Raw genomic sequence first — 45,358 nt, 5'->3', positions numbered from 1 at the left:
CAATGACCAGAGTGGAGAGGTGAGTGACAGCATGGGCTCCCACACGTGCTTTAAGCACTTCGGGCATTCAGCTTGTCACTCACCGCTCTCACCTTCAGTTTAAGTCTGGTTCAAGACACAAGCGGGCCCGCTCCCCCATTTTTCGGTCGGGTTACAACCCGATCGCTAGCGCGGGACGAGGTCCAGGCACACCGAGTTGATGCAATAACGCAGGCCGGTCGGCGGCGGGCCGTCCGGGAACACGTGGCCCAGGTGCGCATCGCACTTGGCGCAGGTGACTTCGGTGCGGATCATGCCGTGGCTGACGTCGCGGATCTCGACCATCGCGCTGTCGGCGATCGGCGCGTAGAAGCTTGGCCAGCCGCAGCCGGAATCAAACTTGGTGGTCGAATCGAACAGCGGCGCGTTGCAGCAGATGCAGTGATACACGCCGTCGGTCTTGGTTGCGTTGTACTTGCCGCTGAAAGGCCGCTCGGTGCCCTTGAGACGGCACACGTTGTACTGCTCTGGGTCGAGCATTGCCTTCCATTCATCAACGGTTTTCTGCAGCTTTTCCATCGGTACACCTCGGCAATTGAAAAACCCTGATCTGTATCTTTTCCATAGATCAGGCGGCACGTATGATTGCGCCTCTTCAAAACGCCAGTCTGGCACCCGCGCTACCGGCATTCAAACGTATTTATGGGTGCGGCCTGCGCAGGATTCAACGTACGGTAGTGCCCACACCGTCTGGATCGTTCATTTTCAGGATCACATCGCCATGCAGGTCAGCAAATCGAACAAGCTCGCCAACGTCTGCTACGACATTCGCGGCCCAGTGCTCAAGCACGCCAAGCGCCTGGAAGAGGAAGGCCATCGCATCCTCAAGCTGAACATCGGCAACCCGGCGCCCTTTGGTTTCGAAGCGCCGGACGAAATCCTCCAGGACGTGATCCGCAACCTGCCCACCGCCCAGGGCTACAGTGACTCCAAGGGCCTGTTCAGCGCGCGCAAGGCGGTGATGCAGTACTACCAGCAGAAGCAGGTCGAAGGTGTCGGTATCGAAGACATCTACCTGGGCAATGGTGTGTCCGAGCTGATCGTGATGTCCATGCAGGCACTGCTCAACAATGGCGACGAAGTCCTGGTACCCGCGCCGGACTACCCGCTGTGGACCGCCGCCGTGACCCTGGCCGGTGGCCACCCGGTGCACTACCTGTGTGACGAAGGCGCCGACTGGTTCCCGGACCTGGCCGACATCAAGGCCAAGATCACCCCGAATACCAAAGCCCTGGTGATCATCAACCCGAACAACCCCACAGGCGCGGTGTACTCCAAGGAAGTGTTGCTGGGCATGCTCGAGCTGGCACGCCAGCACAACCTGGTGGTGTTCTCCGACGAGATCTACGACAAGATCCTCTACGACGATGCGGTGCATATCTGCACCGGTTCCCTGGCGCCGGACCTGCTGTGCCTGACCTTCAACGGCCTGTCGAAGTCCTACCGCGTGGCGGGCTTTCGCTCCGGCTGGATCGCCATTTCCGGGCCCAAGCACAACGCCCAGAGCTACATCGAAGGCATCGACATGCTGGCCAACATGCGCCTGTGCGCCAACGTGCCGAGCCAACATGCGATCCAGACCGCCCTCGGCGGCTACCAGAGCATCAATGACCTGATCCTGCCCCAGGGCCGCCTGCTGGAACAGCGCAACCGTACGTGGGAGCTGCTCAATGCGATCCCGGGCGTGAGCTGCGTGAAGCCCATGGGGGCGCTGTATGCCTTCCCGCGGATCGACCCGAAGGTCTGCCCGATCCTCAACGACGAGAAGTTCGTGCTCGACCTGCTGCTGTCGGAAAAACTGCTGGTGGTGCAAGGCACCGCGTTCAACTGGCCGTGGCCGGACCACTTCCGCGTGGTGACCTTGCCGCGTGTGGATGACCTGGACATGGCCATTGGTCGCATCGGCAACTTCCTCAAGTCCTATCGCCAGTAATGGAAACGGCGCTGTGCGACCGACAGTCGGTCGTACAGCGAGTATCTGGCAACACTTCTCTGCCCTTTCCTCGCTCCAACACTTCGCGGGACTCGCAAAAGCCACCCGCCCCCTATAATTACAGGGCTGCAAGGCACCGACGAACCGATCAAGGGGCCTTTTCCCTCTCGGAAAATCCCTTCAAGGCTCTACGTTCTGACTGTAGGACACAGTTTGAAATAGTCGCTCGGTTGAATCACCCCATGCCGCACCTTATATACCCCGCAGTACGCGACATATTAAGCCTGAGGAGAACTCTACAACCATGATGCGCATCCTGCTGTTCTTGGCCACTAACCTTGCGGTCGTGCTGATTGCCAGCATCACCTTGAGCCTTTTCGGCTTCAACGGGTTCATGGCGGCCAACGGGGTTGACCTGAACCTCAATCAGCTGCTGGTTTTCTGTGCGGTCTTTGGTTTCGCCGGCTCGTTGTTCTCGCTGTTCATCTCCAAGTGGATGGCGAAGATGAGCACCAGCACCCAGGTCATCACCCAGCCACGTACCCGGCACGAACAATGGTTGCTGCAAACCGTCGAGCAGTTGTCCCGCGAGGCGGGGATCAAGATGCCCGAGGTCGGGATTTTCCCGGCTTATGAAGCCAACGCCTTTGCCACCGGCTGGAACAAGAACGACGCACTTGTTGCGGTCAGCCAGGGCATGCTGGAACGCTTCTCGTACGATGAAGTGAAAGCCGTGCTGGCCCACGAAATCGGCCACGTCGCCAACGGTGACATGGTCACCTTGGCACTGGTCCAGGGCGTGGTGAACACCTTCGTGATGTTTTTCGCGCGGATCATCGGCAACTTCGTCGACAAGGTGATCTTCAAGAACGAAGGCGGCCGGGGCATTGCCTACTTCGTGGCGACCATCTTCGCCGAAGTGGTGCTGGGCTTCCTGGCCAGCGCGATCACCATGTGGTTCTCGCGCAAACGGGAATTCCGCGCAGACGAAGCCGGGGCCCGCCTGGCGGGTACCGGGGCGATGATCGCAGCACTGCAACACCTGCGCTCCGAACAGGGCCTGCCGGTGCATATGCCGGACAGCCTGACCGCCTTCGGCATCAACGGCGGCATCAAACAGGGCATGGCTCGCCTGTTCATGAGCCACCCACCGTTGGAAGAGCGTATCGACGCACTGCGCCGTCGGGGCTGATGGCAAGGTGACACAAGAAGGGGCGATCAGATCGCCCCTTTTTTGTGGGCGCTTCTATCGTCATCGCGGGCAAGCCCGGCTCCCACAGGCGTAAGCGGGCAAATGTGGAAATCGGGCTTACCCGCAATGGCCATAGGTATCCACACAATTTTGCAGCAACCAACACTCTAACCACGATGCGAAGCGAGCCGCTCTTGATCTTGATCTCGCTTTTGATCTCAGGCGCCCCGTCAAACACGCTGGCCGGAATTCGACAGGGATTTGGGGGGTAAACCGGCAGGGATGCCGGTTTAGCCGCCCCGCGCCATGGATGGCGCGTGGCGGCGGCCCCCCAAATACCTGTCGGATTACGGGCACACCGAGCGTGAGCGAGGTGCCGAGTGTTGGGGCGAAGCGTTTTTGGTTACTTTTGGCGCTCTTCCAAAAGTGACCCGCTGTAAGAGCGGAACCATAAGCCGCCGTTACCTAAATAACGGATATGTACCCTGTCTGATCCAACATCCAGGTCAGCTGTCAGGCCGCCACGGGAGCAAGCTCCCTCGCCACAGGTCCAGCGCCATACCCAGAATTGTGTAGATGCCCAAGCCCCGATGGCGCTGAATCAGTCACCTGATTAATCGACTGACACGCTGCTATCGGGGGCAAGCCCCCTCCCACATTTGGATCGCGGCCTAACCGTTAGATGGTGGTCGGCTGTCAGGCAGCCGGCGGGAGCAAGCTCCCTCGCCACAGGTTCAGCGCCATACCCAGAGTGCTGTAGATACCGAGGCCCCAATGGCGCTGAATCAGTCACCTGATGAATCGACTGACACACCGCTATCGGGGGCAAGCCCCCTCCCACATTTGGATCGCGGTCTAACCGTTAGATGGTGGTCGGCTGTCAGGCAGCCGGCGGGAGCAAGCTCCCTCGCCACAGGTCCAGCGCCATACCCAGGGTGGTGTAGATACCAAGGCCCCGATGGCGCTGAATCAGTCACCTGATGAATCGACTGACACACCGCTATCGGGGGCAAGCCCCCTCCCACATTTGGATCGCGGCCTAACCGTTAGATGGTGGTCGGCTGTCAGCGGGAGCAAGCTCCCTCGCCACAGGTCCAGCACCATACCCAGGGTGGTGTAGATACCGATGCCTCGATGGCGCTGAATCAGTCACCTGATGAATCGACTGACACACCGCTATCGGGGGCAAGCCCCCTTCCACATTTGGATCGCAGTCTAACCGTTAGATGGCGCTCGGCTGTCAGGCCGCCGGCGGGAGCAAGCTCCCTCGCCACAGGTCCAGCGCCGCGCACGAACTGCCCCGGTCAACGCATAACCAGCCGATAGACACGCTCATCAAGCCGCGTAACGCCATCCTGCACAAACTTCCAACTCTCGCCCAGGATGTCTCGCGCCTCCAACACCTCCAAGGTCCATTTCAAACCAAACAGCACCGCTACTTCGTCATCCGTCACCGCAAACGGCGGCCCGGCCTTTTGGGTCTGGTCATAATCAAGGGTGACCAACAGCCCCTGACACCCTGGGCGCAGCAAAGTGTTCAGATGTTCGGCGTATTGCGCACGCATCAGCGGCGGCAAGGCGATCAATGCAGCGCGATCATATAGCGCGGTGCAGTCGGCCAGATCCTCGGCGCCCAGGGCGAAGAAATCGCCGCACCACACCTCAAGCAAATCCGCCTGGTAGACCGTGAAGGCACCGCGCCGGGTGATGTGTGGCGTCAGGCTCTGCTCGCTGAAAAACGTTTCGACGGCCTGCTCCGACAGTTCCACGCCCATGACGCGCAACCCATGACTGGCCAGCCACATCAGGTCCAGGCTTTTGCCACACAGCGGCACAAGCACTTTGGCGTCATCGGCCAGGGACAGATGCGACCAATGCCGCAGCAGGTACGGATTGACCTCGGGCAAGTGAAAGCCGATCTGATTGCGCGCCCAGCGCTCTTGCCAAAATTTAGGCTCCATGGATCCCCCCGGAAATTCGATCAAAAGGCACTAAAACTTATATTAGATTTAGATCAATGATCTGATTGAAGATGGGCCCATGTTAACGCTCAGGACCCCACTTATGCTCCCCAGCCTGTTTATCTCGCACGGTTCGCCCATGCTTGCCCTGCAACCCGGCGCCAGCGGCCCGGCATTGCAGCGTCTGGCTGCCGAGCTGCCACGGCCCAAGGCGATCGTGGTGGTGTCGGCACACTGGGAGAGCCATGAACTGCTGGTCAGCGGCAGCCCCGCGCCCGAAACCTGGCATGACTTCGGCGGCTTCCCTCGCGAACTGTTTGCGGTGCAGTACCCGGCGCCGGGCGATCCGCAACTGGCCAGCGAGATTGTCCAACTGCTGCACACCGATGGCCTGAATGCACGCATAGACGAGCGCCGCCCGTTTGACCACGGCACCTGGGTGCCACTGTCGCTGATGTACCCGGCGGCTGACATTCCGGTGGTGCAGGTGTCCCTGCCCAGCCGTATGGGCCCTGCCCTGCAGACACGCGTCGGGCATGCCTTGAGCAGTCTGCGTGAGCAAGGCGTGTTGTTGATCGGCTCGGGCAGCATCACCCATAACCTGGGCGAACTGGACTGGCACGCGGGGGCCGAAAGCATTGAGCCGTGGGCACGGGACTTCCGTGACTGGGTGGTGGATAAGCTGGCCGCCAATGATGAGGCTGCATTGCATGACTATCGCCGACAGGCGCCCCATGCGGTGCGCAGTCATCCCAGCGATGAGCACCTGCTGCCGCTGTATTTTGCGCGGGGCGCCGGTGGCGATTTCAGCGTGGCGCACCAGGGCTTCACGCTGGGCGCGCTGGGGATGGACATCTACCGTTTCGGCTGATGGAAATCGAACTGTGGGGCTTGCTCCCACCGTTGACCGAGTGCTGATCCAGAAATGCCAGGCAAAAAAAATCCCCGAACCAGTCGGGGATTTTTTATGTTCGATCAATCAGCCCAAGGGCGGATCAATCTTCGCGGTAGCGACGCAGCTTCAGCTGCTTACCGGCAACGCGGGTGTCTTTCAGCTTGGTCAGCAGTTTTTCCAGACCGTCTTCCGGCAGCTCCACCAGGGAGAAGCTGTCACGCACCTGGATGCGACCGATGGCTTCACGTGCCAGGCCACCCTCGTTGAGGATAGCGCCCAGCAGGTTCTTGGCAGCGATGCCATCACGCGCGCCCAGCGCGGTACGGCAGCGAGCACGGCCTTCAGCCAGTGGCACCGGAGCGCGACGCTCACGGTCACCACGGTCCGGACGGTCGCCGGTACGCTCTGGACGATCACCGCGTGGCGCGTTGTTCGGAACCAGTGGACGTTCTTTCTCGATGGCTGCCAGGGTCAGGGCCTGACCGTTGGTGGCTTTGCGCAGCAGAGCTGCAGCCAGGGCACGCGGGGTGCAACCGATATCGGCGGTCAGGCGGTCCAGCAGGTCGCCGTGGGTCGATTCAGCGTCAGCCACCAGTGGCGCCAGGCTGTTGGTCAGTTTCTTGATGCGAGCATCCAGGACTGCCTGGGCATCCGGCAGGCGGACTTCGGCAACTTTCTGGCCGGTTACACGCTCGATCACTTGCAGCATGCGGCGCTCACGTGGAGTCACCAGCAGCAGTGCACGGCCTTCGCGACCGGCACGGCCGGTACGGCCGATACGGTGAACGTAGGACTCTGGGTCGTACGGCATGTCAACGTTGAACACGTGGGTGATACGTGGAACGTCGAGACCACGGGCGGCAACGTCGGTCGCCACAACGATGTCCAGACGGCCATCCTTGAGGGAGTCGATCACGCGCTCACGTTGGTTCTGGGCGATGTCACCGTTCAGCGCAGCGGCTTTATAGCCTTTCGCTTCCAGGGCACTGGCCAGGTCCAGGGTCGCTTGCTTGGTACGCACGAACATGATCAGGGCGTCGAAGTCTTCGACTTCCAGCAGGCTCAATACAGCCGAGGTCTTCTGGTCAGCGTGAACCAACAGGTGAGCCTGTTCGATCGCGGTAACGGTCTGAGTCTTGGTCTGGATCTTCACGTGTTGCGGATCGCGCAGGTGGCGTTCGGCAATGGCACGGATCGACTGTGGCAGGGTGGCCGAGAACAGTACGGTCTGACGGGTCGGTGGCAGTGCCTTGAAGATGACTTCCAGGTCATCCATGAAGCCCAGCTTCAACATTTCGTCAGCTTCGTCGAGAACCAGGTGGTTCACGGTCGACAAGACTTTCTCGTCACGACGCAGGTGGTCGCACAGACGGCCCGGGGTGGCGACAACGATCTGTGCGCCGTTACGGATAGCTTTGAGTTGTGGGCCCATAGGCGCGCCGCCGTAAACGGCCACAACGGTTACGCCTGGCATTTGCTTGGCGTAGGTTTCAAAAGCGGTTGCTACTTGCAGCGCCAACTCACGGGTTGGCGCCAGGATCAGGGCTTGCGGTTCGCGCTTGGCAGGATCGATGCAATGCAGGATAGGCAGGGCGAACGCGGCGGTTTTACCGGTACCGGTTTGCGCCTGGCCAATCATGTCCTGGCCGGCCATGATGATCGGGATCGATTGCTGCTGAATCGCCGAAGGTTCTTCGTAGCCGGTCGCGATGACGGCAGCGAGAATGTTCGGGTTAAGATTAAAAGCGGCGAAGCCGCCGGTTTCCTGGGTCATGGGTCTGCCTCTAAGTGCATCCGCAAAGACCCATGCTCCAAAGCTGCGCATGCCGTGTTGAGACTCAAGAGTCGCCCTGGCTGCTTTGTCGGCGGGGATTTGCGAAAACGAATGAATGAAAAAGATTCGTCAAGGGAGAGTCCGCTGTGCGGACGTGCAGCCGAAGCTGACTTCGGGGAATTGCGCTACCTAAACGCGGCCCGGTTAAAGGCCGGCGCGCACTATACCGGAAATAGCTGAAAAAGGGAGCTTTTTTTATCGCAAAGCATTGATAAACCGAGCTGCGTCACAGCCTTTGCAGAGAACACCGGCAGGGTCTATTTTTCAAAGGCCCGGCCCTGCTGGTCATAACGCTTAAACGGTTCACCCGACCTTTCAGGCCCTTTGGTCTGAAACCCTTCCCCGCGCCCGAGGGCACCCCCGATGAATCCAGCCAGCAGCAGCCGCGTCAGCCGAGAACTCCAGGGCCATGTCCTGTTGCTGGGCCTGGACCGGGTGGCCAAACGCAACGCTTTCGACTTGGACCTGCTCAATGAGCTGAGCCTGGCGTATGGCGAATTTGATCGAAATGACGACGCGCGGGTGGCGGTGGTGTTTGCCCACGGCGATCACTTCACGGCCGGACTGGACCTGGCCAATGTCAGCGGCGTGATGGCCGGTGGCTGGCAACCGCCGCTGGGTGGGTGTGATCCCTGGGGCGTGTTTGCCGGGCCGCGCGTGAGCAAACCGGTAATCGTCGCGGCCCAAGGCTACTGCCTGACGATCGGTATCGAGTTGATGCTGGCGGCGGATATCAATCTTTGCGCGAGCAACACGCGCTTTGCGCAGATGGAAGTTCAGCGTGGCATCTTTCCGTTCGGCGGCGCGACGTTGCGCTTTCATCAGGTCGCCGGCTGGGGCAACGCGATGCGCTGGCTGCTCACCGGCGATGAGTTCGACGCCCATGACGCGCTGCGCCTGGGTTTGGTGCAGGAAGTGATGGCCAGCGAAGACCTGCTGCCGCGCGCCGTCGAATTGGCCCACCGCATCGCCCGTCAGGCGCCACTGGGTGTGCAGGCCACGTTGATGTCGGCCCGGTTGGCGCGCATGGAAGGTGAAACCGTGGCGGCAGCCGCGTTGCCGCCGATGGTGGATAAACTGCTCAACAGCGAGGATGCCAAGGAAGGCGTGCGGGCGATGGTCGAGAAGCGGCCGGGGGTGTTCAAGGGCATTTGAGTTCAGGCAGTGATGGCCTCATCGGGGGCAAGCCCCCTCCCACAGTTTGGAATGCGGTCGAATGTGGGAGGGGGCTTGCCCCCGATGGCGTCGGTGCAGACAACTAAGTTGCCGGCCGAATCGCCTTGATCAACGGCTGCAACGAGTACCCCAACCGCGGCGCCAACGCTTCGGCACGGTCCGAGAGCGCCCCCCTGTCCAGTTCTTGGTCCAGCTCGGACGGCACCAACAGAATCACATTGCCCTCCTTCACCGGCAGTTCCCAATAATGGCGGTGGTACAAGCCACGCAACAACGCTGCGCCCAGCGGCTTGCCATCGTCGGTCGCCCACTGGTTGATCACCAGCCAGCCGCCGGGGTTGAGTTTCTTCTGGCAGTTCTCCAGGAACGTCCACGCCAGGTGCCCGACGCCGGGGCCGACATCGGTATAAAGGTCGACGAAAATCAGGTCGGCCGATTCGGCGCTGTCGAGTAACTCCAGCGCGTCGCCGACGCGGATGTACAAACGCGGGTCATCATCCAGCCCCAGATACTCGATGGCCAGGCGCGGCACATCGGGGCGCAGTTCGATGGCTTCCACATCGTCCAGCGGCAGGAACTTCAGGCACGCCTGGGTCAGCGTGCCGGCGCCCAGGCCAAGGAACAGCGCGCTTTCCGGCTGCTCATGGCACAGCGCACCAATCAGCATCGCGCGGGTGTAGTCGTACTCCAGCCAGCTTGGGTCGGCAGTGAACACGCAGCTTTGCTCGATGGCGTCGCCAAACTCGAGAAAACGGTAATCGGCCACTTCGAGCACACGGATCATGCCGAAATCATCATGGACTTCAGCCAGCAGGCGCTCGACACGCTCCTCGGTCATCACTACTCCTAACGGGTTTGCTACACGGCAAAGGCGCGATTGTCGGCGAACCGGCGGCAACAGGTCACGCACTAATTGCTGATAACATTGGCACCCGACCGTCAACCACCCAATCGAGTTCATGATGAGCCAACCCTGGAGCCCCGACAGCTGGCGCGCCCTGCCAATCCAGCAACAACCCCAGTACCCGGACGCTGCGCACTTGCTGCACGTGGAGCAAAGCCTGGCCAGCTACCCGCCGCTGGTGTTCGCCGGGGAAGCCCGCGAGTTGCGCCGCCAGTTTGCCGAGGTCACCCAGGGTCGCGCGTTCCTGTTGCAAGGGGGTGACTGCGCCGAGAGTTTTGCCGAGTTCTCCGCCGCAAAAATCCGCGACACCTTCAAGGTGCTGCTGCAGATGGCCATTGTGATGACCTTCGCGGCCGGTTGCCCGGTGGTCAAAGTGGGACGCATGGCCGGCCAGTTCGCCAAGCCGCGTTCGGCCAACGATGAAACCATCGACGGCATCACCCTGCCCGCCTACCGTGGCGACATCGTCAACGGTATCGGCTTCGACGAAAAAAGCCGTGTGCCGGACCCGGACCGCCTATTGCAGTCCTACCACCAGTCCACCGCCACCCTGAACCTGCTGCGCGCCTTTGCCCAGGGCGGCTTCGCCGACCTGCACCAGGTGCACAAGTGGAACCTGGACTTCATCGCCAACTCCGCGCTGGCCGAAAAGTACAGCCAACTGGCCGACCGCATCGACGAAACCCTGGCGTTCATGCGCGCCTGCGGCATGGACAGTTCGCCGCAACTGCGCGAAACCAGCTTTTTCACCGCCCACGAAGCGCTGCTGCTCAACTACGAGCAAGCCTTCGTGCGCCGTGACAGCCTGACCAACGACTACTACGACTGCTCGGCCCACATGCTGTGGATCGGCGACCGCACACGCCAACTGGACGGTGCCCACGTCGAGTTCCTGCGTGGGGTGAACAACCCGATCGGGGTCAAGGTCGGCCCGAGCATGAACCCGGATGACCTGATCCGGCTGATCGACATCCTCAACCCGGACAACGACCCCGGCCGCCTGAACCTGATCGCGCGAATGGGCGCAGGCAAGGTCGGCGACCACCTGCCCAACCTGATTCGCGCGGTGCAGCGCGAAGGTAAGCAAGTGCTGTGGAGCTCGGACCCGATGCACGGCAACACCATCAAGGCCAGCAGCGGCTACAAGACCCGCGACTTTGCGCAGATCCTGGGCGAGGTGAAGGAGTTCTTCCAGGTGCACCAGGCCGAAGGCAGCTATGCCGGCGGGATTCACATCGAGATGACCGGGCAGAACGTCACCGAATGCATCGGCGGCGCGCGGCCGATCACCGAGGACGGTTTGTCGGACCGCTATCACACCCACTGCGACCCACGGATGAATGCCGATCAGTCGCTGGAATTGGCGTTTTTGATTGCCGAGACGTTGAAACAGGTGAAGCGCTGAGATTTTTAGTTGCCTTCAGGGCCTCATCGGGGGCAAGTCGAATCGTCGCACCGCCCCTCCCACATTGATATGTGAATACATTCAAGTGTAGGAGGGGCAGTGCGACGATTCGGCTTACTCCCGATGAGGCGCTAAAGCACACCACCCATGCTGATCATCGCTACCCGCAACCGGTCGGCACTCGGCCTTTGGCAATTGAGCTGCACCTGTTCCAGCCCCAGCCAGTCGGCCATTTGCCGAAGGTTCTGCGCCAGCGCCAACATGCCCTCCTCATCCAACCCCGGCTCTTCCTCATGCACCGCATGCACGGCCAGGCGCCCACTGGCGCGTTCGGCGCGTAAATCAATGCGTGCGGCGATGCGTTCATTGTGCAGAAACGGCAGCACGTAGTAGCCGTACACCCGCTTGTCTTGCGGGGTGTAGATCTCCAGGCGGTAACGGAAATCGAACAAACGCTCGGTACGCGCACGCTCCCACACCAGCGAATCGAACGGCGACAGCAAGGCGCTGGCCGACACCTTGCGCGGCACTTTGGGCTCGGGCAGGCAGTAAGCCGGTTGTTTCCAGCCTTGTACCTGGCACACCTGCAGCTGGCCATCCTCGACCAATTCGGCCAGGCGATTGCGGCTGTCGGCGGGGTCGAGACGGAAGTAATCGCGCAGGTCCTTCTCGGTCCCCACGCCCAGCGCAGTAGCACTGTGCAACAGCAAGCCGCGCAGGGCCTCAGCTTCAGTGACCGTGGTTTGCAGGATATCGCCGGGAATGACCCGCTCCGGCAAATCATAGAGCCGCTCAAACCCACGGCGACCGGCCACCGTGACCAAGCCTGCGGCAAACAGCCATTCCAGCGCATGTTTCTCGTCGCTCCAGTCCCACCACGGGCCGGCGCGTTCCTCTCGGGTCGACAAGCTGCCGGCCCCCAATGCGCCCTGCTCCTCGACGGTCTGCAACACACGCTGAATCGTGGCCTGCTGCTCACGCCCGAAGCGCGCCATTTGCGAATAAATGCCCTGGCCCTGCTTGGCCCGCTCCATGCGCCAGCGCATCAGCGGGTACAGCGCCATCGGCAACAGCGACGCCTCATGCCCCCAGTATTCGAACAGCGAGCGCCGCCGCCCCTGGCTCCAAGCGGCTTGTTCAAGTATCAGCGGGGAGTAGTTGCCCAGACGGGAAAACAGCGGCAAGTAATGGGAGCGCACCACGGCATTGACCGAATCAATCTGCAAGACGCCCAGGCGCTCGATCATGCGGTTGAGGTGCGCAGCCTTGATCAGTGCAGGCGCCTGGCGCCCGGAAAAACCCTGGGCCGCCAGCGCCATGCGTCGAGCTTGCTTGAGTGAAAACGACAGGTCGGCGGGCATGGGGTTCTCCGTGTGGGCGCGCCGACCACCCTACTGCATCCGCGATCATTTGCGCAGCGGGTCTTGCCAGAAATGCAGGTGGCGGTCCTGCTCGACGTCGCCGCGATTGAGGCCGATGTCCTTGAGTGCATCATCGCTCAAGTTCGCCAGCACCTGGCGCTCCTCATGCAGCGCCTGCCAACGGGCCACCTTCTGAAAAAGCCCGGAAAACGGACGCTTCGCCATCAATACAAACCCTCGTTGACCTTTCATCTTCTCGCCCTCCAGTGGGGATGGCGCGAGTGTGTGCCTGGGTTTAAGATCAATCCAACGAATGTTTCTTATGTAATACATCTCGGAGATTGATCAATTGTCCGGCTACCCGAGCATCGACACTGAAGTGCTGCGCACCTTCGTCGCCATCGCCGACCAGGGCGGTTTCACCCGCGCCGGCGAACTGGTCAACCGTACGCAGTCGGCGGTGAGTATGCAGATGAAGCGCCTGGAAGAAGACGTGTTGCAGCGCAAGCTGTTCGAGCGGGACGGTCGCCAGGTGCGGCTGACGCCCGAAGGCCAGGTATTGCTGGGGTACGCGCGGCGCATCCTGAAACTGCACAGCGAAGTGTTCAACACCCTGCGCGAACCGCACATGGTGGGACTGGTGCGTATCGGTACGCCGGATGACTACGTGATGCGTTTCCTGCCGGGGATTCTCAAACGGTTTTCCAAGGCGTATCCACTCATCCAGATCGAGATGCACTGCGAGGCGTCGACGGTGCTGATGCAACGTCGCGACCTGGCCCTGACGGTCATCAGCCGCGAGCCCGGCAATGAAGTCGGCGAGCTGTTGCGTACCGAACGCATGGTGTGGGTGGCCGCCCCGTGCTTCTGCGTGGACGAGCACGACGCGCTGCCACTGGCGATTTCCGGGGTCGACAGTTTCTGCACCCAATGGACCCGGGCAGCGCTGGACGCCGCCGGGCGCGATTACCGGCTGGCCTACCACAGCTCTAACGTGGCGGCGATTCAGGCCGTGGTGAGCGCCGGACTGGCCGTGATGGTCAGCATGGAAAGCCTGGTGACGGAAGACCTGCGCGTACTCGGCAGCGAAGAAGGTTTTCCGCCGCTGCCGTCGATGAATCTGCGCTTGCTACGCAACCCGGCAATGACCTCCCCCATCACCGAATGCTTGGCGGAGTACATCCTCGAAGGCTTCAGACTTTAAAGGTCAGCATCACTGCGCACACCACCAGGAAGCCGCAGAACAGACCGCGCAATATGCGCTCCGGCAGTGCATGGGCGACCTTCACGCCCCAACTGATACTGAGCAACCCGCCGACGGCCAACGGTACGCCGATCATCCAGTCCACTTCCTGGTGCCAGGCGTAAGTCACCAGTGTCACGCCGGTGCTGGGCAATGCCAACGCCAGGGACAAGCCTTGGGCAACCACCTGGGTGGTGCCGAACAGACTGGTCAGCACTGGCGTGGCGACCACCGCACCACCCACACCGAACAAACCGCCCATGGAGCCGGAGGCGGCACCCAGCACCCCAAGCCATGGCCAGGAGTAACGCATCTGCGCGGTCGGCGGCGCGTTGCGGGTGAACATGCGCAGCAGGTTGTAGGCTGAAAGCGTCAGCAGGAAAGCGATAAAGCCAATGCGCATGGCCCCCGCGTCCAGGCCCACCGCCCAGATCGAACCCAGCCAGGCAAAGGTGAATCCCATGACGCCCAACGGCAGCGCATGGCGCAGCTCAATGCGGTTGCGTTGGTGATAGCGCCACAGCGCCAGCATCACGTTGGGCACCACCATCACCAGCGCTGTGCCTTGGGCCAACTGCTGATCCAGGCCGAACAGCACGCCCAGCACCGGGATTGCTATCAGCCCGCCGCCAATCCCAAATAGACCGCCCACCGTGCCCAGGGCCGCGCCCAAGACCAGGTACATCACTAAATCCACCACCGTTTGTTACTCCGCAATCCCAGGCCTTGCATGCTACGCAGTCGGCTCTAGCGTGGAAACGCACAGCAACGCACAATGGCTGTGCCAATCTCGCATAAGCGGCTTTTCGATGAACCCCAATACCCTCACCGATCAACTGGGCCTGTTCCTTGATGTATTGGAGACCGGCAGTTTTTCCGCCGCCGCGCGCCGCCATCCGCTGACACCCTCGGCCGTGGCGCGGCGTATCGACAGCCTGGAAAGCTCGGTGGGCAGCCGCCTGTTCCAGCGCAGCACCCACGCGGTGGTGCCGACCCCGGCAGGCTTGGCGTTTGCCGAACGGGCGCGCCGGATTGTCAGCGAGTTGCAGCTGGCGCGGGCTGAGGCGGTGTCCCTGAGCCATGCGCCGGAGGGCCTGATTCGGGTGGACGCGCCCGCAGCGTTTGGGCGGCGGCACCTGGCGCCGGTGATTGCGGACTTCCTCAACGTGTACCCAGGCCTGGATGTGCACTTGCATTTGATCGACAGCTTTGTGGACATGCAGGGCGCGCACCTGGGCAAGGTGGACCTGGTGTTGCGCGCCGGGCATATCGTCGACACCCGGTTGATCGCCACGCCCTTGGCCAGCATCGTGCGCATCGCCTGTGCCAGCCCGGCGTATCTGAAAAACCGTGGCACGCCACTTCATCCTCGGGAGCTGGGCGAGCACGACGGGCTCGACTGGGACGGCCTGGCGCCGATGTTCGCTTGGCGCTTCGAACTGGACGGACGCCGCGCAACTTATCGCCCGCAACGCATCCGCATGAGCGCCAATAACGCCGAAGCCTTGCTGTCCGGCGCTCTGGCCGGGCTGGGTATCGCCCACCTGCCGACGTGGCTGGCCAGTGAGTACCTGGTGCGTGGCGAACTGCTACCGCTGTTTTGCGAAAACGGCCTGCCCAGTCCGGAGACCACCGGGATCTATGCGCTGCGCCTGGAACAACAACCCAATGCGCGCAGCCGGCTGTTGCTGGAATACCTGAAAACCCGTTTCAGCCCGGTGCCGCCCTGGGACCTGGCACTGCAAAGTGGCTTGGTCTGAGCGCTCGAACAGAATTATCTGGCGCATTAAAGATTTGCCCGCTAGATTCCAGCGTAGACACGCTTTTCGAGGTACCACCATGAGCAAAAACCCTGATCCCTGCGAATCACTGATGCTGGACAACCAGCTGTGTTTTGCCCTGCACTCCACTTCGCTGCTGATGACCAAGGTCTACAAGCCACTGCTGCAAGCCCTTGGCCTCACCTACCCGCAATACCTGGCCATGATGGTGCTGTGGGAAGAGGATGGGCTGACCGTCGGCGAAATCAGCAGCCGCCTGCTGACCGATCCGGGCTCGCTCACCCCCCTGCTCAAGCGCCTGGAAGCTGAAGGCCTGCTCAGCCGTACCCGCAGTCGCGAAGATGAACGGGTGGTCGTCGTAGAGTTGACCGACGCCGGCCGGGCCCTGCAGGACAAGGCCATGGGCATTCCGCAGTGCATACTTGGCGCCAGCGGCCTGGCGCTGGAGCAACTGCGCAAGCTGCAAGCTGATTTGATTGCACTGCGCAGCAATCTGCAGAACGCAATTTAGAACAGCAAAACCATGCAATGTGGGAGGGGGCTTGCCCCCGATAGCGGAATGTCTGTCGACAGCGATGTTGACTGAGCGACCGTCATCGGGGGCAAGCCCCCTCCCACATTAGTTTCTGATGCACGAAAATATTTTATAAATTTATCTTGCGCACTAAACATTAGCGCTATACATTCACCTCACCAACTACTTAGCGCGCAAATGTTTTGCGCTACACACAAAGAGGAAAACACTATGCAAACGCTCTATACCGCAGTCGCTACCGCCACCGGCGGCCGTGACGGTCGTGCTGTTTCCAGCGACAACATCCTCGATGTCAAACTCTCCACCCCCAAAGAACTGGGTGGTGCCGGTGGCCAGGCCACCAACCCTGAACAACTGTTCGCTGCCGGCTACTCGGCGTGCTTTATCGGCGCCCTGAAATTTGTCGCCAGCCAGACCAAACGCAAAATCCCGGATGACGCCTCGATCACTGCCCACGTCGGCATTGGCCAGATCACCGGTGGTTTCGGTCTGGATATCGACCTGCACATCAGCCTGCCGGGCCTGGCCCAGGACGACGCGCAAAGCCTGGTCGACGCCGCTCACCAAGTCTGCCCGTACTCCAACGCCACCCGTGGCAACGTCGATGTACGCCTGCACGTCACCGTCTAAATGACCTTGGCCGCCCCTGGAGAAGAACATGAACACCATTGGTAAAGCGCTCGCCGGCACCCTGCTCGCCCTGTCCATCACCCACGCCTTTGCTGCGACCGGTGAGGTCGAGCACACCACCCAGGCGTTCCTGGATGTGTTGAACGCAGGCACCGGCAAACCGATCGAACAGCTGACGCCCAAGGACGCTCGTGCCGTACTGACCGGCGCCCAGGCCGGCGTGAAGCTGACCTTGCCCAAGGCGGATGTGAGCCAGAAGACCATCCAGGTCGATGGCAAGCCGCTGGACCTGACCATCGTGCGTCCGGCCGGGGTCAAGGGCACATTGCCTGTGTTCATGTTTTTCCACGGCGGCGGCTGGGTGCTCGGGGACTACCCGACCCATGAACGCCTGGTACGGGATTTGGTGGTGGGTTCGGGGGCGGTGGCGGTGTTCGTCAACTACACGCCTTCGCCGGAAGCGCATTATCCGGTGGCGATCAACCAGGCCTACGGCGCGACAAAATGGGTGGCCGAGCACGGCCAAGAGATCAACGTCGACGGCAAGCGCCTGGCGGTTGCAGGCAACAGTGTCGGCGGCAACATGGCGGCGGTGGTCAGCCTGATGGCCAAGGACAAGGGCACGCCGGCGATCAAGTTCCAACTGCTGCTGTGGCCGGTGACTGACGCCAACTTCGACACCGCGTCCTACAACCAATACGCCGAAGGGCACTTCCTCACCCGTAACATGATGAAGTGGTTCTGGGACAACTACACCACCGACGCCAAGCAACGCGCCGAGCTCTACGCCTCGCCGCTGCGGGCCACCCCTGACCAGCTCAAGGGCTTGCCGCCCGCGCTGATTCAGACGGCGGGAGCCGACGTGCTGCGCGATGAAGGCGAAGCCTATGCACGCAAGCTCGACCAGGCCGGTGTACCGGTGACCGCTGTGCGCTACAACGGCATGATCCACGACTACGGTTTGCTCAACGTCGTCAGCCAGGTGCCGGCCGTACGTTCAGCCCTGCTCCAGGCCTCGGACGAGCTGAAGCAACACTTGAAGTAAAAGGTAACGCCCACAAAAAAGCCCGACTCAAGGTCGGGCTTTTTTTCGTATCGGCAGGGCCAGAATTACTTCTTGGCGCGACCTTTGTACGAGCCACCTTCGCGGGTGTCGATCTCGATCAGGTCGTCGATTTCGATGAAATCGGCGACTTGCAGTTCGGTACCGTTGCTCAGCTTGGCAGGCTTCATCACCTTGCCCGAAGTGTCGCCGCGAGCGGAACCTTCGGTGTAGGCCACTTTACGCACGATGGTGGTCGGCAGCTCTACGGAAACCAGGCGCTCTTCGAAGAAAATAGCTTCGCAGACGTCTTCCATGCCTTCTTCGATGAACGGCAGAACGGCTTCGATATCTTCAGCGTTCAGCTCGTACATGGTGTAGTCGGTGGTGTCCATGAACGTGTAGGTGTCGCCGCTGATGAAGGACAGGGTCGCTTCTTTGCGGTCGAGGATCACGTCGTCCAGTTTGTCATCGGCGCTGTAGACGATCTCGGTCTTGTAACCGGTCAGCAGGTTCTTCAGCTTGGTCTTCATGATTGCGCTGTTACGACCAGACTTGGTGAACTCAGCTTTCTGAACCAGCCAAGGGTCGTTTTCGAGACGGATCACTGTACCGGGTTTCAGTTCTTTACCAGTTTTCATTGCATATATCCGAAATTTGGATGGGATTTACAAAATTCAAGGTGGCGTATCATATCCAACTTTCATAAAACTGCACCAGCGCCGTCGCAAGATCGGCCTGCAAGCCCTGTTCCAGACACCACGTTTCAGCATGCAGGCTCACCTCCGGCCAGTGTTCCAGCAGCCTTTTCCACGCTTGGGCCATATCGGCCTCGGTGTTCCAGGCTTGCCAAAGCCCGATCAGCGCCGCCCTTGCGTCCGGTGATAAGTCGGCGGTGTACAGCTCGAGGAACGCGTCGAGCTTGTCGAGATGGATGTCTTCGTCCTGTCGATAGATGTGCCACAGCAGCGGCCGACCGGCCCATTGGGCACGCACGAACGAGTCTTCGCCGCGCACGGCGTTGAAGTCGCAGCACCACAACAGCCGGTCATATTGCTCTTGGCGGACAAACGCAATCACCTGCACCGTCAGTGCTCCGCGCTGGTGGATATCCCCCGCTGCCAGCCGGTCCAGGCCCAGCCAGCGCTGCACATCGCCGAGAATGCGCCCCTCGGGAACCAACAGATGAGTGGCACGCCCGTCCGTCGATAACACCTCCAGCCAACTGGCCAGCCCAGCATTTTCGTAGGCAAACAGCGAGATCAGCCGCGCTCCGGCTGTAGGAGACACGCCCAAGGCTTGCAGGAAATGTTGCTGCGCGCTGGCATCCTGCTGAAACGCCTGACGCTGCTCCAGCAATCCCGCCTCGCGCAGCAGGCCACCGGTGCCAGGCCTGAACCCAGGGAAGAAGAAAAACTTCTGCACCCCCTTGAATTTCACCGACGGCAGCTTGTGGCAGCCCACCACCCATTCTTCGGCACTGAGGTAATCCAGGTTCATCCACAACGGCACACGCTCGTGGGCCGACATGGCTTCCATGTACTCAGGTGGCAACTGGCAGGCAAACGCGGCGATCACCACATCCGCCGCGGGCGCCGCCACCCATTCGGCCGGCCAATGGCGCACTTGCACGCCTTCCTGCCATTGCAGGTCTTGCCGCACATCAATGGCCGGGCACATGCGTTCGAAGGCGCGCAGGTCGTCGACCCACAAGCACACATCACAGGCATGCTCCACCACCAATTGCCGGGCCAGGCGCCAGGTCACGCCGATGTCGCCGTAGTTGTCGACGACGCTGCAAAAAATATCCCAGCGGGCTCTCATCCCGGGCTCCAACGTTCAAAGGCTCGATTGTCCGCATAAATGCACGGATGCAGAAGGCTTGATCGCGATTATTCTGCACAGTGGCTGTGCGACAATCGCCGCCACGCCGCAAATGCCCGCCAGGAGGCAATCATGTCCGATCGTTCGTTGTCGCTGTTCAAGCTCAGTGTCTCTATCGCGTTCGGCGTATGGCTGGGGTTTATCGCCATCGTGCTGACCACTTGGCTGGCCTCGCGCTACCTGTTCCCGCAGAGCCTGGCGCCGGTGGCCCAGGCGGTGCAGCAATTGGGCAAGCCTGCGGTGGTGGCACCGGAACCGCCGAATCGTATGTTCGAGCAATACCAGCAGAACCTGCAGAAGCAGGAACAGCAACAAAGCCTGGACCAGGCGCGCAACAATGCGCGCAACCTGTCCAACCCCAAATGCCAGTTCTGGCTGCAACAGGACCAGAACGCGCCCAACGAAAAGACACGTGCCAATGTCCTGCAATTCTGTGATTGATGACCATGAATAAACACGCCGTCCACCAGCTGATCCTGGAAAAGCTCAGCGTCGATCTCGACATTGCCCAACGTGCCGCGCAGACCGCCTACGAAACCGCGACCCACGAAGAAAATATCGCCGAAAACAAGTACGACACCTTGGGTCTGGAGGCCTCTTACCTCGCGGCCGGGCAAGCCAAGCGTGTCGAGGAGATCAAGCAGGCGTTGACGCTCTGCCAGGCCATGGCACTGCGCCCCTACGATGATCAGCGGGGCATAGCGGTCGGCGCGCTACTGGGTCTGGAAGACGAGAATGGCCGCCAGCAATGGTTGTTCCTGGCGCCGGATGCGGCGGGCTTGAAAGTGGACGTGGTCGGGCAACCGGTGACCGTCATCACCCCGCGCTCACCGCTGGGCAAAAGCCTGCTGGGCAAGTTCGAAGGGGATGAGGTGGAGATTCTGGTAGCGGGCGCTCGGCAACATTTCACGGTTACCGAGGCTAAATAACCCTAGGGTAGGGCTTACTCTGGAGAGGGCGTTTGCGCCCTCCCCACAGTGTCAGTGAACCGGTAGTTCTACGCCGTCGAACAGCTCTTCCAGCTCCTGCTTGTTGTGGCACTGGATCGCCTTGGCCATGACCTCACGGGTGAGGTGCGGCGCAAACTTCTCAATGAAATCGCACATGAAGCCACGCAGGAACGTGCCACGACGGAAGCCGATCTTGGTCACGCTGGACTCGAACAGCTCGCTGGCATCGAGCACCACCAGGTCTTTGTCGAGTGCGGTGTCGACCGCCATCTTGGCGACGATCCCCACGCCCAGGCCCAGGCGCACGTAAGTCTTGATCACGTCGGCGTCGGCGGCGGTGAACACCACTTTCGGCGTCAGGCCGCGATGGCTGAAGGCTTCGTCAAGTTTGGAGCGGCCAGTGAAGCCGAACACGTAAGTCACGATCGGGTATTCAGCCAGGGCTTCCAGGGTCAGCTTCGGCAGCTTGGCCAACGGGTGACCCTGAGGCACGACGACGCAACGGTTCCAGCGGTAGCACGGCATCATCACCAGGTCACCGAACAGCTCCAGGGCTTCGGTGGCAATGGCGAAATCGACGGTGCCATCAGCGGCCATCTCGGCGATCTGCATCGGCGAACCCTGGTGCATGTGCAAGGCCACGTCAGGGTACTGCTTGATGAAATCGCGAATCACCGGCGGCAACGCATAACGCGCCTGGGTGTGAGTGGTGGCGATGGACAGCGTGCCCTTCTTCTCGTTGGAGAATTCCTGGGCGATCTGCTTGATGCTTTCGACTTTGCGCAGGATCTCGCCAGCGGTGGTGATGATGCGCTCACCGGCCGGCGTGACACGGGTGAGGTGCTTGCCGCTGCGCGCGAACACTTCGACGCCCAACTCGTCTTCGAGCAGGCGGATCTGCTTGCTGATACCGGGTTGCGAGGTGTAAAGGCTTTGAGCGGTAGCGGAAACGTTGAGGTCGTGGTGCGCCACTTCCCAGATGTAGCGCAGTTGTTGGAGCTTCATATGTGTCCCTCAAAGCAGATAGACGCCACGGGTATCAGCGACGGTATATAACTATATTAAAGGTTCGATGGATAAATCTAGAACTTTTTATCGTTTTCACCCATCAGACGTCATCACTGCGTCGACGTTGCAACGAAGGCACCAGGTAAACCGGCACCGTAGACAACTGCAGCACCCGTGCAGCGGTGCGCCCCAACGGAGTAGCCGCTGCGGTTGCATGGCTATGACTGCCTACGATCAACAGATCCACGGAAAGTTTACGCAGTTGGTCGAGTATCACCTCGCACGGGTCGCCCTGGATCACCCGTACCGAACGAATCAACTTCAGGTCCTGCTCCCCATCCCCCAACTCCTCGCGAAAACTGTCCAGCACCCGCTGTTCGATCGTCGCCATCACCGTGGTCAGCCCCTGGCTCTGCCATTCACTCAGGGCCTGCTCATCAAGGTAGCTCTGCAGCACCGATTCGGCGAACAGCCCGATGGGCTCGACCACATGAATCACGTACAAGTCCGCCTTGAACGTCCGCGCCAACGCCAGCGCATGCTGCATCACATAAGGCGCATACAGGCCGAGGTCCGTGGCGTACAGCATCGAACGAATCATAGAACCTCCTGGGCTGCCAGGATGGCGGAGATGAACTGAGCTTAGCAGCGCCCGGACGACTTGGATTGAGTTACATCTTCACCTCATTACTGATGCCATGGGGTACATGCCCGGTGGCCACAAACTCCCTGGCTTTCTCGCAATGACCGGCCTGATCATCGAAAAACACGTCGGCGGCGAACGCTTCCAGGAACGCGGATTTTTCCAGGCCGCCGAGGAACAAGGACTCGTCCAGACGTATATCCCATTCACGCAAAGTGCGGATCACACGCTCGTGGGACGGCGCCGAGCGGGCGGTGACCAGCGCGGTGCGGATGGGGCACGCGTCATCTGGAAACTCGCGTTGCAACAAGTTGAGTGCCGCCAAAAAACCTTTGAACGGACCGCCGTGCAACGGTTGGCGTGCCGACTCCCGCTCATTGGCCTGGAACGCTTCCAGGCCACCGGCCTGGTACACCCGCTCCGACTCATCGGAAAACAGCACGGCGTCACCGTCAAAGGCAATGCGCAATTCTTCGCTGGAAGCGCGGTTCGGGCCGCCGGACAAAATCGTCGCCGCCGCGAACCCGGCATCGAGTGCACTGCGTACATCTTCAGCATGGGTCGAAAGAAACAGATGGCAACCAAAGGCGGCCAAATAAGGATAAGGACTACGCCCTCCTACGAAAGCGGCGCGGGAAATATCCAGACCGTAATGCTGAATAGAGTTGAACACGCGCAGGCCGGTGTCAGCACTGTTGCGCGACACCAGTACCACTTCGACCCGGGCACGGCCAAGGCTGGCATTCAGGCTCAGCAGCTTTTTGACCAACGGGAAGGCGTCGCCGGGTTCGAGGAATTCTTCTTCGTGTTCGATCTGGTACTGGCGGTAAGCCTCGACGCCTTGCGCGAGGTAGACCTTGTGGCTGTCGCTCAGGTCGAACAGTGCCCGCGACGAAATCGCCAGCACCAGTTTGTCACCCAATCCTTTTGCCATGGTGCGTCCCCCGACTCAGCGGTTGTGCCGATCAATAAAACTCAAGGCCTGGTAAAGCGCCTGCATCCGCGGCAGTTCGCAACCGGCGGCTTTGGCGGCGGCGAGTGGCCGGGCATAGATCGCCGCCAGTTCCAGCGGGCGTTTATGCACGTGGTCGTGGTACATGCTCGGCAGGTAGTCGGCCATGGTTTCGGTCATGGTGAACATCTGCTCGGCGTAGCTTTGGGGAATGTCATGGCCACAAGCGTGGGCGCCCTGCACCACTTCGGCCATCAGCGCCTGGATCAGCTCACGACTGGACTCGTCCGCCATCATGGCCGTGGTGCCGGTGCCCAATAACACGGAGAGGCCGTTGTAGGGCACGTTCCACACCAACTTGTGCCAACGGGCCTGATGCACATTGGCCATGGCCTGGGACTCGATGCCGGCCTGATGAAACAGCGCCGCACCGGCTTCGACAATCGCCTTTTGCCCGGCGTCATCATTGGCCGCCGAGCCACTGTGGTAACCCAGGTTGACCCGGCCCAACGCCTGATGCTCGACAACGCCGGGGGCAGAACGGTGCACGCCGATGTAGCACAGGCCTCCCAGCAGGTGCAGCGATGCCGGCAAGTGTTCACGCAGGCTGTCTTCGACATCGAGGCCGTTTTGCAGCAATACCACCTTGGCATCCGGGGCCGCCACCTGGGCGAGGGTCGGGGCCAGCTCGACGTTGCCGGTCGACTTGGTGCCCACCAGCAGCCAGTCGCACGGCGGCATATCGGCAGCACGGGCGTAGGCCTGCACCGGGTGCAGGTGCAGGGTTCCATGCACCGTGCTGTTCACGTGCAGGCCGTGCTCGCTGACGGCCGTGTATTCACTGCGCAACAGGAAGTGCACATCGAAACCGGCGCGCGCCAGCATCAAGCCGTAGAAACCACCGATGGCGCCGGTGCCGATGATGCCGATCCGTGGCGATTGGGGTGTAGCTGCTGTCATGGCAAATCCTCAGGTGGACGGGTGAGTGCCTGTTTTACGGCATCGAAAACGTCGTCACGCGTAAGACGTGTCTGTATCTGCCCGAGGAATTGACCCTCGCACACCACGAACAACGCCGGCAAATGAAAGATCTGGTAGCGTTCGACCGCACCGCCGTTGTGCCCGGCGTCCACCCAGCACAGCCGGTCCACCGGCAGCGGCCAGCCCGGTAATTGCTGGCGCGCCCAACGGCAACTGGAACACCCATGGCTTGTGAACACGACGAGCGAAATACCTGGCAATCCCAGCAATTGCTGGTCAATATCCAGGTCGGTCAATTCCAGTTCCTTCACTATACTGCTGCCACTGCCGTCAATTGGACGGTGCTCGGAGTCCGTGTACATGGGTCGTTTTTTACCTCACCCTGATGATGTCGCTGTCGAGTTAATCCAACGCCCCTCTCCCGCTGTCCCCCGCCAACGCCTGCACACTATCGGCCTGGGCGGTGTCGCCTGCAATTGGCCGCGTGCCTGGCGCGAGGGCACGGCGGTTGACCTGCATATCCCGTCCTTGGGCCCCAGTGCGCGTTATCCGGGTTATGTGGCGTGGTGCCGCAAGGTGGAAACCGGCTACCGCGTCGGCATTTCGTTTACCGATGAACATGCCTTGTTCGGTGCACGCATGGGTGAGCAAGCATGCCGGATAGAGCGTTACTGCCGCCAGCACGAAGATGCCGAGCCGACACCCCAGCAACTCGAAACCCTGGCCCGCGAGTGGGTATCGCGTCATGCCAGCGAGTTCTCCCATGAGGCCTTTGTGGCGCCAGCGCTGGATTAAAGCGGGCTTTGCCCATTGTCGCGGGCCCGTGTTACGCGCTAAGGTTCCTCCCCCCTGCATCCAAATCATGCTGTGCTCCGCCGCACGGGGATGGCTGGCGGCCGGCACCCGTGACCCTGACGAGTAACACGATGGCTGATTTACCGATCAATGACCTAAACGTCGAATCCAACGAGACGCTGATCACACCCGACCAGCTCAAGCGCGAAATCCCCCTGAGCGACGCTGCCCTGCAGACCGTCACCAAGGGCCGCGAAGTCATCCGTGACATTCTCGACGGCACCGACCATCGCCTCTTCGTCGTCATCGGGCCTTGCTCGATCCACGACCTCAAGGCTGCCCACGAGTACGCCGAGCGCCTGAAAGTGCTGGCGGCGGAAGTGTCGGACACCCTGTACCTGGTGATGCGCGTCTATTTCGAAAAACCGCGCACCACCGTCGGCTGGAAAGGCTTGATCAACGACCCGTACCTGGACGACTCGTTCAAGATCCAGGACGGCTTGCACATCGGCCGTCAACTGCTGCTGGACCTGGCCGAGATGGGCCTGCCCACCGCGACCGAAGCCCTGGACCCGATTTCCCCGCAGTACCTGCAGGACCTGATCAGCTGGTCGGCCATCGGCGCACGCACCACCGAATCCCAGACTCACCGAGAAATGGCGTCCGGCCTGTCCTCGGCCGTGGGCTTCAAGAACGGCACCGACGGCGGCCTGACCGTGGCGATCAACGCGCTGCAATCGGTCTCCAGCCCACACCGTTTCCTGGGCATCAACCAGGAAGGTGGCGTGTCCATCGTCACCACCAAGGGCAACGCCTACGGTCACGTGGTGCTGCGCGGCGGCAATGGCAAGCCCAACTATGATTCGGTCAGCGTTGCCCTGTGCGAGCAGGCGTTGAACAAGGCTAAGATCAAGCCGAACATCATGGTCGACTGCAGCCACGCCAACTCCAACAAGGACCCGGCCCTGCAGCCGCTGGTGATGGAAAACGTCGCCAACCAGATCCTGGAAGGCAACCAGTCGATCATCGGCCTGATGGTCGAGAGCCACCTGAACTGGGGTTGCCAGGCGATTCCAAAAGACCTGGCCGACTTGCAGTACGGCGTGTCGATCACCGATGCCTGCATCGACTGGTCCGCCACCGAAAACACCCTGCGCAGCATGCATGCCAAGCTCAAGGACGTCTTGCCGAAACGCAAACGCACCTGACTTAACGCTGCGCACACAAAAACGCCGGGCTTAGCCCGGCGTTTTTCATGGTGCGGTGTATGGCTTACAGCTTCGCGGCATGGCGCTGGTGGCGCTCCATGTAGCGTTCAACATAGGAGCAGGACGGGATCACCGTATAGCCGGCCTCTTCGGCGAACTTCAAGGCCTCCTCGGTCAGTGCCGCCGCAATACCACGACCCCGCAGTGCATTGGGCACGAAGGTCCGATAGATATCCAGGGTCTGTTTCCCGAGGTCCATATAGGTCAGATAGGCACGATGACCGTCCACATTGGTCTCGAACTGATGACCAGCCTGGTCATGGTGGATGGACAACGCCTCGCTCATCACTACTCCTCGCGGGTCTTGGTTTCTGACCCCTACCTTACCGATGTTTTTCCGGCGAAGGAACATCTACGCCACCCCGTGCCGGTTTCGACAACGAGAAAACCTTGAGCGCTTACAACCAGCACGTAGGGAATAGTAGGCGCCAATCCCGGGATTGCTCAAGGCGCACTCGTCATCCCCTGCCGCTGGTGGATATAGAAAGGGCCCCCGATCAACCAACGATCGAAAGCCTGAACATTGCCGGCAGTTGAACCTTGAGACGAACAGGCGCTCTTAAAGTCACCTCTACATGCACAAAAGATGCGGGGCAACACAACGCCGTGCTGAACGGAAGTGTCAGCGCGGATATATAAAATTTCATCTGTTTACAGGGCTTAACACATGCGGGCCGGCCCTTTCAGCCTGGATCCGGTGTTCGCCTGAATGAAAAAATTTGGACAGTTTTTATACAAACCTCCAAAAGATTAGCCAAAATAGATTCGGCGCATGAATTTTTTTTGCTTCTTGCGCTACGTCAGTTTACTTACTACAAGTAATGGGTAGTATGTACGCCGGCTATTAGCTCACTCTGAGAAACTAGCCATCTAATAGAAAGTCCTTGAAGGGGAACACGATGAACAACGTTCTGAAATTCTCTGCACTGGCTCTGGCCGCAGTTCTGGCTACCGGTTGCAGCAGCGTCTCCAAAGAAACCGAAGCACGTCTGACTGCAACTGAAGACGCTGCAGCTCGCTCCCAGGCTCGTGCAGACGAAGCCTACCGTAAAGCTGATGAAGCGCTGGCTGCTGCTCAAAAAGCACAACAGACTGCTGACGAAGCTAACGAGCGCGCTCTGCGTATGCTTGAAAAAGCTAGCCGCAAGTAATAATCCCTCGGGATTGTTATCAAGCCGATCCATTTATGGGTCGGCTTTTTTATTGCCTGGGGTTTGATCACAAGCCCCAGTAGCAGGCTTTTTGTGGCGAGGGCGCTTGCTCCCGTTGACTGCGCAGCAGTCCCCGCTTTTGAGGACCCTTTAAGCAAGCCTGCTCGCCACAGTGATCTCGCGCCTATTGCAGCTCGATCGGAGCGCTTGCCGCGACCGAGGCTGCGCCAGGCACGCCGATTTCCGTCGGCAACCCATCTTCCGCCGCGACCACGTCACGCACCTGATCCCAGTTGACCCGCAGGTTGTTGGCCAGGTCTTCACGCTTGAGCAAGGCGTTGATCACCGCGGTGTGTTTGTCGACCACCGACGGCGTACCGTCATCGTTCAACGGCGTATGCGCTTCCAGGTACACCTTGCCGCCACTGCTGCCGAACTTGTAGGCATCGTTGATGATGCGCACCGATGTGCCCACCGGCACCATGCCCGCCATCTCCAGCACGTTGTTGTTGAACATACGGAAGCAGCCGTGGCTTGTACGCGTGCCGATACCAAATTTCATGTTGGAGCCGTGGATCAGGTAACCCGGCGTGCCCAGGGTGAACTTGAACGGGCCCAACGGGTTGTCGGGGCCGGCCGGCACCACGTTAGGCAGCGGGTCGCCGTTGGCGGCGTGCTCGGCCTTGATCGACGCGGGCGGGGTCCAGGTCGGATTGGGTGTCTTGGCAATGATGCTGGTGTGGGCGATGGGCGAACCCCAGCCTTCACGACCGATCCCCAACGGGAACGTGTAGACCACGTTCTGGCCCTTGGGGAAATAATAGAGCCGGTATTCCGCCAGGTTGATCACGATCCCTTCCCGAGGACCGGGCGGCAGGATGAAGCGCGTCGGCAACACGATCTCGGTGCCCGCCCCCGGCAACCACGCATCCACGCCGGGGTTGGCGGCGACCATCTCCGAATAACCCAGGTCATAGGTGGTGCCCAGGTCGGCAAAGGTGTCTTCGTACTTGGCCTTGATCACCTGGACCTGGCCGACGATGTCTTCACCCGGTGGAGGCAAAGGCAACTGCAAGGCTGAAGCGGAGCCAACCGCACAAAGTGCAGCGAGGGACAGGCAGCAGGTGACGACGGAAAGGCGCGACAACATCCGGAAAATCCTTCGCAGAACGACGGGTAGGTAAACATCGATTGTATACGTGAAGCGCGCTTCTAGCTGCCCCCTACAACTCGAAACGCAACTCCGGCCAGATCGGCGGCGTCCCGCGCTTCTGGGACTCCAGGATGGCGCGGCACAAAGGGCAAAGGCGCTGGTCCTGGAAGATCGAACGATCCACCAGCGACCAACGCGGTTGCGCCGGCAATAGCGTGCCGCACAAGGTGCGATCGATGGTGCCGCCCAGTTCCAATTGACGCGTCACCAGATGCACCCGCACTTCCTGGCAGGCGAACAGATCCAGCTGCTCGTCCGGCTCGATCAGTTGATAGTTAAACAGGGACCAGGCGGGACGCGACATCGAGGGCTCCAAATCGGGGGGGCGCCACCTTAGCCGAAAGCCTGCCGGTAGAAAAGCGTCATAACAGTGGTTTTAGCGTCGGCCAGACATTTTCCAGCAACTTGCCCTGGGCACCGACCGCCGGGTGCAGTTGATCCGCCTGCATCAGCTCCGGATGACCGCCCACGCCATCGAGGAAAAACGGTACCAGCGGGACGTTTTTTTCCTTGGCCAACACACCATAGACTTCGGCAAATGCGGTGGTGTATCGCGGGCCATAGTTGGGCGGCAGCTGCATACCCAGCAACAACACCTTGGCACCGCCGGCCTTGGACTGGTCAATCATCGATGCAAGATTTTGTTTCAATTGCGCCGGCGGTTGCCCGCGCAAGCCATCATTGCCGCCCAACTCGATCACCACCACGTCAGGCTTATGCTCTGCAAGCGCCGCCGGCAGCCGCGCCAGGCCTCCGGCACTGGTGTCACCACTGATGGAGGCGTTGACCACTTTATCGTCGAAACCCTCCTGCTTGAGCCGTTGCTCCAGCAGTGCCACCCACCCTTTGCGGGTATCCAGGCCGAAACCGGCACTGATACTATCGCCAACGATCAGGACTGTACCCGCCGCTGCGTTCTGGGCCATGCACATCAAGGCCAGGCCAGCACTCAAAAACCACATTCGCATCGGATTCTCCATGGGCGCAAGCATTCTCACCGCGCGGAACCTTAGCAAAGTGGTTCCCAGCGCGGAAGGTGAACTGACTATCCTGCACGAACTGAGCTTGGAACTGAACAAGGGCGATAGCTTGGCTATCGTCGGCAGCTCCGGTTCCGGCAAATCCACTCTCCTGGGCCTGCTGGCCGGCCTCGACCTGCCCAGCAGCGGCGAAGTCACCCTCGCCGGCCAAGCCCTCAGCACCCTGGACGAAGACCAGCGCGCACGCATCCGTGCCGAGCACGTGGGCTTCGTGTTCCAGTCGTTCCAACTGCTCGACAGCCTCAACGCGCTGGAAAACGTCATGCTGCCGCTGGAGCTGGACGGCCGCAAAGACGCCCGCGAACGCGCCCGGCACCTGCTGGAACGTGTAGGCCTGGGCCAGCGCCTGACCCACTCGCCACGCCAACTTTCCGGTGGCGAGCAGCAACGGGTGGCGATTGCCCGTGCCTTTGCCGCAGAACCGGACGTGCTGTTTGCCGATGAACCCACCGGCAACCTCGACAGCCACACCGGCGAGCGCATCAGCGACCTGCTGTTCGAACTCAACAAAGAGAGCGGCACGACCCTGGTGCTGGTCACCCACGACGAGCGCCTGGCCCACCGCTGCCGACGCCTGATCCGCCTTGAAGCCGGCCTGATGGTCGCGCCCCTGGAGCCTTGATGGCACGTTTGCCGCTGTTGCGTCTGTTCAGCCTTGCCATGCGCCAATTGCTGCGCGATGCCCGCGCCGGTGAGTTGCGCGTGTTGTTCTTCGCCCTGTTGGTGGCCGTGGCCGCCAGCACCGCCATCGGCTACTTCGGTGCGCGCCTCAACGGCGCGATGCTGCTGCGCGCCACCGAATTCCTCGGCGCCGACCTGGTGCTCGAAGGCAGCTCGCCGGCCCGCACCGAGCAAATCCAGTCCGGCACCGAGCTGGGCCTGGATCACGCCCGCGTCGTGGAATTCTCCAGCGTCATCGCCACCGATAACGGCATCCAGCTCTCCAGCATCAAGGCCGTCAATGAGCAGTATCCTCTGCGGGGCCAGCTGAAAAGCGCCGCTGCGCCCTTTGGTGACGAGACGCCAGGCGGCGGCCCCAAACCCGGTGAAGCCTGGGTGGAGGCGCGGCTGCTGACGGCACTCGACCTCAAGGTCGGCGACAGCATCGATGTGGGCATGAAGACATTGCGCCTCGCCCGCGTGCTCACCTACGAGCCGGACCGCGCCGGCAACTTCTACAGCCTCACGCCCAGGGTAATGATCAACCTGGCGGACCTGGACGCCACCGGCGTCGTGCAGCCCGGCAGCCGCGTCAGTTACCGCGAATTATGGCGCGGGCCACAGGGCAGCACGGTGCTGCAAACCTACCGTGACCTGGTCAAGCCGGGGCTCGCCGCCAACCAGCGTCTGCAGGATTCACGGGACGGCAACCAGCAGATCGGCGGCGCGCTGGGCAAGGCCGAACGCTACCTGAACATGGCCAGCCTGGTGGCCGTGTTGCTGGCCGGCGTGGCCGTGGCCTTGTCGGCCAACCGCTTTGCCACCCGACGTTTCGACGCCAGCGCGTTGCTGCGCTGCCTGGGGTTGTCACGTCGGGAAGCCATGTTGCTGTTCAGCCTGCAACTGAGCGTCCTCGGCCTGCTGGCCAGCCTGACCGGCGCCCTGCTCGGCTGGCTGGCGCAGTTTGGCCTGTTCTACTTCCTCCACGACTTGCTGCCGGCGGACGTTCCACCCGGCGGGCTATTACCGGCGATTGCCGGGATCGGCACCGGTCTGGTTGCCCTCGCCGGTTTCGCCCTGCCGCCCTTGGCCGCCTTGGGTCGCGTACCACCGCTACGGGTGTTGCGCCGCGACCTGCTGCCGATCCCCTCCAGTACTTGGATGGTCTACGGCGCGGCGCTGTTTGCATTGGGCCTGATCATGTGGCGCTTGAGCCTCGACCTGGTGCTGACGTTCGCCCTGCTCGGCGGTGGCGTGGTCGCTGCGTTGGTGCTTGGCGGCCTGCTGCTGCTCCTGCTGCAAAGCCTGCGCCGCCTGCTGGCACGTGCCTCCCTGCCTTGGCGCCTGGGCCTGGGCCAATTGCTGCGTCACCCGCTGGCAGCCGCCGGTCAATCCCTGGCGTTTGGCTTGATCCTGCTGTCCATGGGCTTGATCGCCCTGCTGCGTGGCGAACTGCTCGACACCTGGCAAAACCAACTGCCCAAGGACGCGCCCAACTATTTCGCCTTGAATATCCTGCCGGCCGACAAGGAAGCCTTCGGCGCACGCTTGCTGGAAGTGCAGGCGCAATCGGCGCCGCTGTACCCGGTGGTGCCGGGCCGCCTGATCAGTATCAATGGCGAACCGGTCCAGGAAATCGTCAGCAAGGACTCCAGCGGCGATCGTGCGGTACAACGTGACCTGAGCCTGACCTGGGCCGCCGACCTGCCGCCGGGCAACGCACTGACCGCAGGCTCGTGGTGGTCACAGCAACCCGCCGACGAAATCCCTGGCGTTTCTGTTGAGGCCAAGGTGGCGGAAAGCCTCAAGCTCAAGCTCAATGACCACCTGGTGTTCACGGTGGGTGGCGAAAATCGTGAAGCGCGGGTGACCAGCCTGCGGACCATCAATTGGGATAACTTCCAGCCCAACTTCTTCATGATTTTCCAGCCGGGCACCTTGAAGGACCTGCCGACTACCTACCTGACCAGCTTCTACCTTGCGCCAGGCCATGACCAACAAATCGTCGACCTGTCCAGGGCGTTCCCGGCGGTGACCATCCTGCAAGTCGAAGCGCTGCTGGAGCAGCTACGCAGCATCCTCGCCCAAGTGACCCTGGCGGTGGAGTACGTGTTGCTGTTCGTCCTCGCAGCAGGCATGGCGGTGTTGTTCTCCGGCCTGCAAGCCACCCTGGATGAGCGCATCCGCCAAGGCGCGCTGCTGCGCGCACTGGGCGCCGAGCGCAAGCTGTTGGTCAAGGCCAGGCGTATCGAGTTCGGCTTGCTGGGTGCCGTCAGCGGGCTGCTGGCGGCGCTGGGCACGGAGCTGGTGACGTTCGTGCTGTACCGCTATGCGTTTGACCTGGCCTGGCACCCTCACCCGTGGCTGTTGCTGCTGCCGCTGATCGGTGCGGTGCTGATCGGCGGTGCCGGTGTGTTCGGCACCCGCCGCGCACTGAATGCCAGCCCGCTGACCGTGTTGCGCGAAGGTTAAAACGCGATGGGCCCGCATTCCTCAAAGAATGCGGGCCCATTTCGCTCACTTTACGTACTCGATCCCGGTGATCCACCAGCACACGTCACCACTGGGGGTCTGAACGATGGCCTCATCGTCCACTTCCTTGCGCAACAACGCACGGGCCATCGGCGAATCGATGGAGATGTAGTCCATGCGCTCATAAATCTCGTCATAACCGACAATGCGAAAACGCTTGGTCTCACCTTGCTCGTTTTCGATGTCCACCCAGGCACCGAAGAACACCTTGCCCTCCTGCTCGGGCATGTACTCCACCACGCGCATGTCTTCCAGGCGCTTGCGCAGGTAGCGCACGCGGCGGTCGATCTCGCGTAGCAGCTTCTTGTTGTACTGGTAGTCGGCGTTTTCGCTGCGGTCGCCCAACGAGGCCGCCCACGTCACTTTGCGCGTGGTGTCTGGGCGTTTTTCACGCCACAGGTAATCCAACTCCTTTTTCAGCGCTTCATGACCTTCTTTGGTAATCAGCTTGGTACTCAAACGCGTGCATCCCCAGGCATGTCCATAGGTACCGAGATACCTGGGTTTCACACCCAGGCCTCGGCTGGCTGGCCCTGATGATAAATGAACCCGTGAAAGTAGCCAGGCCAGTCTAGCCATCCAACGCCTGATCCAGCTCCAGCAGCATGCCCCGCAGGCTCTGGCGCAAGCCCGACACCTGCGACGTCATGGCCTTCAGGGCTTCAGCCCTCTGGCTGACAGCAAGCGAATGGTCATGGAGTTGAGTGGTGCGTTGCTCCAGTTCTCGAACCTTCTGATCCAGTTGACTCTGCTCTTGCTGCAATCGCGCCTGCCATTGCTCAAGTGCCGACTCCCGTTCGAGTGCTGCGCGTTTTTGCTGGGTCAGCTCCTGAGCGACACGGGCAAGGTTGGTCAAGGTGCTGTCGACTTCGAACAACGTACTGTGCTCGCCGGATGCAGGGAGATTCGATTGCGTCGGCGCATCAGGCTCATGCGGGATAGCAGGCACGGCCGGCGTCATGATCACGGGCGCTTCGACGCGCGCCTGCCGGGGCTCCTCAACAGGTTGTTCATGCACCGGCGGCCGGGAAGGCTCGGATGCGCCCGCTCCTTTGGGAGGAGAAGTCATTTGCGACGAGAACCGAATGGACGGCACGATCACTGAGGCACTTTCGATCGCCGGTAGCGTTGGCGCCGACATGCCCAGGGTGATCACTTTCATCACCAACGCCTTCTTGATGATCACCGAATGATGATCCTCGGGCCTGGCAGGCGGCAGCTTGCAACCTTTCAAATCGAGAAAATGATAGGGCACCTGCGTTTCGGTAACACCCCCCGCCTTAATGCCCGACGCGGCCAACGTCAGTATTTGCTTAAACACATGCAAGGCTACTTGCAGATCTTCCTTGGACTCAACGCCACTCAAAAAATAGCGGTCAAGTTTCTTACGCAAGGCCGCGATATAAACCCTCGAACTTCCGGGCTCTACCTCTTCATCCAAACTATAAACAAGAAAATTGGAGGCCGCCTGACCTACAGCAAACCCACAGAGCAAGGCACCGTTAACCGGAGCATCCTGACCATTGCGTTCAAGAACAAGGGTACGTAGCAGCATCATGGCAATCAGGCCTCAATATGCGGGGCAGAAAGTTTACATAAACAACAAATAAACACTCGAAATTTGGACACTCTAAAACACCACCCATTGTTTCAGTGGCCCGCCTGACTCGCACGTAGGACTTCTCTTATTAAGACTGATCGACGTTCCCAAAAACGATCATTACCCGTACCCTTTTTTTAGCCCCCCTACGTCATGCCAAACTTATTCGGTAAAAAAATGATCGAAATAAGCAATCTGACAAAACACACGGGTAACACAACAATAATCAGTGACTTTTCATTCATTGCACACCCACAAGAATGTCTGGGGCTGTTCGGGCAAGACCCTATTGTCAAGACAGCCCTGCTCAATGTAATAGCCGGTTCAACGCAACCCTCCAGCGGCTCTATAAATATCCAAGGGTTCAACACACAAACCCACGCACTTAAGGCGAGGCAACTCGTCGGCTATCAACTGTCCAAGGACCTCGGCCATCCGACGATGTCCGTCAAAGCGTTCCTTGACTTCATCGCTGCCCTCCGTGGTTTCCACGGTGCCGAAAAGCGCGCCAGGTTGGAACAGGCTATCGCGCGACTGGAGTTGTTTGCGGTGCTCAACGCGCCGCTCGACGCTCTTTCCATCGGCTGGAATCGCAAAGTCGCCATCGCCCAGGCCATCCTGCATGGTCCTTCCCTTTTACTGCTGGATGAACCCACAGAAGGACTCGCGCCTGATCAGAGGCGTACATTCCAGGCGCTGATCCATTCATTGACGCAAGAAATGACCGTGATCATCGCCTCTCGCCACTGCGATGAATTGTCCGAGCTGTGTACCCGTGCCTTGGTCATTGCAGGCGATCGCCTGGTGGCCGATACCCCCCTTCCCGATCTACAGCGCGACTCGCGCCACTTCCAGGCCGTCACGCTCAGTGCCGAGACCCCGCTGGATTTACTCGCACTGGCCGTACTGCCAGGCGTAGCAGGCATCGAAGAGCACCGGCATGCACCCGGTACGGTGACCGTTCTCGCCATGCCGGGACACACCATCTATCCCCATATCAACACGCTGATTGCCAGCCGCCGCTGGAAAATCAATTCACTGAACCTGGAGCCAGGTCGCCTGAATGATGTGGTCCACCACCTGAGCCAGGAGGCGCCCCTTTGAAACTATTGCCCGTCATTTTAAAGCGTCAGCTCACCAGCTATGCGCGCGCACCCAGTACATACCTGAGCATCGCCATCTTTCCGATGCTGTCGGTGGCACTGGGGTTCTACATAAGCCCGTGGCTGGAACAAAATGGCAGCGACCTGCAGGTGTTTTTCCAGTTCCATCCTTGGCTCTATCTGCTCCTGATTCCCGCCCTGGCGACGCAACTATGGTCGGATGAAACCAACGCGGGGTTTTACGGCCTGATGAAAACCATGCCCATCACGCTGTTTGAATGGGTCATCGGAAAATTCATCGCCGCCTGGCTCGTGGCAGGCACCAGCCTGTTGCTGATGTTCCCTCTCGTTATTATCGCCAACTATCTGGGTAAGGCAGACAACAGCGTGATCGCCTCGCAATTCTTGGCAAGCTGGCTGCTGGCGGGGGGCTACCTGTCCGCGGGATGTTTTATTTGCGCGCTTGTATGTCAGCGCACGGTCATTTTCGTACTGACCGTGGGCTTATTGCTCACAGCCAGCGGGCTTTCTTCTCTACTGGATGCGCTTGAGCACCAAGTGCCTATAGGGTTGGCCGACAGTTTAGTGTCCCTCAGTCCTTCCTGGCGATTCAGCAGCATCGACGATGGAAAACTCACACTTCACGACTTACTTTACTTCTTCAGCATGATACTCGCCTTTCTCACTGCGACCACGGTCACACTCAACTACAAACACAGCTGAGAAGGGAAACCCTTAATGCGGTCCATTCTGCGCACCGGTATGACACTTACCGTTATCTTGCTGCTATTCCTGGCTTTTAACTTGGTTTGGATAGGTAAAATTCCTGATGCAAGGTGGGATCTTTCTCAACAAAAAGTTCACACTTTATCGCTGCCGGCACAACAACTACTCGCGACACTGGAAAGCCCGGTGGACTTATATTATTTCAATTCAAACAACCATTCGAAAAGAAGCTACGCCGTGAAACGCTACGGCAAACGGATTGAAGATCTGCTGAAAGAGTACGAGAAAAACGCCAAGGGCATGATCAACCTGCACGTTATTGAACCTGCACCTTTTTCGGAAGACGCCTACAAAGCCCGGCTATCGGGTCTCGACGACAACGCTGGATTTCTCGGCCTTATAGCCACCCGCGCCGGTCACGGCGTGCGACGTATTGGATCCTTCAGCCTCGACCGGGAGCCGTTGCTCGAGTATGAAATCAGCCATCTGCTCTATAAGTTGCAGCACCCGCAGCGCCCAGTGATTGCGCTGCTGTCGGGTCTGGCGATGGACGAATCTGCAAGTCGACTGCTGAAGGCGCTGCAGCATGAATTCGATCTGGTGAATCTGGAACCGTCTGCCGCGCAAATACCCGAAAACATCAACACACTGATGGTTGTGCACCCTCAGACGTTTTCTGAGCGAACCCTGTACGGGATTGAACAATTTGTATTGAGAGGCGGTAGGTTGATGATGTTTATCGACCCGTTGAGCGACCAACGCGCCAACGCCGGTCCAGTCAACACTCGGCTGGACGAACTGCTTGCCGCTTGGGGCATCCAGATGCCGGCGCACACGCTGGTGTTCGACTACCTCTACACGCCTTTGGAAACCCAAGGTGCCCCCAATCAGGCCAGATTGAACCTGCCCCGGCAGGCAATGAACCCAAACGATATCAGCACATGGAACCTCAATAGGGTGACCGCCTCAAGCAGTGGCGCCCTCACACGAGTGAGTAAAAGTCGAACGACCTTCACCCCTCTCCTGCAAAGTTCCGAGCAATCGGTGCTGCTGGATGCCGGCAGTTTTACCAGCGCAGCCCCATTCGACGCATTGATTGAAGAGGCGGCGAGCAAAGAGCAACGCCATGTCATTGCCGCGCGTATCGAGGGACCGACCTATTCGGTATTTCCCGATGGCATCCAGGGGCAGCCGCCAGGTTTGCAGAAAGCGACGCAGATCCACGTCGTGGTCATTGCGGACACGGACATGCTCACGGATAAGGTCAGCGACTCGGCGCCAGACAGCAACGCCCTGTTTGTCCTGAACACATTGGATAACCTGTCCGTCCCCGACAGGCTTGCTGCGATTCGTCCTCGAGCGGTGCAGCAAATGCCGCCGACGGTACTGGAGAACATGCGGGAAGCCGCAAGACACGCCTATCGCTCAAAGGCCGGTGAACTGGAACGACGCCTGCTACGAACCGAGCAGGAATGGCAGCGGCTGACCCCTTGGACAACGACCCTCGGCACTCAGGCCGTGGACACCACCACCCAACTACAAGCACTCAACAAAGAACGCCTGCGCCTGCCCATGGAGTTGCATGCCTTGCAGCACCAAGCGTATGCCCAGGTGCGTCGCCTGGAACTGGTCATCAAGTTGGTCGTGATCTTTGCCATACCGCTGACGTTATGCCTGATCGCCTGGACGGTCTTTCTACGCCAGCGCCGTCGTCGGCTGCAAGCCGGCAACGTGATTCACTGAGCGTTCAACGACGGGCTATCAGCCCCTGCCGGGCAACGCGGGTCAATTCGCGGATGACCTCATCGGCATCACTGGCGCTGGGGGCCTGGATAACCGCGAGGTCAAAACTGTTGCTGGCAAAACGCGCCAGGGAATCGCCGTCCTCGACAAACTGGATGAGGAACGCTGACGGTCGGCCTGTGCGACGCGGCCAACCATCCAGGTAACGCAACAGCGTCGGCTGGTGCTTGCCGCCCAGGAGAATTTTCGGATTGCGTTGAGTGAGGTCCGCAGTGATCGGAGCCAGGCGTATCAGGGGGCGTAATGCATTCATCGTGTCGTGTCTCTGCCTCAAAAGTCTGCGGGCAGGTGAGAGGCAACACCGAACCAGCGCTTTAGCGGAATTTCGAAGCATGGAGCATGCTTCTGTCGGGATCGATAACGATCACCCATGGCGCCCCGCAATTAGCTGTTTAAATCGGCGCATGAGCGGCATCCTAGAGAAGCCGGTGGGGCGGTGTCAAGAATCTCGAGCAACGAAAAGGCCCGCGCATGGCGGGCCGATTCAGGGTTCTGCAGAATGATCAGTGAGCGATGGCGCGGTCGGCAGACAGCTTGCCGGCACCTTCCAGCAGCACCGCAAGGGAGCCGCCCAGCAAGGCCAGTGCGAACTCATAACCGTTGTTAGCCATGAACAGACCGTTATGGATATGCACCGAGAAAATCGCCACCAGCGACAGGATAGTCAGGCCCAATGCCGCTGGGCGAGCCAGCAGGCCGATGATCAGCGCCAAGCCCGCGAAGAACTCGGTACCGCCCGACAGCAGCGCCATCAGGGTACCTGGGGCCAGGCCGATGCTTTCCATCCACTGGGCAGTGCCCGCCAGACCGTAGCCGCCAAACCAGCCAAAGAGTTTTTGCGAGCCGTGGGCGGCGAAGATGATGCCGACCACAATACGCAAGAGGGTCAGGCCGTAGCCGGCGCGGGTAGACAGAATGCTTTTGATCAGTGGGCTCATGGTGATAATCCTTTTCTAAGTAGGGGTTGGTTGGCCGCTATATTAATCAGTTTAAAGAATGATAAAAGCCGAAAAAATGCCTGATTAATATCGAAATAACCGATTACTTTCGCGAGGCGATTTTCGGCGTCGGCGGCTCCAGGGACTCCCGTTCCCGGTCGAACGCCAAATAGTATTTGTTGACGCTATTAACATAGCTGACGCCGCCCATCCCTACTTGCTCCATGGCTATGCGTTCAACCTGGAAGAACCACTGATTGGGGTTGAGCCCCCGGCGCTTGGCCTCGGTGCGCATGCCCTGCACCCGCTCGGGCCCCATGTTGTAGGCCGCCAGCACAAAGGCCATGCGCTCACGCTCATTGAGCTTGGGGCTGGCGAAGAACTTGCGACGGATCATCGCCAGGTAGCGTGCCCCCGCCTGCACATTGCTATCGAGGTTCTCGATGTTGTTGACCCCCACGCGCTGCGCCGCCGACGGCGTGATCTGCATCAGGCCGGTGGGGCCACCGCTGTTGCGTGCACCCGGGTCAAGCGCCGACTCCTTGAAGGCCAGCGCAGCGAGGTTGAGCCAGTCCATGCCCTGCTCGCGAGCATGCTTTTGCAAGACGGGGCGCAGTTTTTCCAGGCGCTGGCGGTCGACGCGGGCCAGTGGGTTGCGCACCTGATAGAGGCGACGGTAGATACGCTGGAACGCCACGTCCTGATCGGAGGGGGTTCGATAGGTCTTGAGAAATCGATCGATGCTGGCCCGCAGCATCGACGCATCCTGGCGCACAAACCAATATTCGTCACCGGGTGCACTGACCACCACCTGCTTATCGAAACGCAATTTGGGCAGGATCTTCGACCAGCGCTCGGCAATCGGCTTCTCGACAATAGTCAGGTGGAAAATCCCCGCCTGAACCATCTCAAGCACATCCTCCACGGCCAGGGTCGGGTCGACCCATTCCACCTTGATCGGTGGCTGTTTGTGCAGGGCCAGCTTCTGGTTGACCTGACTGATGGCATCCGCCGCTGCGCTGCCGGTGGTCAACGCCAACGTACGCCCGGACAATTGCTCCAACTTGGTGAACCGTCGCTCGCCCTTCACGCCTACCAGCCACAGCGGCACATCGCTGGCAATCGGGTCGCTGGTGCTGATCTTGTGCACGGCCTTCACATCCAGCAATTCACCGGGTGCGACCAGGTCACCCTCGCCACGCGCCAGCGCGCCGAGCAACTGGTCCTTGGCCTTGGGAATGATCTTGAGGTTGATTTCCTGGCCATCACGGGCGTGGCCGTTGAGGTATTGCTCGAAGGCGCGCAAGCGATGGTATTCGACACCGATGGCCTGGCCCTGGACCTCGCCGGAACTGTTGCGACTCTGGTTGACCAATACGCGCAGGGTGCGGCTCGAGCGAATCTCCGCCAGATCGCGAACCTTGCCGGGCTTGGTCACTTCCAGCGGCCCGTCCAGACGCGCGACCGCCTCCAGGGGCAGCCATAACGTCAGGCACAACATAAGCAACGCCGAGGGTCGGATCATCCGCTCTCCGGAAAGAATACTGGCCAACGCCCTCGCGAAAAATGAAGGCGTGGGAGTCAGAAACAGAGCGCTTAATGCGCAGACTTTGCGCGCAACGGTGGCACGGGCAAGGCGTTGAGCCAAACACAATGTCACTTGCGACGTTCAAAGACAGCTATAACTCGTTGTAGTTCTTCGATTTTCTTATAAATCTACAGCTCTGATATGCTTTCCGGCCGCAGGCGGAGATAGCACCATGCAACTCATTGATATCGGCGTCAACCTGACCAACCCCAGTTTCGACGAGAAACACCAGGCCGTGCTCGAGCGTGCCTACGCCGCCGGCGTGCAACAATTGGTACTCACCGGGACCAGCGTCGAGGGCAGCGAACAGGCCCTGGAGCTCTGCATAAAACAGGATGAAAGCGCTCAACGCCTGTTCAGCACCGCCGGCATTCACCCCCACTCCGCCAGCGACTGGAACGGCGACAGCGCCCAGCGCTTGCGTGGATTGCTCGGTGAAAGCCGCGTGCGTGCCGTGGGCGAATGCGGGTTGGATTTCAACCGCGACTTCTCGCCCCGCCCCCAGCAGGAAAAAGTCCTGGAAGAACACCTGGCCTTGGCCGTCGAGCTGAAACTGCCGGTGTTCCTCCACGAACGCGACGCCAACGTGCGCCTGCTGGAGATCCTCAAGGGCTACCGCGACCACCTCACCGCCGCCGTGGTGCATTGCTTTACCGGCGAACAGCAGGCGTTGTTCAGCTACCTCGACCTCGACTTGCACATTGGTATCACCGGCTGGATCTGCGACGAACGCCGCGGGACGCACCTGCACCCACTTGTCAGGGAAATTCCCCGAGGCCGTCTGATGCTGGAAAGCGACGCGCCCTACCTGCTGCCACGCACACTGCGGCCCAAACCGAAAAATGGTCGCAACGAGCCCGCGTATCTGCCGGAGGTACTGCGCGAAGTCGCCCTGCACCGCAACGAAAGCGTGGAAGACCTGGCCCAACACAGCACCGCCAGCGCACGCGCTTTTTTCGGTTTGCCTGCCATTGTTTGATGCGGCGCATTGACCCATGTCAAAACGGTTTTCCTGAGTAGCGGCACAATAATGGCACCTTGCCAATGCTGTTTCCGCTATCAGAGAAAACCTTCCATGGGTGCCTGGCTTAGCAATATCTCGCTGAAGTACAAATTCTGGGCCGTCAATGCGGTCGCCTTCATTACCACGCTGCTGCTGGTGCTCTACGCCGTGCAGCTTGAACAACAGGCCCGCAGCACGGCGTCACACGCCTCGGCGCAGGCGCAAGCGCGGTTACTCAGCGCCTGGCCGGCGGACAAAACGCTGCCCAAGGGAGAGCTTTGGCTGACGTTCGCAGGTGGCCAAAGCCCACAACTGGCCGATCAAGACCTGTCAGCCCTGAGCAACGCCAACGGCTGGGTCGAACTCAATCACATGCCCCTCTTTGGCGAAAACCCACTGATGGGTGCCGAAGTGATCGCCCGCCCCGACGGGCAACACGTCGCCGTGCTCGCCTACGCCCCCAGCTTGAGCCAGGTGTTCACCGAACGCTTCGCCAACTACGCGGTGGCGGTGTTGATCCTGATGCTGGCGATGCTCGGTGCCTCGCAATTGCTGATCCGCTTCCTGCTCAGCCAGCTCAACACGCTAAAAGACGTGATGCTGCACGTGGAAAAAACCGGCGACCTGTCAGCCCGTGTGCCCTTGGCGTGCAAGGATGAAGTTGGCCAGATGGCCAGCGCCTTCAACGCCATGCAGGCCGGTTACCAGCGCGTGGTCAACACCGTGGCGCGTACCGCCCGGCAACTGGACGAGGGTGCTGCGCGGCTGGCCAGCAGCATGAACGAGGTGCAGCACGGCATGCTCGGCCAGCAAAGCGAAACCGACCAGGCCGCCACTGCCATTAACGAGATGACCGCCACCGTCCATCACATTGCCCAACATGCCGGCGCTACCCGGGATCTGTCGCAGACCGCCGACACCCTCGCCGGCAGCGGCCAGGAAGTGGTCACCCGTGTACAACGCTCGATTGCTGGCCTGTCCACGGGGGTGCAACAGACGGCCGAAATGATCCAGAAACTCGCCGAGGACAGCCAGAAAATCAACGGCGTGGTCAGCGTGATCCACAGCATCGCCGAACAGACCAACCTACTCGCCCTCAACGCCGCCATCGAAGCCGCCCGCGCCGGGGAAATGGGCCGTGGCTTTGCCGTGGTTGCCGACGAAGTGCGTAACCTGGCCAAACGCGTGCAAAGCTCCACCGACGAAATCACCCGCATGGTCTCGGCACTGCAAGACGGCACCCGTGACGCAGTGGACTTCATGCAGGAAAGCTCGTTCAAGGCCGACGATTGTGTACAGCAAGCCCAGGAAGCCGGCGCCGCACTCGCCGAAATCACCGGCGCCGTGGCGCAGATGCGCGAAAGCAACACCCAGATCGCCGTCGCCGCCGAACAGCAGAGCCACGTCGCCGAAGAAATGAACCGCGCCGTGGTGAGCATACGAGATGTGACCGAGAACACCGTGCAGCAAACCGTGGACTCGGCGACCACCAGCAATGAACTGGCAACCTTGGCCGGGGAGTTGAGCAAGGCAATTGGGCAACTGAAGCTGTAGGACTGTTCAACCTGTAATCTTCTGCCTACACCAAAACCACGGTTTACCCGAGGTTTTGGCGAAACTTCCTAGCGTTACCCGCGAATAACGCCGACATCTTTTCCCTTTCAACCTCTCCAAAGTCTCTCGCCTGATCAATCAGCGCGAGGGACCGCCGATGCACTTCTCTATCCGTGCCCCACTGAATGGGGCCGTCGCATGATTCCGGTTATCGCCAAGTTCGTCCTGTCCCCCATGGATGGCAAGAAGCCGGACGTCGACAGCGTTTTTCGTGACTTCCGCAATTGCCTGAATACCTTTGACGAATGGGCCGAGAGCTTCTGGAGCGGTTCAGCCCTGGAAGTGGAGCAGGTGTTCAAGGTAGGGGAAGAGGTTTCCCTCATTGCTCCCGTATCGTCCAAAAAACCAAACTCCACGGTTGCCCTCTGCAAGGCCCAGGGCTCGTTGACCCTGGTGCATATGTTCGAGAGCACGCGGTTCGTGCCGATCGGCAATACCCCGGTGATGCTGCAGGCCATTGCTCCTGACGGCAGCCCAATGGGCCCGCCGATCCATCGCACCATAGGCCCCAGTGGCATTCTCGAAGTCAGCGACTGCACCCGCGATCAACCCTACCAAATCACCTTTTACCCCAATGTCTCCAAGGATCATGTCAAGGCGCTGTACGCGTCTTATCAGTCGGTGATCGCGGGGCTGGAAATGGGTCTGCGTGATGAGTGGACGAAGACCTTCAAGCCGCAATGGAAAGACTTTGCCAACGCCACGCCGTTCGAGCGCAGCGCGATGCAAGGCCTGGCGTTCTCAACTGGGATTGCCAAGGCGCTCTACAACCTGTGGGACAACCTCACCCAGTTGTTCGAGCTGCTGGCGGATATCAAAGCCAATAGCCAGAAGTTGTTGCAGTACGTCTCACAGGCCGAACTCGACGAACTGCTGAAACTGGGCAAAGACGCCATCGCCCATGGCCTGCTCGTGCTCAGCGATGAACCACTTTTGTTTATCTATCTGTCGGCCATGGTCGCCTGGATACGCCTGCTGCCGCCGCCTGAGATGTACGAGCTGTTGGGCGAGATGACCGGCGAGGTACTGATCAATCTTTTCTTGATCTGGGCGACGCGGGGCATGGGGGTTCAGGTTCGCCTGGGCATGCAGGTGTTGGGGCCTATCAAATCGGGTAGAGCACGCAAATGGCTGGAGCGGCTGGCTGATCAAGTGGTCGGGTCTCGGCTGGAAGCGCATGTCGAAACGGCCAAGCCGTTATTGCTGGGCAGCGCGGGGACGCCGATCAAGACGATTCCGGATGTGCCGTTGAAGGCTGGGGATCAGGTGGTTGCCAACCCGGTGCCGGTGGTTCGGGACAAGGCCAAGCAGCGGACGGTGTTGGTGCGGCAGGAGCCTGTGGATGACGTGCCGGCTGTTGCTAAGAACCCGGCTGGAGAGGCGGCCGCGTCTTCGGACAAAACAGCCACTAACGGTTGCCCGGTGTCGATGGTCACCGGCGAGGAACTGCTGACGCTGGCCGATGGGGCGTTGGACGGGGTTTTGCCGTTTGAGTGGACGCGCTTGTACCGCACCAGTGCGGTGGAAATGGATTGTGGGCTGGGGTTTGGTTGGAGTCACTCGCTGGCGCATCGGTTGAGTGTTTCCGGTGATTCGGTGGTGTGGACAGATCATGAAAATCGGTCGACTGCCCTGCCCTTGCCTACGGTTTCTCGGCCTGCGATTACCAATAGTTTGGCTGAAGCGGCGATCTACTTGGGGTCGTTGCCTGATGAACTGGTGCTGGCTCAGTCGTCACGGTTCTACCACTTTCGCGACGGTGTACTGACGGCGATCAGCGATGCGTATGACAACCGGTTGCGCATTTCCCGCAATTATCTGGGGCAGATTGAGCGGCTGGATAACGGCGTCGGGCGTTCGTTGTTTTTGCGTTATGCGTCGGGGCGGATCGTGGCGGTGGATTATCAGATCCATCGGGCCACGGGTCTTGAGCCTTTTGTCTGGGTGACGGAACAGAACGTTGTTTCCTACGCGT

The 45,358-nt window shown here is 60.4% G+C and carries 46 protein-coding genes; 23 read left to right on the top strand and 23 right to left on the bottom strand.

Going from position 1 to position 45,358, the window contains the following annotated elements:
- Positions 1-165: 165 nt before the first annotated feature.
- A complete protein-coding gene (msrB, locus tag K7431_RS27585) occupies positions 166-558 on the bottom strand; it encodes a peptide-methionine (R)-S-oxide reductase MsrB (RefSeq protein ID WP_012723007.1) in 393 nt (130 codons plus the stop codon).
- Positions 559-760: 202 nt separating this feature from the next.
- On the opposite strand from msrB, the gene K7431_RS27580 reads away from it, so the two are divergent.
- A complete protein-coding gene (locus K7431_RS27580; RefSeq protein WP_012723006.1) occupies positions 761-1,972 on the top strand; it encodes a pyridoxal phosphate-dependent aminotransferase in 1,212 nt (403 codons plus the stop codon).
- Between the two features lie 304 nt (positions 1,973-2,276).
- Positions 2,277-3,164, top strand: a complete 888-nt coding sequence (htpX, locus tag K7431_RS27575) for a protease HtpX (protein ID WP_012723005.1) — start codon at positions 2,277-2,279, stop codon at positions 3,162-3,164.
- A gap of 1,304 nt (positions 3,165-4,468) precedes the next feature.
- Here the strand turns inward: htpX and K7431_RS27570 are convergent.
- Entirely contained in the window at positions 4,469-5,125 is a 657-nt protein-coding gene (locus K7431_RS27570; RefSeq protein WP_012723004.1) for a thiopurine S-methyltransferase, read from the bottom strand.
- Positions 5,126-5,228: 103 nt separating this feature from the next.
- On the opposite strand from K7431_RS27570, the gene K7431_RS27565 reads away from it, so the two are divergent.
- Positions 5,229-5,996, top strand: a complete 768-nt coding sequence (locus tag K7431_RS27565; RefSeq protein ID WP_012723003.1) for a DODA-type extradiol aromatic ring-opening family dioxygenase — start codon at positions 5,229-5,231, stop codon at positions 5,994-5,996.
- Positions 5,997-6,120: 124 nt separating this feature from the next.
- Here K7431_RS27565 and K7431_RS27560 read toward each other — a convergent pair whose 3' ends face one another.
- Positions 6,121-7,794, bottom strand: a complete 1,674-nt coding sequence (locus K7431_RS27560; RefSeq protein ID WP_003233351.1) for a DEAD/DEAH box helicase — start codon at positions 7,792-7,794, stop codon at positions 6,121-6,123.
- A 423-nt stretch (positions 7,795-8,217) separates the two neighbouring features.
- Here K7431_RS27560 and K7431_RS27555 point away from each other — a divergent pair, with 423 nt between their 5' ends.
- Positions 8,218-9,009, top strand: coding sequence for a crotonase/enoyl-CoA hydratase family protein (locus tag K7431_RS27555; RefSeq protein WP_012723002.1), 792 nt, complete (start codon positions 8,218-8,220; stop codon positions 9,007-9,009).
- 103 nt (positions 9,010-9,112) lie between these two features.
- On the opposite strand, the gene K7431_RS27550 is transcribed toward K7431_RS27555, so the two are convergent.
- Positions 9,113-9,868 carry a spermidine synthase gene (locus K7431_RS27550; protein ID WP_012723001.1) on the bottom strand — a complete coding sequence of 252 codons (756 nt, stop codon included), beginning with the start codon at positions 9,866-9,868 and terminating at the stop codon, positions 9,113-9,115.
- Between the two features lie 124 nt (positions 9,869-9,992).
- Between K7431_RS27550 and K7431_RS27545 the strand changes: the two genes are divergently transcribed.
- Positions 9,993-11,339, top strand: coding sequence for a class II 3-deoxy-7-phosphoheptulonate synthase (locus K7431_RS27545; protein WP_012723000.1), 1,347 nt, complete (start codon positions 9,993-9,995; stop codon positions 11,337-11,339).
- A 131-nt stretch (positions 11,340-11,470) separates the two neighbouring features.
- On the opposite strand, the gene K7431_RS27540 is transcribed toward K7431_RS27545, so the two are convergent.
- Both K7431_RS27540 and K7431_RS27535 read right to left on the bottom strand, forming a co-directional pair.
- Positions 11,471-12,700 carry a winged helix-turn-helix domain-containing protein gene (locus K7431_RS27540; RefSeq protein WP_012722999.1) on the bottom strand — a complete coding sequence of 410 codons (1,230 nt, stop codon included), beginning with the start codon at positions 12,698-12,700 and terminating at the stop codon, positions 11,471-11,473.
- Positions 12,701-12,745: 45 nt separating this feature from the next.
- Positions 12,746-12,952 carry a DUF1127 domain-containing protein gene (locus K7431_RS27535; protein ID WP_043205011.1) on the bottom strand — a complete coding sequence of 69 codons (207 nt, stop codon included), beginning with the start codon at positions 12,950-12,952 and terminating at the stop codon, positions 12,746-12,748.
- Between the two features lie 97 nt (positions 12,953-13,049).
- On the opposite strand from K7431_RS27535, the gene K7431_RS27530 reads away from it, so the two are divergent.
- Positions 13,050-13,904, top strand: a complete 855-nt coding sequence (locus K7431_RS27530) for a LysR family transcriptional regulator (RefSeq protein WP_012722997.1) — start codon at positions 13,050-13,052, stop codon at positions 13,902-13,904.
- On the opposite strand, the gene K7431_RS27525 is transcribed toward K7431_RS27530, so the two are convergent.
- The gene (locus K7431_RS27525) at positions 13,894-14,643 is read right to left on the bottom strand and encodes a sulfite exporter TauE/SafE family protein (protein ID WP_012722996.1); all 750 of its coding nucleotides are present in this window, start codon (positions 14,641-14,643) and stop codon (positions 13,894-13,896) included. The two genes, K7431_RS27530 and K7431_RS27525, sit on opposite strands and share 11 nt — an antisense overlap.
- A 109-nt stretch (positions 14,644-14,752) precedes the next feature.
- Between K7431_RS27525 and K7431_RS27520 the strand changes: the two genes are divergently transcribed.
- The 4 genes from K7431_RS27520 (at position 14,753) to K7431_RS27505 (ending at position 17,934) form a co-directional block, all read left to right on the top strand.
- Positions 14,753-15,703 (top strand): LysR family transcriptional regulator, encoded by a 951-nt coding sequence (locus tag K7431_RS27520; RefSeq protein WP_012722995.1) that lies wholly within the window; start codon positions 14,753-14,755, stop codon positions 15,701-15,703.
- Between the two features lie 79 nt (positions 15,704-15,782).
- Positions 15,783-16,235 carry a MarR family winged helix-turn-helix transcriptional regulator gene (locus tag K7431_RS27515; RefSeq protein WP_012722994.1) on the top strand — a complete coding sequence of 151 codons (453 nt, stop codon included), beginning with the start codon at positions 15,783-15,785 and terminating at the stop codon, positions 16,233-16,235.
- A 234-nt stretch (positions 16,236-16,469) separates the two neighbouring features.
- Positions 16,470-16,889 carry an organic hydroperoxide resistance protein gene (locus tag K7431_RS27510; RefSeq protein ID WP_012722993.1) on the top strand — a complete coding sequence of 140 codons (420 nt, stop codon included), beginning with the start codon at positions 16,470-16,472 and terminating at the stop codon, positions 16,887-16,889.
- 28 nt (positions 16,890-16,917) lie between these two features.
- Positions 16,918-17,934, top strand: a complete 1,017-nt coding sequence (locus K7431_RS27505; RefSeq protein WP_012722992.1) for an alpha/beta hydrolase fold domain-containing protein — start codon at positions 16,918-16,920, stop codon at positions 17,932-17,934.
- A 65-nt stretch (positions 17,935-17,999) separates the two neighbouring features.
- On the opposite strand, the gene K7431_RS27500 is transcribed toward K7431_RS27505, so the two are convergent.
- Complete coding sequence (locus K7431_RS27500) at positions 18,000-18,572, bottom strand: elongation factor P (protein WP_003172723.1); 573 nt, start codon at positions 18,570-18,572, stop codon at positions 18,000-18,002.
- Positions 18,573-18,621: 49 nt separating this feature from the next.
- Positions 18,622-19,755 (bottom strand): elongation factor P maturation arginine rhamnosyltransferase EarP, encoded by a 1,134-nt coding sequence (earP, locus tag K7431_RS27495; protein ID WP_012722991.1) that lies wholly within the window; start codon positions 19,753-19,755, stop codon positions 18,622-18,624.
- Between the two features lie 132 nt (positions 19,756-19,887).
- Here earP and K7431_RS27490 point away from each other — a divergent pair, with 132 nt between their 5' ends.
- Both K7431_RS27490 and K7431_RS27485 read left to right on the top strand, forming a co-directional pair.
- Positions 19,888-20,256 carry a hypothetical protein gene (locus K7431_RS27490; protein WP_043205008.1) on the top strand — a complete coding sequence of 123 codons (369 nt, stop codon included), beginning with the start codon at positions 19,888-19,890 and terminating at the stop codon, positions 20,254-20,256.
- A gap of 5 nt (positions 20,257-20,261) precedes the next feature.
- Entirely contained in the window at positions 20,262-20,744 is a 483-nt protein-coding gene (locus K7431_RS27485) for a GreA/GreB family elongation factor (RefSeq protein WP_012722989.1), read from the top strand.
- 51 nt (positions 20,745-20,795) lie between these two features.
- Here the strand turns inward: K7431_RS27485 and cysB are convergent, their stop codons facing one another.
- From cysB to K7431_RS27460, 5 genes are all read right to left on the bottom strand, one after another.
- The gene (gene cysB / locus K7431_RS27480) at positions 20,796-21,770 is read right to left on the bottom strand and encodes an HTH-type transcriptional regulator CysB (protein ID WP_012722988.1); all 975 of its coding nucleotides are present in this window, start codon (positions 21,768-21,770) and stop codon (positions 20,796-20,798) included.
- A 103-nt stretch (positions 21,771-21,873) separates the two neighbouring features.
- Positions 21,874-22,374: a universal stress protein gene (locus K7431_RS27475; RefSeq protein ID WP_012722987.1), complete on the bottom strand. Its 501-nt coding sequence runs from the start codon at positions 22,372-22,374 to the stop codon at positions 21,874-21,876.
- Between the two features lie 70 nt (positions 22,375-22,444).
- Positions 22,445-23,350 carry a 5'-nucleotidase gene (locus K7431_RS27470; RefSeq protein WP_012722986.1) on the bottom strand — a complete coding sequence of 302 codons (906 nt, stop codon included), beginning with the start codon at positions 23,348-23,350 and terminating at the stop codon, positions 22,445-22,447.
- 15 nt (positions 23,351-23,365) lie between these two features.
- A complete protein-coding gene (locus K7431_RS27465) occupies positions 23,366-24,328 on the bottom strand; it encodes a putative 2-dehydropantoate 2-reductase (RefSeq protein ID WP_012722985.1) in 963 nt (320 codons plus the stop codon).
- The gene (locus K7431_RS27460; protein ID WP_012722984.1) at positions 24,325-24,711 is read right to left on the bottom strand and encodes a hypothetical protein; all 387 of its coding nucleotides are present in this window, start codon (positions 24,709-24,711) and stop codon (positions 24,325-24,327) included. Before K7431_RS27460 ends, K7431_RS27465 begins: the two co-directional genes overlap by 4 nt.
- Here K7431_RS27460 and K7431_RS27455 point away from each other — a divergent pair.
- Together K7431_RS27455 and K7431_RS27450 are read left to right on the top strand one after the other, a co-directional pair.
- Positions 24,710-25,144 carry a PilZ domain-containing protein gene (locus K7431_RS27455; protein WP_012722983.1) on the top strand — a complete coding sequence of 145 codons (435 nt, stop codon included), beginning with the start codon at positions 24,710-24,712 and terminating at the stop codon, positions 25,142-25,144. The two genes, K7431_RS27460 and K7431_RS27455, sit on opposite strands and share 2 nt — an antisense overlap.
- Before the next feature lie 131 nt (positions 25,145-25,275).
- A complete protein-coding gene (locus K7431_RS27450; protein WP_010211874.1) occupies positions 25,276-26,352 on the top strand; it encodes a 3-deoxy-7-phosphoheptulonate synthase in 1,077 nt (358 codons plus the stop codon).
- A gap of 64 nt (positions 26,353-26,416) precedes the next feature.
- On the opposite strand, the gene K7431_RS27445 is transcribed toward K7431_RS27450, so the two are convergent.
- On the bottom strand, positions 26,417-26,698 hold the full coding sequence (locus tag K7431_RS27445) for a GNAT family N-acetyltransferase (protein WP_003189869.1): 282 nt from the start codon (positions 26,696-26,698) through the stop codon (positions 26,417-26,419).
- A 613-nt stretch (positions 26,699-27,311) separates the two neighbouring features.
- Between K7431_RS27445 and oprI the strand changes: the two genes are divergently transcribed.
- Positions 27,312-27,563: an outer membrane lipoprotei OprI gene (gene oprI / locus K7431_RS27440; protein ID WP_003172710.1), complete on the top strand. Its 252-nt coding sequence runs from the start codon at positions 27,312-27,314 to the stop codon at positions 27,561-27,563.
- Positions 27,564-27,747: 184 nt separating this feature from the next.
- Here oprI and K7431_RS27435 read toward each other — a convergent pair whose 3' ends face one another.
- The 3 genes from K7431_RS27435 to K7431_RS27425 all read right to left on the bottom strand — a co-directional run bounded on the left by K7431_RS27435 (position 27,748) and on the right by K7431_RS27425 (position 29,744).
- Entirely contained in the window at positions 27,748-28,713 is a 966-nt protein-coding gene (locus K7431_RS27435; protein WP_012722980.1) for a L,D-transpeptidase family protein, read from the bottom strand.
- Between the two features lie 73 nt (positions 28,714-28,786).
- Positions 28,787-29,080, bottom strand: a complete 294-nt coding sequence (locus tag K7431_RS27430) for a hypothetical protein (RefSeq protein ID WP_043205006.1) — start codon at positions 29,078-29,080, stop codon at positions 28,787-28,789.
- Positions 29,081-29,138: 58 nt separating this feature from the next.
- Positions 29,139-29,744, bottom strand: a complete 606-nt coding sequence (locus tag K7431_RS27425; RefSeq protein WP_012722978.1) for an arylesterase — start codon at positions 29,742-29,744, stop codon at positions 29,139-29,141.
- A gap of 10 nt (positions 29,745-29,754) precedes the next feature.
- Between K7431_RS27425 and K7431_RS27420 the strand changes: the two genes are divergently transcribed.
- Positions 29,755-30,438 carry an ABC transporter ATP-binding protein gene (locus K7431_RS27420; protein ID WP_005786391.1) on the top strand — a complete coding sequence of 228 codons (684 nt, stop codon included), beginning with the start codon at positions 29,755-29,757 and terminating at the stop codon, positions 30,436-30,438.
- The gene (locus tag K7431_RS27415; protein WP_012722977.1) at positions 30,438-32,948 is read left to right on the top strand and encodes an ABC transporter permease; all 2,511 of its coding nucleotides are present in this window, start codon (positions 30,438-30,440) and stop codon (positions 32,946-32,948) included. The genes K7431_RS27420 and K7431_RS27415 overlap by 1 nt, the downstream gene beginning before the upstream one ends.
- Positions 32,949-32,993: 45 nt before the next feature.
- Here the strand turns inward: K7431_RS27415 and greB are convergent, their stop codons facing one another.
- Both greB and K7431_RS27405 read right to left on the bottom strand, forming a co-directional pair.
- Positions 32,994-33,467 carry a transcription elongation factor GreB gene (greB, locus tag K7431_RS27410; RefSeq protein ID WP_012722976.1) on the bottom strand — a complete coding sequence of 158 codons (474 nt, stop codon included), beginning with the start codon at positions 33,465-33,467 and terminating at the stop codon, positions 32,994-32,996.
- 112 nt (positions 33,468-33,579) lie between these two features.
- On the bottom strand, positions 33,580-34,566 hold the full coding sequence (locus K7431_RS27405) for a hypothetical protein (RefSeq protein WP_012722975.1): 987 nt from the start codon (positions 34,564-34,566) through the stop codon (positions 33,580-33,582).
- 219 nt (positions 34,567-34,785) lie between these two features.
- Between K7431_RS27405 and K7431_RS27400 the strand changes: the two genes are divergently transcribed.
- From K7431_RS27400 to K7431_RS27390, 3 genes are read left to right on the top strand one after another with little or no spacing between them, the layout of a single operon-like run.
- Positions 34,786-35,712, top strand: a complete 927-nt coding sequence (locus K7431_RS27400; RefSeq protein ID WP_012722974.1) for an ABC transporter ATP-binding protein — start codon at positions 34,786-34,788, stop codon at positions 35,710-35,712.
- Positions 35,709-36,434 carry an ABC transporter permease gene (locus K7431_RS27395; protein ID WP_012722973.1) on the top strand — a complete coding sequence of 242 codons (726 nt, stop codon included), beginning with the start codon at positions 35,709-35,711 and terminating at the stop codon, positions 36,432-36,434. The genes K7431_RS27400 and K7431_RS27395 overlap by 4 nt, the downstream gene beginning before the upstream one ends.
- A 15-nt stretch (positions 36,435-36,449) precedes the next feature.
- Positions 36,450-38,180, top strand: coding sequence for a Gldg family protein (locus K7431_RS27390; RefSeq protein WP_012722972.1), 1,731 nt, complete (start codon positions 36,450-36,452; stop codon positions 38,178-38,180).
- A gap of 4 nt (positions 38,181-38,184) precedes the next feature.
- Here the strand turns inward: K7431_RS27390 and K7431_RS27385 are convergent, their stop codons facing one another.
- The 3 genes from K7431_RS27385 to K7431_RS27375 all read right to left on the bottom strand — a co-directional run bounded on the left by K7431_RS27385 (position 38,185) and on the right by K7431_RS27375 (position 40,703).
- On the bottom strand, positions 38,185-38,493 hold the full coding sequence (locus K7431_RS27385; protein WP_043205003.1) for a hypothetical protein: 309 nt from the start codon (positions 38,491-38,493) through the stop codon (positions 38,185-38,187).
- A 250-nt stretch (positions 38,494-38,743) separates the two neighbouring features.
- A complete protein-coding gene (locus K7431_RS27380; protein ID WP_012722970.1) occupies positions 38,744-39,178 on the bottom strand; it encodes a DoxX family protein in 435 nt (144 codons plus the stop codon).
- A 103-nt stretch (positions 39,179-39,281) separates the two neighbouring features.
- Positions 39,282-40,703, bottom strand: coding sequence for a transglycosylase SLT domain-containing protein (locus tag K7431_RS27375; RefSeq protein ID WP_012722969.1), 1,422 nt, complete (start codon positions 40,701-40,703; stop codon positions 39,282-39,284).
- A 235-nt stretch (positions 40,704-40,938) separates the two neighbouring features.
- Between K7431_RS27375 and K7431_RS27370 the strand changes: the two genes are divergently transcribed.
- The 3 genes from K7431_RS27370 to K7431_RS27360 form a co-directional block, all read left to right on the top strand.
- Positions 40,939-41,745: a TatD family hydrolase gene (locus tag K7431_RS27370; RefSeq protein WP_012722968.1), complete on the top strand. Its 807-nt coding sequence runs from the start codon at positions 40,939-40,941 to the stop codon at positions 41,743-41,745.
- Positions 41,746-41,841: 96 nt separating this feature from the next.
- Positions 41,842-43,323 (top strand): methyl-accepting chemotaxis protein, encoded by a 1,482-nt coding sequence (locus tag K7431_RS27365; RefSeq protein ID WP_012722967.1) that lies wholly within the window; start codon positions 41,842-41,844, stop codon positions 43,321-43,323.
- A gap of 198 nt (positions 43,324-43,521) precedes the next feature.
- Positions 43,522-45,358 (top strand): DUF6531 domain-containing protein (locus tag K7431_RS27360; RefSeq protein WP_224265961.1); only part of this gene is annotated, 1,837 nt, incomplete at its 3' end.

The sequence above is a fragment of the Pseudomonas fluorescens group sp. genome, assembly GCF_020093335.1.
Lineage (GTDB): Bacteria > Pseudomonadota > Gammaproteobacteria > Pseudomonadales > Pseudomonadaceae > Aquipseudomonas > Aquipseudomonas petroselini.
This window is presented reverse-complemented; position numbering and strand designations above follow the sequence as displayed.

Coding starts and splice junctions, on each gene's coding strand:
- msrB (WP_012723007.1), bottom strand. CDS start 558: ATGGAAAAGCTGCAGAAAACCGTTGATGAATGGAAGGCAATGCTCGAC.
- K7431_RS27580 (WP_012723006.1), top strand. CDS start 761: ATGCAGGTCAGCAAATCGAACAAGCTCGCCAACGTCTGCTACGACATT.
- htpX (WP_012723005.1), top strand. CDS start 2,277: ATGATGCGCATCCTGCTGTTCTTGGCCACTAACCTTGCGGTCGTGCTG.
- K7431_RS27570 (WP_012723004.1), bottom strand. CDS start 5,125: ATGGAGCCTAAATTTTGGCAAGAGCGCTGGGCGCGCAATCAGATCGGC.
- K7431_RS27565 (WP_012723003.1), top strand. CDS start 5,229: ATGCTCCCCAGCCTGTTTATCTCGCACGGTTCGCCCATGCTTGCCCTG.
- K7431_RS27560 (WP_003233351.1), bottom strand. CDS start 7,794: ATGACCCAGGAAACCGGCGGCTTCGCCGCTTTTAATCTTAACCCGAAC.
- K7431_RS27555 (WP_012723002.1), top strand. CDS start 8,218: ATGAATCCAGCCAGCAGCAGCCGCGTCAGCCGAGAACTCCAGGGCCAT.
- K7431_RS27550 (WP_012723001.1), bottom strand. CDS start 9,868: ATGACCGAGGAGCGTGTCGAGCGCCTGCTGGCTGAAGTCCATGATGAT.
- K7431_RS27545 (WP_012723000.1), top strand. CDS start 9,993: ATGAGCCAACCCTGGAGCCCCGACAGCTGGCGCGCCCTGCCAATCCAG.
- K7431_RS27540 (WP_012722999.1), bottom strand. CDS start 12,700: ATGCCCGCCGACCTGTCGTTTTCACTCAAGCAAGCTCGACGCATGGCG.
- K7431_RS27535 (WP_043205011.1), bottom strand. CDS start 12,952: ATGAAAGGTCAACGAGGGTTTGTATTGATGGCGAAGCGTCCGTTTTCC.
- K7431_RS27520 (WP_012722995.1), top strand. CDS start 14,753: ATGAACCCCAATACCCTCACCGATCAACTGGGCCTGTTCCTTGATGTA.
- K7431_RS27515 (WP_012722994.1), top strand. CDS start 15,783: ATGAGCAAAAACCCTGATCCCTGCGAATCACTGATGCTGGACAACCAG.
- K7431_RS27510 (WP_012722993.1), top strand. CDS start 16,470: ATGCAAACGCTCTATACCGCAGTCGCTACCGCCACCGGCGGCCGTGAC.
- K7431_RS27505 (WP_012722992.1), top strand. CDS start 16,918: ATGAACACCATTGGTAAAGCGCTCGCCGGCACCCTGCTCGCCCTGTCC.
- K7431_RS27500 (WP_003172723.1), bottom strand. CDS start 18,572: ATGAAAACTGGTAAAGAACTGAAACCCGGTACAGTGATCCGTCTCGAA.
- earP (WP_012722991.1), bottom strand. CDS start 19,755: ATGAGAGCCCGCTGGGATATTTTTTGCAGCGTCGTCGACAACTACGGC.
- K7431_RS27490 (WP_043205008.1), top strand. CDS start 19,888: ATGTCCGATCGTTCGTTGTCGCTGTTCAAGCTCAGTGTCTCTATCGCG.
- K7431_RS27485 (WP_012722989.1), top strand. CDS start 20,262: ATGAATAAACACGCCGTCCACCAGCTGATCCTGGAAAAGCTCAGCGTC.
- cysB (WP_012722988.1), bottom strand. CDS start 21,770: ATGAAGCTCCAACAACTGCGCTACATCTGGGAAGTGGCGCACCACGAC.
- K7431_RS27475 (WP_012722987.1), bottom strand. CDS start 22,374: ATGATTCGTTCGATGCTGTACGCCACGGACCTCGGCCTGTATGCGCCT.
- K7431_RS27470 (WP_012722986.1), bottom strand. CDS start 23,350: ATGGCAAAAGGATTGGGTGACAAACTGGTGCTGGCGATTTCGTCGCGG.
- K7431_RS27465 (WP_012722985.1), bottom strand. CDS start 24,328: ATGACAGCAGCTACACCCCAATCGCCACGGATCGGCATCATCGGCACC.
- K7431_RS27455 (WP_012722983.1), top strand. CDS start 24,710: ATGGGTCGTTTTTTACCTCACCCTGATGATGTCGCTGTCGAGTTAATC.
- K7431_RS27460 (WP_012722984.1), bottom strand. CDS start 24,711: ATGTACACGGACTCCGAGCACCGTCCAATTGACGGCAGTGGCAGCAGT.
- K7431_RS27450 (WP_010211874.1), top strand. CDS start 25,276: ATGGCTGATTTACCGATCAATGACCTAAACGTCGAATCCAACGAGACG.
- K7431_RS27445 (WP_003189869.1), bottom strand. CDS start 26,698: ATGAGCGAGGCGTTGTCCATCCACCATGACCAGGCTGGTCATCAGTTC.
- oprI (WP_003172710.1), top strand. CDS start 27,312: ATGAACAACGTTCTGAAATTCTCTGCACTGGCTCTGGCCGCAGTTCTG.
- K7431_RS27435 (WP_012722980.1), bottom strand. CDS start 28,713: ATGTTGTCGCGCCTTTCCGTCGTCACCTGCTGCCTGTCCCTCGCTGCA.
- K7431_RS27430 (WP_043205006.1), bottom strand. CDS start 29,080: ATGTCGCGTCCCGCCTGGTCCCTGTTTAACTATCAACTGATCGAGCCG.
- K7431_RS27425 (WP_012722978.1), bottom strand. CDS start 29,744: ATGCGAATGTGGTTTTTGAGTGCTGGCCTGGCCTTGATGTGCATGGCC.
- K7431_RS27420 (WP_005786391.1), top strand. CDS start 29,755: ATGGGCGCAAGCATTCTCACCGCGCGGAACCTTAGCAAAGTGGTTCCC.
- K7431_RS27415 (WP_012722977.1), top strand. CDS start 30,438: ATGGCACGTTTGCCGCTGTTGCGTCTGTTCAGCCTTGCCATGCGCCAA.
- K7431_RS27405 (WP_012722975.1), bottom strand. CDS start 34,566: ATGATGCTGCTACGTACCCTTGTTCTTGAACGCAATGGTCAGGATGCT.
- K7431_RS27400 (WP_012722974.1), top strand. CDS start 34,786: ATGATCGAAATAAGCAATCTGACAAAACACACGGGTAACACAACAATA.
- K7431_RS27390 (WP_012722972.1), top strand. CDS start 36,450: ATGCGGTCCATTCTGCGCACCGGTATGACACTTACCGTTATCTTGCTG.
- K7431_RS27385 (WP_043205003.1), bottom strand. CDS start 38,493: ATGAATGCATTACGCCCCCTGATACGCCTGGCTCCGATCACTGCGGAC.
- K7431_RS27380 (WP_012722970.1), bottom strand. CDS start 39,178: ATGAGCCCACTGATCAAAAGCATTCTGTCTACCCGCGCCGGCTACGGC.
- K7431_RS27375 (WP_012722969.1), bottom strand. CDS start 40,703: ATGATCCGACCCTCGGCGTTGCTTATGTTGTGCCTGACGTTATGGCTG.
- K7431_RS27370 (WP_012722968.1), top strand. CDS start 40,939: ATGCAACTCATTGATATCGGCGTCAACCTGACCAACCCCAGTTTCGAC.
- K7431_RS27365 (WP_012722967.1), top strand. CDS start 41,842: ATGGGTGCCTGGCTTAGCAATATCTCGCTGAAGTACAAATTCTGGGCC.